The organism is Pseudomonas oryziphila, assembly GCF_003940825.1.
Taxonomy (GTDB): domain Bacteria; phylum Pseudomonadota; class Gammaproteobacteria; order Pseudomonadales; family Pseudomonadaceae; genus Aquipseudomonas; species Aquipseudomonas sichuanensis.
Map to the genome: position 1 here is coordinate 3,402,905 of NZ_CP034338.1, position 55,055 is coordinate 3,457,959.

The following is a 55,055-nucleotide window of genomic DNA, read 5'->3' on the forward strand; positions in this document are numbered from 1 at the left end:
GCCGCCGGGCGGGTGCAGCACATAAACGTGGCATGGGGCGCCCTCGGGGTAGAACGGCCGCTGCACCAAAAGAGGTCCGACATGGCGGCGCGCACCAAGCCGGGTCACGCCCTCGCGCTGGACGAAACGCAGCTGCAGGTGCGCGCTCCAGCCCGCCTGCTCATCGTGTGCCGTGTGCGGCTCCGGCAAGGACATCCAAAACCCCCGTCATCCGTGGCCTGGGCCGCTCTGGCGTGGCGTCTTGAATACCATGCCAGCGGGGCTGCCTGACCAATCGATCAAAATTCATGAACGGGATGTTGCAGGTTGCAGGCCAAGTAATCAGATGAATCCGAATGAATTTTCCTACGATGTATTCAATCGACGCTGCCACGGGCCTCGCACTGCGCAAATGCGGGGCAAAAGCGCGCCCTCAAGCGGTGCCGACGGCGTTACACTCACGCCCCAGGAAAATGCACAGCACAAGGAACTCCGATGCAATTCGCCGCTGCCATCCCCATCCTGCGGATCTTCTCGGTCGACAAGGCCCGGGAGTTCTACCTTGATTTCCTCGGTTTCACCCTCGACTGGGAGCACCGTTTCGCCGCCGACCTGCCGCTGTATATGCAGGTCCATCGCGACGGGCTGATCCTGCACCTGTCCGAACACCACGGCGATGCCACTCCGGGGTCGGCGATTTTCGCCCGGGTCGAAGACCTCAAGGCCCTGGAACGGGAACTGCAGGCCAAGCAGTACGGCTACTCCCGCCCGCACGCAGAGAAGGTCGACTGGGGCCTGGAAATGCAGATCGCCGACCCGTTCGGCAACCGCCTGCGCTTCTGCCAGCAGATCGACGAACCCGATGGCCAGCAATAAACGCGCACTGGCGCGCCTGGAGCGGGAGATGGTCGCCTGCCTCACCGAGGCCTGCGCCACTGCCCAGGCCGAGATCGTCGGCTTTGCCTGGCTCACCCACCAGGTCGACCTCGACGACTTCCCCGCCAGCCTGCGCATCACCTGGGTGTTCACTGATGACACGGCCAAGGCCGATGCCCTGGCCGGTGCGGCCAAGGCGCGGATACTGGCGCTGACCAGCCAGGCACTGGATGAGGCCGGTGTGCAGCTGGACCATGTGGCCTGGCATGTGCGCTATGACAGTGAAGAGGCGTGCTGGCGCGATCATGGCGGGGACTGGAATCGGCGGCTGCGCTGAGTTTGTGACCATTTTGGATCGTGTGAGGGCTGGAAGGTGCTCGCCGGGATACAGAGTGAAAGCCACCAGGTGATCGTCGGTGTTTTTACAGCGCCTATGAGATCGAGCGCCGCCCGCGCGGCGCTCGATCTCACAGGCGCTGCAGAAACACCGGCAGGCACCTAGTGGCCCTCACCCAATATCCCGCCATGCACCCGATGGTCCAACTCAAACCCTGAATCAACCAACAACCCAGCCCCCCCAGCCAATTCGTGACTGGCCGTTTCCGATCCGCGCCGGATGTATTAAGGTGGCGTGGTGCGCATATAACAGCAGCCCGCCGTGTTCGGGCTTTGAGCTATGAGGGTGTCATGAGCAACGCAAGCATTAACTGGGACAAGCTGGGCTTCGACTACATCAAGACCGACAAGCGTTACCTGTCCGTATGGCGTAACGGCGAGTGGGACAAGGGCACCCTGACCGACGACAACGTGCTGCACATCAGTGAAGGCTCCACCGCCCTGCACTATGGTCAGCAGTGCTTCGAGGGCCTGAAGGCCTACCGTTGCAAGGACGGCTCGATCAACCTGTTCCGCCCCGACCAGAACGCCGCGCGCATGCAGCGCAGCTGCGCCCGCCTGCTGATGCCGCACGTGCCCACCGACGTGTTCATCGAGGCCTGCAAGCAAGTGGTCAAGGCCAACGAGCACTTCGTTCCGCCGCACGGCAAGGGTGCCCTGTACCTGCGCCCGTTCGTGATCGGCACCGGTGACAACATCGGCGTGCGCACCGCGCCCGAGTTCATCTTCTCGATCTTCGCCATCCCGGTAGGTTCGTACTTCAAGGGCGGCATGAAGCCGCACAACTTCCAGATTTCCAGCTTCGACCGTGCCGCCCCCCAGGGCACCGGCGCGGCCAAGGTCGGTGGCAACTATGCCGCCAGCCTGCAGCCGGGTGCCGAAGCGAAGAAAGCCAACTTCGCCGACGCCATCTACCTGGACCCGCTGACCCACACCAAGATCGAAGAGGTCGGCTCGGCCAACTTCTTCGGCATCACCGCCAACAACGAGTTCGTCACCCCGAAATCGGCTTCGGTACTGCCGGGTATCACCCGCCTGTCGCTGATGGAACTGGCGCAATCGCGTCTGGGCCTGACCGTGATCGAAGGCGATGTCGAGATCAACAAGCTCGACCGCTTCATCGAAGCCGGCGCCTGCGGCACTGCCGCGGTGATCACGCCGATCGGCGGCATCGAGTACAACGGCAAGCTGCACGTGTTCCACGACCTGGAAAAGGTCGGCCCGGTCACCCAGAAGCTCTACAACGAGCTGACCGGCATTCAGAGCGGTGACGTCGAGGCACCGGCGGGCTGGATCGTCAAGGTCGCCTGATCCGGCGCGTTGACATGAACGGGGCAGGCCAGCGATGGCCTGCCCCGTTTTCGTTTATGTGTACATCCGGCAACACTCTGTAGGCATTTCCTGCACTAAGCAGTGAACCTGCCTACAAAAAAGCGGTCTTTGGCTGACGGTCAATTCACCCGACCGGATCGCCGGCCCAGTCATCGGGCCTTCATTTGCCCCGTTTCAGCGAAGACCACCATGCCAGACAAGCAGCCCGCCAACTCCGCCCTCCCCGCCCTGCGTGGCAGCCTGATCGCCGCCCTGATCGCCCTCGCCGCCCCGGCCCATGCCGAAGAGCCGGCCAGCGATGCGCGCTGGGTCAGCGACAGCCTGAGCACCTACGTGCGCAGTGGCCCCACCGATGGCCACCGGATCGTCGGCTCACTGAAATCGGGGCAGAAAGTCAGCCTGGTGACCAGCCAGGGCAACTACAGCCAGGTGCGCGGCCAGAGCGGCGACCTGGTGTGGATCCTCAGCAGCGACCTGCAGGCGCTGCCGGGCCAGAGCGAACGCCTGCCGCAGCTCGACCAGCAGGTGGCCGACCTGTCCGGCCAGTTGAAAACCATCGACGACAGCTGGAAGAGCCGCGTGCAAGGCATGCAGGAGACCTTGGACTCGCGCAAGGCGCTGATCGACGAATTGGAAACCCGCAACAAGGCGCTCAACGAGCAGCTCGCCGAGGCCCAGTCGAACCTGCGCGATACCCAGGCGCGGTTGGGGGATGAAAACAAGCAGGTGATGATGCGCTACATGGTCTACGGCGGCAGCATTGCCGGTGCCGGGTTGCTGCTGGGGTTGATCCTGCCGGCGCTGACCCGGGGGCGAAAGCGTAACGACCGGTGGTTCTGAGGCGATCTTCTTGACGCCCCATCGCGGGGCAAGCCCGCTCCCACGCATTTGCATGCCCCAAGGAGCTGGAACTCAGCCCACGTGGGAGCGGGCTTGCCCCGCGATGAGGGTCGATCATGTCACGCCGAACGGTTGGTCACCCCGAACGGCACATGCACCGACGGCACCACCGTACTGGTGCTTTTCAAATGCCCGGACTGGTCGTCGAAGAAGATGTGCGGCTTGAGCACCTGCAGCACCCGGCGCTTCTCGATACCGCCGAGGAAGAACGCATCGTTGGCCATCACCCCCCAGCTCTTCAAGGTGTTCAACGCCCGCTCGTGGGATGGCGCGTTGCGCGCGGTGACGATCGACACCCGCAGGCGGTTCTCGTAGCCGGGGTGGTCGAGTTTGAACTGTTCCTCCGCCGCCTGTATCCGCGCAATGCGCACGAAGAACTCCTTCAGCGGGCCGGGGTTGTGCGGCTGGGCCTTGTTCAGCACTTCGTGGGCATGGAAGCTGCCCAGTCCGCCGGACTGCATCACCGCCTCCGACTCATCCCCGGCCAGCACGCCATCGAAGTCGAAGGCGATGCGCAGGTTGTCGTCGCTTTCGTCGTCATCGAACTGCGAGTCGAGCACCTGCCCGGCCGGGTAACCGGCCTGGATCGCCGCGTCCACATGCTGCTTGTCGGCGGACAGGAACAGCGCGATGTTCAATGCCGGAATGTATTCATAAGGCGAGCGGCCCTGGGTGAAGATCGCCCGGGTCATGTTCAGCCCGTAATGGCCGATGGTCTTCATCACCCGCAAACCGGTGTCGGGGTCGTTCTGCGACAGCAGCACCACCTCCACCAGCGGGTCCTCCGGGTCTTCGCGCAGGTCATTGAGCGCCAGCAGGCGCTTGATGAACGGGTAGGCGATGCCCTTGCCCAGCGGCACGTCCAGGTGCTGCTCCTGGTACTTGCGGTACTGTGCCTCGCCGTCGCGGCGGAACACCGCATCGGCTTCGCTGAGGTCGAACACCGCGCTTGACGCGACGCCAATCACCAGGCGGTCGTCCAGTTCGAAGGGCATGCTGGGATCCTTGTCTTGTAGGGCAGATGTTCAGGTGTCGCTGCGCCCCTGCAGGCGCGACGACCAGTCTTCGACCTGGCGTTGCGCCAGGCGCTTTTCCAGGGTTCGCCGCCAGTTCGGTACCAGCGGCAGCGCCAGGCATTCCTGCAGCAGTTCAGGCTCCAGGCATTTGTCGAACAGCACCGCCGACAGCCGCGCCACCGACCACAACCCATGGGGGCGTTCGACCAGTTGCAGGCTGTCGCCCGCCTGCACCTCGCCTTCCTCCACGACCCGGTAGTACCAGCCGGTGCGCCCGCTCTGCTGCACCCGCAGGGCCATCTGCGCCATGTCGAAACGCTCGTTGAGTTTCCAGCACGGCATGCGCCCCTGGGAGATCTCCAGCAAGGCGGTGCCTACCCGGATGCGGTCGCCCAGGCAGACATCGGCCTCGGTCCAGCCGGTGCTGCTGAAGTTTTCGCCAAAAGCGCCGGGCTGCGCCAACAGCGGGTGCTCGCCCAGCTCGGCAGCCCAAGCGGCGTAGTGCTCACGGGGGTAGTGATGGATGGCTTTCTCGACCCCGCCGTGTACGCGTAGGTCCCCTTGTTCGTCACCCGCGATACCGAGCGCGGTCACCTGCAAGGCACCCTGGCGCGGCTGCTTGCCGATAGCGCTGTGCGAGCCTGGGCGGGTGAAGGGCCGGGCGATACCGGTGAGCAGGCTGTCGAGGCGCGGGCTGGACGGGATCATGGGAAGCTCTCGTGAGATGACCCAAGCGAGCTTACACGAGACCCCGCGCCCTCCCAAAGGCTCCTGGCTACTTGCCGCGCGCTTTGTTGTAGATGGTCTTGGCACGGTCGGCCGAGGCCTGACACTTGGCCATGTCACCGCTGGCCTTGGCGTCCTTGGCTTCCTTGAGCAGCTCATGGTAGTCGTGCGCCATGCCGCCATGCAGCGCCTGGCCATCGGTTTTGCTGATGTACTCCAGGTCATTGATCTTGGCATCACAGTTGGTCGCCGCGCTGTCCTCGGCCTGTGCGGCAAAACTCAGTACCGAGGCAATCACTAGCAGTGTCATGGATTTCATGGAGCGTTCTCCTTGGAAATAGCCGGACTGCTGAAAGGTCGGCGGCACAACGCGCCGACGCAGCGACAAGAATAGTGCTCCAGCACACGCCCTGCGCGGGCTTCAGCCAAACGGCAGAGGCCGTTCACTGACCAGGAAGTCAATGAACACACGCACCTTCAACGGCATGTGCCTGGCCTGCGGGTAAACCAGCATGAAGGGCCGCGAGGTGCCGCCAAAATCCGCCAGTACCTCCACCAGTTCACCGCTGTCCAGGGCATCCTGCACAGTGAAGCGGTAGGCCTGCATCAGGCCGCCGCCGTGGCGCACCAGCGTGCTGGTGGCGAGGAAGTCGCCCAGACAGGTGAAGGCGCCCTGGGTTTCCAGCTCGATCAGTTGCCCGTCGCGCTGGAAGCTCCAGGGCGGGCGGCGCCCACTGCTGGGCATCTCGAACTGGATGCAGTCGTGCCCGGCCAGGTCATCCGGTGTCTGCGGCACACCCGCCCGGGCCAGGTAGCCCGGGGTGGCGACGATCACCAGCTCGGCATCCTCCAGGCGCCGCGCCACCAGCCGCGAGTCAGCCGGGGCGCGGCCGCGGATGGCCAGGTCGAACTGCTCCTCGGCGAAATCGACATTGCGGTTGCTGACGTGCACATCCACCAACACCTGCGGATAGCGTTCGCGAAAGCGCGGCAACAACGGCAGCAGGCGGTGGTGGGCATAGGGCGTCGGCGCGCTGATGCGCAGCCGGCCGCTGGGCTCGAGCTGCCCGCCCGTCACCTGCCGCTCGGCCTCCACCAGTTGCCCCAAGGCCTGGCGGCATTGCTGGTAGTAGGCTTGCCCGGCCTCGGACAGGCGCATCTGCCGGGTGGTACGCACGAACAGGCGCACGCCCAGGCGCTCTTCCAGGCGGGCCACCGACCGGCTCACGGCGGCAGGCGTGACACCGGCCAAGGTGGCCGCCTCGGTGAAGCTGCCGGCATCGGCGGCAAGGCAGAACAGCTCCAGGCTGCCCAGTTGCAGGTCATCGAAATGGCGGGTCATGGCGGCTCGATTAATTACACGGTGTATCGATTGAAATGCCATGCACCTCATTTTTCAAGCGAGCGTTGCAACTTACAGTGATTCCACCCCGAGCCAAGGCTCATCCACTGGAGATCATCCCCATGCGCACCCCACGCACCGTCATCATCACCGGCGCATCCAGCGGCCTGGGCTTCGCCCTCGCCCAGGCCTTCCTCGAACGCGGCGACAACGTGGTCGGCAACGCCCGCAGCCAGGCGCGCCTGGACGCCGCCGCCGCGCAGTTGGGCAACCCGGCCGGGTTCGTCGGCGTGGCCGGCGACATCGCCGAAAAAGCCACCGCCGAGCGCCTGTTCGCCACCGCGCTCAAGACCTTTGGCCGGGTGGATATCCTGGTCAACAATGCCGGCATCTTCATCCCGAAACCGGTGGTGGACTACAGCGAGGCCGACGTCGATGCGTTGGTCGGTACCAACCTCAAGGGCTTCTTCTACCCCGCCCAGGCCGCCGCGCAGGTGATGCAGCAACAGGGGCACGGGCACATCATCGCCATCACGGCCTCGATCGCCCTGCAACCCGATACCCGGGTACCGGCGCTGCTGCCGGTGCTGGTCAAGGGCGGCCTGAACCAGGCGGTCAAGGGCCTGGCCCTGGAGCTGGCGGGCAGCGGCGTGCAGGTCAACGCCGTGGCCCCGGGGATCATCGACACCCCGCTGCACGGCGGCCAGGCCGAAGGGCTGGGCGCGCTGTCGCCGAGCGGCCGTACCGGCCAGCCGCAGGATGTGGTGGACGCCGTGCTGTACCTGACCGACGCACGCTTCGTCAGCGGCGTCATCCTGCCCGTCGACGGTGGCAGCACCGCCGGCACCTGGCACTGAACAAGCAGAGGATCGAACCATGCCTTATGTCCATATCCGCGTCACCGATGAAGGCGTCAGCGCCGAGCAAAAGCGCCAGTTGATCGAAGGCACCACGCGACTGTTGCAGGAGGTGCTGGGCAAACCACCGGCCAGCACGTTCGTGGTGATCGAAGAGGTGCCCACCGACAATTGGGGGGTGGGCGGCGAGACGGTGACAGCGTTGCGCCAGCGCGAGCGGGGTTGAGACCTTTCGCCGGCAAGCCGGCGAAGCGTCGACGCAGACGCCCAATCAATGCCTGACGAACACCGCCCCGTCAGCGCCCGGCGCGGGCGCCTCGTCGATCTGCGCCGTGCTCAACCACGCCGTCTCCCTGAGCATCAACGAACACACCGCCACCAGCGCCAGCGCCGCTGCCCCGTACAACGCCACACCCAACGGGTTGTGGTCGGTGAGGATGAGGATCGCCGTGGCAACGCTGGATGCCGTGCCCCCGCCCAACGCCGCGCCGATCTGGTAGCTGGCGGAAATCCCCGAATAACGCATCTCACGCGGGAACTGCTCGCCGAGGAACGCCGGGATCGGCCCCTGGGTCGCGCCCATCAGCAGGCCGACCAGGCTGTAGGCGCACAGCGCAATGGCAAAACTCTTCATGTCGACCAAGGCAAAGAAGGCAAACAACCCCAGCGCCATCACCAAGGCACCGAACACCATCACCGGGCGCCGCCCGAGGCGGTCGGACAGGTGCCCGAACAGCGGCGCCGACAAGACGATGGCCACCGACAGGGTCAGGTCGAACATCAGTGCCTGGGTGCTGCCGAACCCGGCCTGGGTGGCATAGGTGAGAAAGAAGGTGCTGCCGATGTAGGCGATGGTGCAGTAGCCAAAGGCGATGCCGGTACACAGCAGCAGTTGCCGTGGCCGCTGGCGCAGCGCTTCGGCCAATGGAGCCTGCACCGGCTTGGCCGCAGGCGCGGCAAGCGGCGTGGGTGTCTTGAGCCGCGCATACAGGCCGATCAGCACCAGGCTGCCGCCGAGCCAGAACGGAATCCGCCAGGCGAAATCCACCAAGTTGTCGTTGGCCGCGGCGCTGACGATGGCGAATACCCCGGCGCCGAGAATCCCGCCGACGCCGATGCCCATGCTCGTGAAGCTGCCCCACAGCCCGCGCCGTCCGGGCGGCGCCGACTCGATGCCGAACAGCGCCGCGCCGCCCCACTCGCCGCCGGCGGCGAAACCCTGGACCAGGCGCAACAGCACCAGCAGCACCGGCGCGGTCACACCGATGCTGGCGTGGCTGGGCAGGCAGCCGATCAGGAAGGTACTCAGGCCCATCAGCAGCAAGGTGGCGACCAACACCTTCTGCCGGCCGATGCGGTCGCCGTAGTGGCCGAACACCAAGCCGCCCAGAGGCCGGGCGAAGAAGCCGGCACCGAAGGCGCTGAACGCCACCAGGGTCGCCGTCAGGTGGTCGAGCCCGGGGAAGAACACCTGGGGGAAGACCAGCGCGGCGGCGGTGCCGTAGATGATGAAGTCGTAGAACTCCAGCGCGGTGCCCAGGCCGGAGACGCAAAAGGTCCGCAAGGCGGAGCGGGATGAAGCGGTGTGCGCATGCATTGTTTTTATTCTCGGAATGCAGGTGGGCTCAGAAGCGCTGGAAGCCGGCCTTGGCCAGTTGCAGCGGGGTGCCCGCCACGTAGTCCAGCGCGCAATGTTCGGTGTCGATGCCGACGCTGAGCAGGGTCTCCCAGCGCTCGGTGTCGGGCATGGCCATGTCCGGATGGAAGCAGATCGGCGCGCTGTCGCCGGCCGCGCCGCACATCGCCTCGGCACGGGCGCGCAGGTCGGCGTCGGTCATCTGGCCGATCACCTGCTGCAGATGGCCCAGGCGTCCGAGGGTGTCGGCGCGGTCGGCGACCTGCTCGCCCTGGCTCAGCTGGGGGTCGAGGAAATGGTTGGTGTGCAGCAGCCAGCCATCCTCGCGGGGCAACACCAACGCCGTGCGCTCGGGGCTCAGTTCGATGCTCACCGCGCGCGGGCTGCGGTCCTCGCGGGAAAACACGGTGAGCACGGTAGACGCACTGACCCGCGCCGAGCGCGCCAGCTCCACGGCCTCGTCGACGCTGCGGGCGTCTTCCAGCAGGCGCCGGGCGATGGCATGCACCGGCACGCCACCGCTGGCGTTGTCGCTGGCGTGGTGGAGGATGTTGAAATGCAGGCCTAGGCCTGCGCTGTTCACCCCCAGCTTGGCCAGCATGCCGAACTCGCAGAACAGCTTGACCTGCATGCCGCGCGCTGTGTGCAGCCCGAGCATCAGGCCGTGCGGGCACAGGCTGTCATGCCAGTCCCAGGTCTGCAGGGTCTGCGGCGCTCGCGCACCGCGCGGGGCGTGCACGCTGGTCGAGCATTCGTGGTGGCGGGTACGGGCGGCCAGGACTTCGGTACGGGCGTTGAGGGCGGCCAGTTGCCACAGCGGCAGGTCGACGCCCTTGGCCATGCCGATCACCTCGGCGGCCAGCTCCGGGCTCCAGGCCTCCAGCGCGGCCAGACTGTTTTCGCCGATGCGCTGGGCCTCGCCCAAGCTCACGCCGACCCTGGGGAAGAAGCCCAGGTACAGCTCGGTGGTGTGGCGGATCTGCTCGGCGAACAGCGCGCCGAGCTGCGCACCGCGTGCCAGCGGGTCGCGGATGTCGGTGACGAAGGTGTGTATCTTCACTGCGGGGAACTCCTGGTACGGCAGGCTCGATGTTCAGACAAGCCTAACCACGCCGCCGCAGCCGATCATCGCCCTGCCCCGCACAACTTTTGTGCCCAGGCGGAAAAACTCAGGGGTGCAAACCTTGCTCACGCAAGTGCTCATGCAGCAGGGCGATGAAAGCCTGCAGCTTTCGCGTATTGCGCCGGTGCGGCAGGTACAGCACGTGCACCCAGGGGCCGAAGGCGCTCAGGGCGCGCCAGTAGTCTGGCAGCACCTCGACCAGCTCGCCGCGGGCCAGGTACGGCGCCGCGCACCAGGTGGGCACGAATTGCAGGCCCTGGCCGTCGAGCAGACAGGCCAGCAGGAAATCGAAGTTGTCACTGAGCAATCGCGCGGTGGGCTGGCGTACCCGCAGGGCCTGGCCGTCGCGCTCGATCCACCAGAAGCTGCGGTTGAGCAACGGGTGGCGCAGCAGCAGCCAGTCGTGCTGGGCGTAGTTGTCCAGGGTGATGTCCGCGCCGCGCCGCTGCAGGTAGGCCGGGCTGGCACAGAGGATCACCCGGTTCTCGATCAGCGGCTGAGCGATCAGCTCGGGCTGGTCGGTGGGGCCGTCGCGCAGCGACAGGTCGTAACCGCCGTCGATCAGGTCCTCGTTGGCGTCGTTGAGGTTCACCTCCAGGCGCACCTGCGGGTGTTCGCCCATGAAGCGGCAGCACACCTGGCTGAGAAACGCCGGGCCGAACGAGGGTGGCGCGGTGATGCGCAGGGTGCCGCGCAGTTCATGCTGCAACTGCTCGACCTCCTCGGTGACCAACTGCAAATGCATCAACGCCTGGCGCGCGCCGTCCAGGTACAGGCTGCCGGCCTCGGTCAGGGCCATGCGCCGGGTGGTGCGTTCGAACAGGCGCACACCCAACTCCGCCTCCAGGTGGGCAACGGCCTTGGTGATCGCCGACGGCGTCTTGCCCAACTGCTCGGCGGCGCGGCTGAAACTGCCGTGCTCGGCGGCGGCGACGAAGATGGTCAGGGCCGTCATTTTGTCCATGGTTGGTTCCTGTGAGGCACAAGTGGGGGTGCGAAGCAGTATCCATCCAGAGCCGAGGTGTGGGCAAACAGCGGGCCGCTTCGCGCCCCTATCGCCGGCAAGCCGGCTCCCACACCGACCGCGCCGGCCTCATGCCTAGTGGTGTACCTGTGGGAGCCGGCTTGCCGGCGAAAGGGCCACGTCGCGCTCTTTCCCCAACGCAAAAAGAGTTGTGCCCAAGACTGCGTTTAACCGATCCCCCAGCTTGGCTAGCCTGCGGCCTGATCAAAACAACAACGAGGCACCCGATGAAGTCGCTGCTCACACTTGCCCTCGGCGCAGGCCTGGCCTGTACCGCCCTGCCCGGCCTCGCCGCCGTGGACCTGATCCTGCACAACGCCAAGGTCTACACCGCCGCCCCCGGCCAGCCGTTGCAGCAGGCCGTGGCGGTGGACGGCGAGAAGATCGTCGCGGTGGGCTCGGACCAGGCCGTGCTGCGCCTGAAAACCGCCGGCACGCAAGTCATCGACCTGGGCGGCAAGGTGCTGATGCCGGGCATGCTCGACTCCCATTCCCACGCCATCAAGGGCGGCCTGCAACTGGAGCTGGCCAACCTGGCCGGCGAGCAACTGCCCCTCGATGAGCTGGAGCGGCGCCTGCGCCAGTGGCGCGACGACGGCAAGGCCCGGCGTGGCGAGTTCCTCAGCGTCGGCGGCCTGCCACCGACCTACTGGGACGATCTACCGGCCCTGGAACAGCGCTTCAATCATGGCGAGTGGGCCACGCAACCGATCCTGTTAGCCGCCAACGACATGCACACCGGCTGGGCCAACCAAGCCATGCTCCAGCGCGCCGGGGTAAATGCCGCCAGCATCGCCGCCCTGCCCGAGGACGCCCGCAATACCATCGGCCGTCACCCGGACGGCACGCCCAATGGTTTCCTGGTCGACGCCAGCCTCTACCCGGTCACTGATCTGCTGCCACCGCTGAGCCAGGACACTTTGCTGACCGCCGGGCGCATGGCCCTGGACTACTACAAGCAGCTGGGTATAACCGGCTGGATGGACCCACTGGCCAACGAGCTGCCGGGCGCCGACGTGAACAACGATTCCCTGGGCGTGCTGCCGGTGTACAAGGCCCTGGCCGAAAACGGCGAGCTCACCGCCCACGTCGCCGCGCTGCTGATGGCCGACAGCAAGGCCGGCCCCGCCGACCTGGACGAACTGGACAAGGTGCGCCAGCAGTTCATCGACGTACCCAACCTCACCCTGCCGGGCATCAAGGTGTTCGCCGACGGCGTGGCCGAGATGCCGGCGCAGAGCGCGGCGATGCTCGAGCCCTACCGCAACTCCGGGCAACGCGGCGAGCTGCTGCTGGACCCGGCGCATTTCGGCGAGCTGGTCAGCGCCGCCGATGCCCGTGGCTGGCTGGTGCACGTGCACGCCATCGGTGACCGCGCGGTGCGCGTGGCGCTCGATGGCATCGAACAGGCGCGGCGCGCGCGTCACAGCGGCATTGCCCATTCGATCACCCACCTGCAGATGGTCAGCCCCAAGGAGTACGCGCGTTTCCGCCAGCTCGACGTGATCGCCTCGATGCAGCTGTACTGGGCCAGTGCCGACGAGGCCAACCTCGACCTGGTCAAGCCCTACGTCAGCGCAATGGCCTTCATGCACACCTTCCCGGCCCATTCGCTGCTGAACAACGGCGCAACCATCGCCGGCGCCAGCGACTGGCCGATCAGCACCCCGGAGCCATGGAAGGCCATCTACCAGGCCATCACCCGCAAGGGTCCCAAGGGCGTGCTCAACCCCGGCGAAGCCATCGACCTGCAGACCATGCTGCAGGCCTATACCCTCAACGCCGCCCGGGCCATGCGCCTGGAGCGGCAGGTCGGCTCGCTGGAAGTGGGCAAGCAGGCGGACATGATCGTGCTCGACCGCGATGTGCTGAGCCTAGCCCCGGAGGCGCTGCGCGATACCCAGGTGCTGCAGACCTGGTTTGCCGGCAAGCGTATCTACGCACGCTGAGGCGGCGGCATCATTGGCGCAGGCGCTCCAGCGCCTCCAGCACGTGTCCGATGGCGCGCTCCGGCTCGCCCTCGCGACAGGCGATACCGAGCTGGCGCCACAGCCCCGGGCGCAAAGGCCGCCGGAGCACACGCGGATCGTGCTGCGGGCCTTCACCCTCCTGGGGCAACAGGGTCGCGCCGTACCCCGCGCCCACCAGGCTCTTGATCGCGTCGTTGAAGTTCAGTTCGATGCGTGGCTCGGGGTAGAGCCCGGCGGCGGCGAACCATTCCGAAGTCACCCGCGACAACTGCGTGGTGCTGTCGTTGAGGATCAACGCTCGCCCGGCCAGCCAGGCCGGCGTGACCCGCGCCGGCGGGCGCCAGTCGGCGGGCACGTAGGCCAGGATCGGGTCGCGGCGCCAGGGCGTCAGTTTCAGCCCCTTGCCTGCCACCTGTGGCAACGCCACCAGGCCGATGTCCAGGGTGCCTTCGCGCAGACGGGCCAGTGAGGCCTGCGAGGTCAGCACCTGCACCTGGACATCGATACCTGGGTGGTCCACGCGCAGGGCGTCGAGCGCCTGGGGCAACAGATGGGCGATAGCGCCCGTGGAAGCGCCCAAGCGCACGCGGCCGGTCAGGCCCTCGACCTGCCGGCGCACCTCGTCCAGCGCCTGGTCGGCATCGGCCAGCAAGCGCCGTGCACGTAGCAGCAGGGTCTCGCCGATAGGGGTCGGGCGCACCTGGCCCCGGGTGCGGGTGAGCAAGGGCGCGCCGATGCGCGCCTCAAGCTCGGCCACGTGCAGGCTGATGGTCGGCGGCGCAAGGTTGAGCTGGCGGGCGGCGTCGGCGAAGGAGCCGTGTTCGGCAATCACCACCAGGGTGCGCAGGCGGTCGAGGCTGATTTCTCGCATGGGGACTCTGACAGGTGGATGAGCATTTACAGACGACATCGCCCTTCTGTGGGAGCTGGCTTGCCAGCGAAAGCGTCAGTCTGGACTGACATCACTGTTGCGACTGACCTCATCGCTGGCAAGCCAGCTCCCACAGGAGAAGTGTCGCCTGCTGGGTAACTGATTCAGAATTAATGAACGTACCGATCATGATATTCAAATTTTCTTTCGTCCAGCCGCAGGCGAGCATAGGCCCACTCCCCTTTCATTCGGATACTCCTCATGCACCAGCCACTCGTTTTCATCGACGGCGACCAAGGCACCACTGGCCTGCAGATCCACGCGCGCCTGCACGGCCGCCAGGACCTGCGCCTGCTCACCCTGCCCGAGGCCGAACGCAAGGACCCAGCGCGGCGCAGCGAGGCGATCAACAGCGCCAACATCGCCCTGCTGTGCCTGCCCGATGACGCTGCCCGTGACGCCGTGGCAACCATCCGCAACCCGGCGGTGCGGGTGATCGATGCCAGCTCCGCGCACCGTACCGCGCCAGGCTGGGTATACGGCCTGCCGGAGCTCGACCAGCACCAGGCCGAGCGCATCGCCGCCAGCAGCCGCATCAGCAACCCGGGCTGCTACCCCACCGGCGCCATCGCCCTGCTGCATCCGCTGGTCAAGGCCGGGCTGCTGCCAGCGGACTATCCGCTGAGCATCCATGCCATTTCCGGCTACAGCGGCGGTGGCCGGGCGGCGGTCGAGCGCCATGAGCAGCCCGCCGAAGGCTATCTGCCGACCTTGCAGCTGTATGGCCTGGAGCTGGCGCACAAGCATGTGCCGGAAATCCAGCAGCACGCCGGGCTCAGCGCCCGCCCGCTGTTCGTGCCCGGCTACGGCGCCTATCGCCAGGGCATCGTCCTGAGCATTCCCCTGCAACTGCGGCTGTTGCCCGGCGTCACCGCGCAACAACTGCAGGCCTGCCTGGAGCAGCACTACCAGGGCGCCCGCCATGTGCAGGTGCTGCCCTTGCATCAGCAAGGCCCGGCCCCGGCGCTTGACCCGCAGGCGCTGAACGACAGCAATGACCTGCGCCTGGCGCTGTACGCCAACCCCGAGCACGGCCAGGTATTGCTGACCGCGGTGTTCGACAACCTCGGCAAGGGGGCCTCGGGCGCTGCAGTGCAGAACCTCGACCTGCTGCTGGCTGGGCTGCGCTAGCCACACCGGGTAAACTGGGCGCCCGCCTCGTTCGAAGCGGGCGTTTCAGCCCACCCGGAGCCCTACCCGCGATGTTCATCCTCCGCCGCCTCGACGGCGTGCCGCCCGAATCCTTCCAGAACCAGATCCGCCAGCTGGTGATCGACCATGTCGGCCAGCTCAGCAGCGTCGCCATCAGCCCGGCCAACCCTCTGTACCCGTTGTACCAGTACGGCGTGGGTATGGAGGTGCACCAGTACCTGATGGCCCTGGACGGCACCCGCGGCCTGGCCGTGCAGCTGACCCTGGCGCTGGATGCCGACGCCCCGGACCAGTTGCTCGGCTTTGCCCTGGCGCTGCCGGCCCAGGACGATGCGCAGGCCTGCAGCCTGGCGTTCCTTGCCGTGCATCAGGACCATCGCCGCCAGGGCATCGCCCGCGCGTTGCTGGATGACCTGCGCAGCCGCTACGCCTGCGTCGAGCTGAGCGCCTTCGCCGAGCAGGTGCCGTGGTTCGAAGCCATGGGTTTGCAGGTGATTGCCAGCGCCGGGCCACAGGTGCTGATGAGCAGTACCGGGCGTGCCAGCGGGGCGCTGATCGGGCGGCTGGATATTGCGCCGATCTACCAGACGGTCGAGGTGATGCAGATCCATACCTATCTGCTCAACCAGCAGGGTGAGGAGGCGATGATGGAGGCGGAGCAATCGCGCGATGAGCGGTTGGATGAGTTGGCGGAGCAGGCCAAAGCGTGTGTCAGGCAGCGGCTGACGCGGCATTGATGTAGACCGCTGGGGCTGCCTTGCAGCCCATCGCCGGCAAGCCGGCTCCCACACCGACCACGCCGTTTTCAAGACTTGCGCTGTACCTGTGGGAGCCGGCTTGCCGGCGAAGGGGCGCGCAAAGCGCCCCCGGCAATCTTCAGCCATGCACCCAGCGCCGGTGCAACCCGCGGGCCAGCGCATCGAGCATGAACCCCAGCACCCCGATCAACAGCACCATCGCCATCAGCTCGGAATACGCCAGCCGGTCACGGGTATCGAGGATGAAATACCCCAACCCCGCACTGACCCCCAGCATCTCGCACGGCACCAGCACGATCCACAGGATGCCGATGGCCAGGCGCACGCCGGTCAGTACATGGCCAATCACCCCCGGCACGATCACCTTGCACAAGGTCTCCCTGCGCGTGGCGCTGAGGCTGCGCGAGAGCTGCAACCAGCGCGGATCGAGCTGGCGCACCCCGGCGGCGGTGTTGAGCAGGATCGGCCACAGCGCGGCGAAGGCCAGCAGGAAGTAGATCGGCTGGTCGCCCACGCCCATCAGCATCACCACCACCGGCATCCACGACAGCGGCGAGATCATCCGCAAAAACTGGAACGCCGGCGTGGTTGCCGCCTCCAGGTGCCGGTAGCTGCCCACCAGCAAGCCCAACGGCACGCCGATCAACAGCGCCAGCAACAGGCCGATCAGGATGCGCTTGAGGCTCACCCAGATATGCCCGTACACCTCGCCCTGCCCCAGCAACTCCACCAGGCTCGCCAAGGTGGCCTGGGGCGAGAAGCGCGCCGACAGGCCGTCGGCCGCACCGAACACCTGCACCCCCGCCCACCACAGCAACAGCAGCAGCGCCAGGCCGGCAAGGCCCAGAGCGCCATGTACGACATGCCTTTGCATCAGACCGCGAACTCCTCGCTGCGCTGGAAGTTCTCGGCAATGCCGAAGGTTGCCGGGCCGCCCACCGCAGCGATGGCGTTGCGCACGAAGCGGTCATCGACCAGGTCGCGGGCGACGTGCGCGGGGTCGAGGCCGGCGAGGAAGCCGTTCTCGCCTTCGATCAGGGTGCCTTTGAGGCGCTTGACCAGTTCCTCGGTGTAGCTGGGGTACGGGTACGGCTGGAAGTCGATGCGTTTTTCATCCCAAAGCTGGTGCTGGATCGCGCCACTGGCGATGTAGCCGGCACGGTCCTCGGCGGCAGGCGCCAGCACCTTGGTCAGCACCGCAGGCTCGTGTGGGGTGTACTTGTTGGGGCCGGCCTTGGACAGCAGCGCGGCCGCTTCGGCGCGGTGCTCGCGGGTCCATTGCTGGGCCTTGACGATGGCGTTGACCACCTTCTGCGACCATTCCGGGCGGTTGTTGAGGTCGTGTTCGTGCATGAACACCACGCAGCAGGCGTGGTTGCGCCATACGTCACCGGTGAAACGCTGCACGCGGCCGACCTTGAGGTTCTCGGCCAGGGCGTTGAACGGCTCGGCGACGATGTAGCCGGCGATGCGTTTGCTGGCCAGGGCTGGCGGCATGTCCGACGGCGGCAGCACCAGCAGGTTGACTTCGTTTGCAGCCAGCTGTGCGTTGGCCGGTTTCGACACCGGCGTGAGGCCGTTGTCGTTGAGCATCTGCTGCAGCACCACGTTGTGGATGGAGTACCAGAACGGGATGGCCACGGTCTTGCCGCCGAGCTGCTTCATCTCGGTGATGTCCGGGGCCACGGTCAGGCCTGAGCCACCGACATGGTTCCAGGCCACCACCTTGGCCGGCACCTTGCTGCCATAGCGGGCCCACACGGTCATTGGCGACAGCAGGTGGATCACGTTGACCTGGCCGGAAATGAACGCCTCGATCACCTGGGCCCAGCTGCGCAGCAGCACCGGGCGCTCGGCCTTGATGCCTTCGGCCTCGAACAGGCCGTTGTTGTGCGCCACCAGTAAAGGCGTGGCGTCGGTGATCGGCAGGTAGCCGATGCGCACCGGCGCGTCGGGCTCGGCGGCGGCGCGCGCCTGCAGGCTGGCCAGCAGCGGCACGGCACCGGCGGCGGTGAGCATGGCGCTGAGTTTGAGAAAATCGCGACGGGACGTGGTGGAGCAGCAGTCATCCATGCACATGGACAGCCTCCGAGGGCAAGGGGGATGGGGTGGGTTCGGCTGTGCGGCTTGCCCGCCGTAGGGTTTTGAGGATTTCGATGCGCAGCGCGCCCAGTTCCTCGACCCGCTGCGCCCGGGGCTGCGGCAGGTCGATGTGCCATTGGCCGAGGGTGCGCGCCGGGTGGTTGCCCAGTAGCAGCACGCGATCGGACAGCAGCAAGGCTTCGTCGATGTCGTGGGTGATCAGTACCGCAGCGGTGTTGTGGGTAGCGATCAGTTGCAGCAGCAGTTGCTGCATATCGGCGCGGGTCACTTCGTCCAGCGCGCCGAACGGCTCGTCCAGCAGCAGCACTTCGGGTTGGCGCGCCAGGCAGCGGGCCAGCGCGGTGCGCTGGGCCATGCCGCCAGACAACTGCGCCGGGTACTGGCTGCGGGCATGGCTCAAGCCCACCGCGGCGATGGCGTGGTCGATGCGTGCGCGGCGCTCGCTGGCGGCCAGCTTGGGCTGGCGGGCGAAGTCGAGGCCGAAGGCGACGTTCTTCTCCAGGCTCAGCCAGGGCAGCAGGCTGGGGTCCTGGAACGCCACCGCCAGGCGCGGGTGCGGGCCCTGCAGCGCCTCGCCATGCAAGCTCACGCTGCCGCCACGGGGCTGCTGCAGGCCGGCCAGCACCCGCAGCAGGCTCGATTTACCGACCCCGCTGGGGCCGAGGATGGTCACCACTTCGCCCGGCGCCAGCGCCAGGTCGAACTGCTCCAGCACCGGCTGCCAGCCGCCCTCGCGGGGGTAGCCCAGGCTGATGTCGCGGGCGTCGAGTAGCACGTCGGTCATGCCGCACTCGCCTGGCGTTGCAGTTCGGCGCGCAGCTGCACCAGGCTCGGCGTGACGATCGGCACGAACGCCGACTCGCGCCAGCGGCGCGCGAAGCCTTCGCCATAGGCGGTGAGGTAAGCCTTGCCACCACTGGCCTGCAACTCCAGTTGCACGGCATCGGCAGCGCTTTCAGCGAGGGTGATGCGCAGTTTGAACAACGCGGCCGGTTGCTTGAGGAAGCGGCCGTCGAGCAGTCCCTGCTTGAGTTCGCCCACGGTGTTCTCCAGGCGTTCCTTGAGCACCTGGCGCGCCTCTTCGAGGAACGAAGCACGGCCTTGCAGGTGTTCCTGCACTTCGTCCAGGGCACGCCGCGCCAGGCCGATGGCCATGCCGCACTGCAGGGCGAGGAAGGCCGGGCGCACCTTGGGCAGGAACTCGCGGGCGTTGTCGTGCAGCAGCCAGTCGCGGGCCAGCGGTACCTGGTGGAAAGCCAGCGCAGCGGTGTTACTCGACTGCAAGCCCATCAGCTGAAGGTCGTCGGAGCGCTCCAGCCCTGGTGCGTCGGAGGGGATGGCCAGCACGAACGGCGCGCCGCCGGCATCGTCTTCGATGGCCGCAGCCACCACGAAACCACTCTTGCGCAGGTTGGTCACCCAGTGCAGCCGGCCTTCCAGGTTCCAGCCATCGGCTGCGGGGCGCCCGCGCACCTGCAGTGCCTCAATGCCGGAGAGGAACTTCATGGCATTGGAAAGCCCCGTGGCGCCGGCCAGCTCACCTTTGAGCAGCGCTGGCAGCAGGCGTTCGCGCAACCCCTGGTTAGGGCTTTGCAGCAGGTATTCAATGAAGGCGCGCTGACCCCAGCAGACGAAAGCCGCCGCCAGTGAGCGGCTGGCGATGGCGGCAATGGCTTCGACCGCCTCGGTGACATCACCGCCCGCGCCGCCGAGGGCCGGGTCGACGCCTATGCGCAGCAGTTGCGATTCGGCGATGTGCGCCAGTACCAGGTGCGGGTCGCACTGGCCCTGGTCGATGGTCTCGGCGTTGGCATCCAGCCATTGGCGAAAAGCGCTATCAAGCATGTCCCTACTCCTTTGGTGCGCCGGACACGCCGGCATCGGGCGGTTTAGGCCGAAGGCTGCCAGCGGTATTTGCTCAGCTCGTCATTGAGCGGCGTCTGGGCGAACACATTAGCAAAGTTGCACAGGGTTGCGAGGCTCACGCCCAGAATCACTTCCAGGGCGTTGCCCTCGGTGAAACCGGCCTCGCGGAAGGCTTGGTAGGTGGTGTCGCTGACGTTGCCGCGGGTGGCGATGACTTCACGGGCGAACTCGGCCAGGGTCTCGTAACGTGCATCGGGCAGCTCGCCACGGGCGCGCAGGGCATCGACCACCGCCTGCGGTAGCTTGGCCTTGTTCAGCGCCACGGCGGTGTGGCCGGCAACGCAGAAGTCGCAACCGTGCTGGGTAGCGGCAATCAACTGCACCACTTCGCGCTCGGCCAGGGTCAGCTCGGCCTTGCCGTTGAGCGCCGAGACGGTGACGTAGGTTTCCAGCGCGGCTGGGGCATTGGCCAGCACACCCAGCAGGTTGGGGATGAAACCGGAGTTCTTCTGTGCGTTTTCGAGGAACGGACGTGCGGCTTCCGGGGCGGTCTGCAGGCTGTGTAGAGTGATGCGCGCGGACATGGAGTGGTCTCCTTTGATGTAGGTCGCTACAGTCTGTTGGTTATAAGAAGTAGCATCCATATTCATCAGTCGCCTTTCCTTGCTCCTGAGTCCTTGCATTAGATGATTTCATCCAGCCACCTTGTCGATTGGTTATTAGAAGGCCTCGAGCTTGACGCAAGCCTGTTCCATGTCGGGCGCTATTGCGGTGGCTGGCACGCCAGCACCCAGGGCATGGGCCGGGCCAGCTTTCACCTGGTGGTGCAGGGGCATTGCTGGCTGCACGTCGATGGCCATGCCGAGCCTGTGCGGCTTGAGAGTGGTGATGCGGTGTTTCTGCTGCGTGACCTTGGGTATCGCTTATCGGGTGACGAGGACGTCGCTGACGCCTGCGCCCAGCCGCGCCGGGCCATGCAGGCGCTGGACCTGCAGGCCGACGATGGCGTGGGGCTGGTCTGTGGCTTCTTTCATTTCCAGACGGGCTTGTCGTCGCTGATCGTCGAGGGGCTGGCGGACTGGATCCTGCTGCGCGCCAATGATCCGGCCGGCAGTGCGGCACGTGCGCTGTTTGGCTTGATTCTCGAGGAATGCCGGCGGGCGCCGCAGCCGTCGCAGACGGTGCTCGAGCGGCTCACGCACTTGCTGTTCCTGTATGTGCTGCGCCAGCAGGTGCACACGGCTCAGCCACTGGGTGGATTGGTCGCCCTCGCCCGCCAGCCGGCTTTTGCCGGGCTGCTGGAGCGGCTGATAGAGGAGCCGGGGCAGGCTTGGACGCTAGAGAGCATGGCGGGGTGTGCGGGGCTGTCGCGCTCGGCGTTCTTCAAGCGTTTCAATGAACTGGCTGGGCAGTCGCCTGGGCAGGTGCTGCTGGCGCTGCGCATGCGTCAGGCTTGTCAGTTGCTCAAGGCGGGGAATACGGTCGAGCAGGTTGGCGGGCGGGTGGGGTATCAGTCGGTGGCGGCGTTTACTCGGGCGTTTGCCAAGGCGGTGGGGGTGCAGCCGGGGGCTTATCGCAAGCAGCATGAGGGGCGGGAGGGGTAGGTTTTTTGGTTTTTTGGCTTTTTGGTGTTTGGCTTCGGCTTCGGCTTCGGCTTCGGCTTCGGCTTCGGCTTCGGCTTTCAAAGTGTTGGCTTTGATAGATGTATGCGCATTCAGCGGCGATAGCGACTTTTAGTCACCTTTCCGCCCTTACGGCGGCCTACTTTTTTCTTGGAAAAAGTAGGCAAAACCGCCTGCTCCCATCATACGGCCCCTGCGCTGCGCTCCGGGGTCCCCTCGCTCCGGAGCCTTCCGGGCCCGCGCGGCCTCCGACTTGCTGCGCAAGTCTACATCTCGCGCCTTCGGCTTACGCCGAAGGGTGCTGCGCACCAGGGCCCTCCAGTCACCTCCACTCGGCCTCCTGAAGTCGCAATTTGTGTTGCCTGAACTATCGCGCGCTTAGAAGCAAAAGCAAAAACAGATCAAGAGCAGATCAAGAGCAGATCAAGAGCAGATCAAGAGCAGATCAAGAGCAGATCAAGAGCAGATCAAGAGCAGATCAAGAGCAGATCAAGAGCAGTAATGCGGTTATCTAGGTTTGGCTGTTGTGTATGTATTTTTTTTCGGGCCCTATCGCCGGCAAGCCGGCTCCCACAGGTACAGCGCAAGTCTGAAAATTCGCACTAACCTGTGGGAGCTGGCTTGCCAGCGATTGCAATCCTGAGTTCCCACCCAATCCAACTAGCGACAGCTAACGCCAGCCCAGGCGCCGCCCCTAACTTCGCGACTTCAGGAGGCTGAGCGTAGGCGTCTGGAGGGCCCTGGTGCGCAGCACCCTTCGGCGTTAGCCGAAGGCGCGAGATGTAGACTTGCGCAGCAAGTCGGAGGCCGCGCGGGCCCGGAAGACGCCGGAGCGAAGGGACCCGCAGCGCAGCGGAGGGCCGTATGAATGGAGCGAGCGGTTTTTGGTTACTTTTTTCCAAGAAAAAAAGTAACCCGCCGTAAGGGCGGAAAGGTGACTATGCGTCGACATCGCAAATGAATGCGTATAAACCTATCAAAACAAAAACGCGCTCACTGAATAAAATCAAGAAAAGAAACAGCAGCCCTAGAACAACTTAAACAGCCACCACCGGTATATCCCCGCTACCACTCCCCTTCCCGTCCCGCCGCTCCCCCATCCACTCATTGACCTGCTGCCCAAACGCCGCCGGCGCCTTGCGCCCGAACCGCCGCGCCAAGTCCAGGATCGTCTGCTGCGCCAAAGCCTCCTCCATGCGCTTCTGCGCCCCCAGCATCACCGCATTGATCGCACACGTCCCCTCGACCGCCCAGGCCGGTGCCGAGCCCTCGAACACCGCACAACGCTCCCGAATCTCGCGGCAGTCGAAAATCTTCTTGTGCCCATCGATGGCCGTGACGATATCCAGCACCGTTATTTCATCCGACGGCCGCGCCAGACGGAAACCACCCCGCACCCCCTCGGTGGCCGCAACCAGCCCGGCCCGAGCGAGCTTGGTGAACACCTTCGCCAGGTACTCCTGCGGTACACCCTGCAACTCGGCCAGGTCGCGCACGCTGGACTCGCGGCTGTCGCCACGCTCGTCCACCAGGAACAACAGGCAATGGATACCGTACTCGACGCCGGCACTGTAGAGCGACATGTCAATCTCCGACTGAATTTGTCGCAAATACTACGCCCATCAACGGCAACTGGCAAAGCCTCAGCTTGCCGCCCGTCGCCAGCCCATCAGCACAAAAAGCCCCTGCAAACCAGCAAAACCGCAGGTTTAGACCGAACTTGCGAAGGCCCGGACGGGGGCTGGCTGAAAAAAATACTTGTCGAGACAAACTCCGATCAATACAGTCGCAGTTATTCGGCAGGCAGCCAACGCACCACCGAAGCCCTTTCCCCATCTAGCGGAGCACTCACATGACCCCACATATCCTGATCATCGGTGCCGGCTTTGCCGGTGTATGGAGCGCCCTCAGCGCCGCTCGCCTGCTCGACCAGGCCCAGGCCGGCGACGTGCGCATCAGCGTGCTGGCTCCGCAGCCAGAGCTGCGCATCCGCCCACGCTTCTACGAAGCCGACGCCCACACCTTGCAGGCCCCGCTGAGCGACTTGTTCGATGTGGTTGGCGTGCAGTTCATCCACGGCAACGCCGAAAGCATCGACAGCACCGCGCGCCAGGTCGGCTACATCGACGCCAACGGCCAGCGCCAGCAGTTGGGCTACGACCGCCTGATCCTCGCCGCCGGCAGCCAGGTCGCTCGCCCCGCCGTGCCAGGCCTGGCCGAGCACAGCTTCGATGTCGACCAGATGGAATCGGCTGTGCGCCTGGAGCAGCACCTGGTTGGCCTGGCCAAGCTGCCCACCTCGCCGGCACGCAACACCGTGGTGGTGTGCGGCGGTGGCTTCACCGGCATCGAGACCGCCACCGAAATGACGCCCCGTCTGCGTGCCATCCTCGGTGAAGGCAATGTCCGCGTGGTGCTGGTGGACCGGGCCGACAGCATCGGTGCCGCCCTTGGCGCCGGTATCACCCCGGCCATCGTCGCCGCCTCGGAACACGCCGGTGTCGAGTGGCTGACCGGTGCTTCGGTAGTGGCCGTAGAGGCAGGCGGCGTGACCCTCGACAATGGCGAACACATCGCCAGCAATACCGTGATCTGGACTGCTGGCGTCAAGGCCAGCCCGCTGACCGCGCAGGTCGCAGGCGAGCGTGACGCCCTGGGCCGGCTGCGGGTCGACCCGCACCTTAAAGTTGTCGGCCAGGAGCATATCTACGCCACCGGCGACGTCGCCTGGGCCGCGGTGGACGACATCGGCAACCACGCGCTGATGACCTGCCAGCACGCCATCCCCATGGGCCGCCATTCGGGCAACAACGCCATGGCCGACCTGCTGGGCCTGGCGCCCGTGGTGTACCGCCAGCCGAAGTACGTCACCTGCCTGGACCTGGGCGAATGGGGCGCGGCCTACAGCGAGGGCTGGGAACGCGAACTGGTCCTGCAAGGCCAGGAAGGCAAGAACCTCAAGCGCCAGATCAACACCCTGTGGATCTACCCACCAGCAGCCGACCGTGAACAGGCGCTGGCAGCCGCAGACCCGGCGATTGCCATCGTATAAGCGAACCAAAACTGACTTATCCGTCAGATTATGACGGATCAGCCTGTACGTGCTGTTACATTGAATGACTGGTCAATAATAATGGCCATATGGCATCATTGGCGCCAAAAAAACATCACGAAGGTGAGGAACACACCTAACCCGCAGCGCATCGAGAGCCTGGCACCCGTCATCACGGCCCTCAAACCATGCTCTTGACGCCTGCACGCCAACGTCAAGGAGCATGCCATGCAGTTACGGAATATGAAGATCGGCAAACGCGCCGCCAGCGTGTTCGCGCTTTTAGGTGCACTGGTCCTGGCAATGGGCCTGCTTTCTCTCTACGAAACCCGGCAAATGGACAGCGCCACCGACGAAATTCGCATCACCTGGATCCCCGCCGTCGTTGCCCTCAACGACATCGGCAGCAACCTCGGCCGCGTCCGCGCGCTCACCCTGCGCACCGCCCTGGACGACGACAGCAACGAGCGAGCCCGAAATACTGCCCTGCTCCAGACCGTCAACGATCAGTTGCAAGCCGCCCTCAAAGACTACGAAGACACCATCATCGCCGCCGATGACCGTGCCCTGTTCAATGCCTTCAACGCTGCCCACCAGCAGTACTACAGCCTGCAGCAGGAAGTACTGAAGGACATCAACGCCGGCCGCGCGGCCGATGCCAAACGCAAGATCAGCGGCCCGCTCACCCAACATGCCGACAGCATGATGAAAACCATGGCGGCCCTGATCGCCTACAACGGCAAGGGCGCCGAAGATGCTTCGCAGCGCAGCAGCGACGTCGCCGACGAAGCCTTCAGCGTGATCGTCAGCTCACTGCTGGTCATCATCATCGCCCTCATCGCCATCGCCATCCTGCTTACCCGCAGCATCGTCGTCCCGCTGGCCGACGCCGTGGCCGTGGCCGAGCGTGTGGCCACCGGCGACCTCACCCGCGACATTCAGGTCAGCGGTCGTGACGAACCGGCACTGCTGCTGCGTGCCCTGAGCCAGATGCAACAGAGCCTGCGCGACACCCTGCGCAAGATCGCCGCCTCCTCCGACCAACTGGCCTCGGCCTCCGAAGAACTGCACACGGTCACCGAAGACACCAGCCGCGGCCTGCATCAGCAGAGCGCCGAGATCGACCAGGCCGCCACGGCAGTCAACCAGATGACCGCGGCGGTCGAGGAAGTGGCCAACAACGCGGTGAGTACTGCCGATGCGTCGAAGGGCGCCGACCAGACCACCCGCGACGGCCGCGACCAGGTCAACCAGGCCTTGAGCTCGATCCAGCATCTGGTCGACGACGTCACCGGCACTTCCCAGGAAATCGAACAACTGGCCAGCAGCGCCAACGAAATCAGCCGGGTCCTGGACGTGATCGGTTCGATTGCCGGGCAGACCAACCTTCTGGCGCTCAACGCGGCCATCGAGGCAGCCCGCGCCGGCGAGGCCGGGCGCGGCTTTGCAGTGGTCGCTGACGAAGTACGGGCACTGGCCCACCGCACCCAGCAGTCCACCGCCGAGATCGAGCAGATGATTGGCGGCATTCAGGACGGCACCGGGCGCGCGGTCAGCGCCATGCACAGCAGCCAGGGCCGCGCCAACGGTACGCTGGAAGTGGCGCAGTCGGCCGGCCAGGCGCTGGAGCTGATCGCCGAGGCCATCGCCTCGATCAACCAGCGCAACCTGGTGATCGCCAGTGCCTCGGAGCAACAGGCGCAGGTGGCACGGGAAGTGGATCGTAACCTGGTGAACATTCGCGACCTGGCCATGCAGACTTCCGCCGGCGCCAACCAGACCAGCGCGGCGGCGCAAGACCTGTCGCGCCTGGCGGTGGAATTGAACGCCATGGTGGCGCAGTTCAAGGTTTGATCCGAGGGCTGCACTTGGCTTGAAAACATCGCGGGGCAAGTCGCAGCGGTGCACCGCCGCTCCCACGCTACCTGCTCAGGGGCAGCGTGGGAGCGGGCTTGCCCCGCGATGCATCTGCGCGATGAATCAGTCGTTCGCGCAAATCACCCTGCCCGCCTTCACCGGCGTGTTGCGCGTCGCCAGGCAGTAATACAGCGGCACGGTCACGATCAAGCCGAACAGCCACGACAGGTCGGCCCCTTCGACGATGTTCGAGTACGGCCCCACATACAGCGCGGTGTTGGCGAACGGCAGCTGTACCAGGATGCCGCAGGCGTAGGCAATGATCGCGTGGTGGTTGAAGCGGCCGTAAATCCCACCGTCGGCGCTGAAGATCGAGGCGATGTCGTACTCGCCCTTCTTGATCAGGTAGAAGTCCACCAGGTTGATCGACGCCCACGGCACCAGCACCAGCAGCAGGGCCAGGATCAGGCCGATGAACTCACCGATGAAGTCGGCCGAAGCGTTAAGCGCGACCATGCCGCAAGCCATCAGGATCACCGTCGCCAGCACCACGCGCACCTTGATGCTCGGCGTCCACTGGGCGGCGAACGTCTGGATCGCGGTGACGATCGACAGCACCGCGCCGTACAGGTTGAGGGCGTTGTGGCTGATGATGTTGAGCAGGAACAGCACCATCAGGATCGGCCCCAGCCAGCCGGTGGCCTGCTTGACCGCAGCCATGGCGTCCGTGCCTTGCGGTACGCACAGCACCGCCACCGCACCGAAGCTGAAGCACAGGATGGTGCCCAGGGTGGCGCCGAAGTAGGTGGCCCAGAACGGCTTGGCAATGCCGATCTCACGCGGCAGGTAACGCGAGTAGTCGGAGGTATATGGCGAGAAGCTGATCTGCCAGATGGTACCCAGCGACACCGTGGCGATGAAGCCCGACAGGTTGAACGCGCCCCGGCTGAAGAAGTCAGCCGGCAGGTCCTGGGCGAACATCATGATGAAACCGGCCAGCAGCGCCGAACCCATCACCCAGGTACCGATGCGGTTGAGGATGTGGATGAAGCGGTAGCCGATCACGCCGATGGCGGTGGCGCTCAGGGCGCCGATGACGATGGCGCTGGGCATCGGCACGCTGGGGGCGATGCCGTGGATCGACTTGCCCGCCAGGACGATGTTGGAAATGAAGAACCCGACGTAGATCAGCGCGGTGAAGAACACGATCAGCAGCGCGCCGTAGCGGCCGAACTGGCCACGGCTCTGCACCATCTGCGGAATGCCCAGCTGCGGTCCCTGCGCAGAGGCCAGGGCGAGTACCACACCGCCCAGCAGATGGCCCAGCGCGATGGCGATCAGGCCCCACAACAGGTTCAGGTGGAACACCTGCACCACCATGGCCCCGGTGACGATGGGCAGTGGCGCGATGTTGGTGCTGAACCACAGGGTGAACAGGTCGCGCGCCTTCCCATGGCGCTCGGCAGGTGGAACGTAATCGACCGTGTGATTTTCGACAAACTGGTGTTGCGACGACGGTTGGGACATAGGTTTTCAGCTCGAAAGGTCGTTTTTTATCTTTGTATGGAAACCGCTCAAGGCGGCCTCTCAGCTGCGGACCATATTATGGTATTCCAAACTTTTGACAACACTGCGCCGCGCTTTTTCAGCGCATCTGATCTGCCTGGCGCCCCGCCTTGGCGCAGCCTTTTCACTGCCAAACCCAATGAATACGGGGCCTTAACCGTTCATCGCGTTATCCGCGCACCAGAAAATTCCGCTTGCAAAATAGGTATTACGGTATACCATCAGACACATCAACGATAAAAACCGCGGACCACCGCAGCCCTTCCGAGGTACACAAGATGATCGACGCAACTGTCTACAAGAACGTCCTGGGCTCCTTCCCGTCCGGCGTTACCGTCATCACCACCCTGGACGACGACGGCTCGATCGTCGGCCTCACCGCCAGCGCCTTCTCCTCGCTGTCGATGGACCCGCCACTGGTGCTGTTCTGCCCCAACTACAGCTCCGACTCCTACCCTGTCTTGATGAAGAACAAGCGCTTCGCCATTCACCTGTTGTCCGGTGAGCAGCAAGCCGAGGCCTATGCATTCGCGAAAAAGGGCAAGGACAAGGCCAGCGGTATCGAATGGACCCTGAGCGACCTCGGCAACCCGATCCTGGCCGGCGCCACCGCCGTCATCGAATGCGAACTGTGGCGCGAATACGAAGGTGGCGACCACGCCATCATGGTCGGCAAGGTGCACAACCTGATCGTGCCGCAAGAGGCTCCACGGCCGATGATCTACTGCCGCGGCAAGATGGCCAGCCTGCCAGCCTTCGCCTGATGCAACCCATCTGAAAACCTGCCCCGGCAGGCGACAACAACAAGCTCCGAGGAAAGCCCCATGAAATTTTCGTTGTTCGTGCACATGGAACGTTGGGATGAACAGGTCAGCCACCGCCAGCTGTTCGAAGACCTGACCGAACTGACCTTGATGGCCGAAGACGGCGGTTTCAGCACCGTGTGGATCGGCGAACACCACGCCATGGAATACACCATCTCGCCAAGCCCGATGCCGCTGCTGGCCTACCTCGCCGCGCGCACCGAGAAGATTCGCCTGGGCGCCGGCACCATCATCGCGCCGTTCTGGAACCCGATCCGCGTGGCCGGCGAATGCGCCCTGCTCGATGTGATCAGCAACGGTCGCATGGAAGTGGGCCTGGCCCGCGGCGCCTACCAGTTCGAATTCGACCGCATGGCCAACGGCATGCCGGCCACCGACGGTGGCAAGGCCCTGCGCGAAATGGTGCCGGTGGTGCGCAAACTGTGGGAAGGCGACTACGCCCATGACGGCGAAGTCTACAAGTTCCCCACCTCCACCAGCGTACCCAAGCCGTTCAACGCCACGCCGCCGATGTGGATCGCCGCCCGCGACCCGGACTCGCACAACTTCGCCGTGGCCAATGGCTGCAATGTCATGGTCACCCCGCTGATGAAGGGCGACGAAGAAGTACTGGACCTGAAGAACAAGTTCCAGGCCGCCCTGGACAACAACCCGGATGTGCCGCGCCCGCAACTGATGGTGCTGCGCCACACCCACGTGCACAGCCCGTCGGAGCCTGAAGGCTGGAAAATCGGCGCCCAGGCCATCTCGCGCTTCTACCGCACCTTCGACGCCTGGTTCGGCAACAAGACCACCCCGGTCAATGGTTTCCTGGAGCCCAGCCCGGAATCGAAGTTCGCCGAAGTGCCAGCGTTCGAGCTGAACAACATCCGCAAGAACACCATGATCGGCACCCCCGAAGAGATCATTGCGCGCATCAAGTACTACCAGGAACTCGGCGTCGACGAGTTCAGCTTCTGGTGCGACAACAGCCTGCCCCATGCCGAAAAGAAAAAGTCGCTGGAGCTGTTCATCAAGGAAGTGGTGCCGGCCTTCGCCTGAATTCCCTTTGCCTGAAACATTGCGGGACATGCCCGCTCCCGTGTGCCCTTGCGGCCTGCGTGAGCGGGCTTTTTTTCGCAACGGCATCTGGCCTCTTCGCGGGTAAACCCGCTCCCACACGACTTGCGCTGCCTTGAAGATTGCGCGGTACCTGTGGGAGCGGGTTTACCCGCGAAGAGCCCAGTACAGACAGCAGAGATATCAAGGCATCAGCCGACCTTTCGTCCCCTTCCCAACGAAATTTTCAGCCCCCTCTTGCACATCAAATATTATGGTATACCATCAGACAACAAGAGCTGATAACCCTCACCAGGAGCCCCCCATGAGTTTCGAAATCCGCAAGATCGTCACCTACTCCGAAGAAACCCGCATCGAAGGCGGCAAGGCCACCGACAAGCCAGTGACCATGGTCGGCCTGGCCGTGGTGATCAAGAACCCATGGGCCGGCCGCGGTTTCGTTGAAGACCTCAAGCCGGAGATCCGCGCCAACTGCTCCGAGCTGGGCGCACTGATGGTCGAGCGCCTGACCGCCGCCATCGGCGGTGCCGACAAGATCGAGGCTTACGGCAAAGCCGCCGTGGTCGGCGCCGACGGCGAAATCGAGCACGCTTCGGCGGTGATCCACACCCTGCGCTTCGGCAACCACTACCGCGAAGCCGTACAGGCCAAAAGCTACCTGAGCTTCACCAACAAGCGCGGCGGCCCGGGCACCTCGATCCAGATCCCGATGATGCAGAAGGACGACGAAGGCCTGCGCTCGCACTACATCACCCTGGAAATGCAGATCGAAGACGCCCCGCGCGCCGACGAAATCGTCGTGGTGCTGGGCGCCGCCGACGGTGGCCGCCTGCACCCACGCATCGGTAACCGCTACATCGACCTGGAAGAACTGGCTGCCGAAAAAGCCAACGCTCAATAACAACAACCAAGACGGGCCTGGGCGTGGCGAGCATACCCGCCGCGCCCGACCTTCAAGGAGCGCCCTCCATGATTCAGCCTGTCGCTGAACGTACACCGGCCGGGACCAGTTACCTGGATCTAGGCCAGGGCCAGCCCGTGGTACTGATCCACGGCGTGGGCCTGAACAAGGAAATGTGGGGCGGGCAGATCGTCGGCCTGGCCAACGACTACCGCGTCATCACCTACGACATGCTCGGCCATGGCCAGAGCCGCGTGCCCGCCAGCGACACGCCGCTCGAAGGCTACGCCGAACAGCTCGCCGAATTGCTCGACCACCTGCAGATCGCCCAGGCCACCGTGATCGGCTTCTCCATGGGTGGCCTGGTGGCCCGCGCCTTCGCGCTCAATTACCCGCAGCGCCTGGCCGCACTGGTAGTGCTCAACAGCGTGTTCAACCGCACCCCCGAGCAGAGCGCCGGGGTGATCGCCCGTGCCGCGCAAGCCTTTGAACAGGGCCCCGACGCCAACGTCGACGCAGCGCTCGACCGCTGGTTCAGCCGCGAATACAAGGCCGCCAACCCGGCCCAGGTCGCCGCCATCCGCCAGGTGCTGGCCAGCAACGACCCGCAGGGCTACCACACCACCTATTCGCTGTTCGCCACCCAGGACATGTACCGCGAAGGCGACCTGGGCAGCATCCAGGTACCGACGCTGATCGCCACCGGCGAACTCGACAGCGGCTCCACCCCGGCCATGACCCGCCAGCTCGCCGCGCGTATCCCCGGTGCGCAGAGCGTGGTCCTCGCCGAGCAACGGCATATGATGCCGGTGGAAGCGCCGCGCGAAGTCAACAAGATGCTGCTGGACTTCCTCAAGCAAGCCCGCACCCTCACCGAATCCGCCAAGGGGATTGTTGCATGACCCTCGTTCGTTTCCAGATGTGCATCGACGGCCAGTGGCTCGATGCCCAGAGCGGCAAGACCTTCGACAGCCTCGACCCGGCCACCGCCCAGGCCTGGGCGCAACTGCCAGACGCCGCCGAAGCCGACGTCGAGCTGGCCGTGCAGGCCGCCCAGCGCGCCTTCGAAGGCTCTGCCTGGCGCGGCCTCACCGCCACCGCCCGGGGCAAACTGCTGCGCCGCCTGGGTGATCTGATCGCCGAGAACAAGGAACACCTGGCCCAGCTCGAGAGCCGTGACAACGGCAAGCTGATCCGCGAAACCCGCGGCCAGGTCGGCTACCTGCCGGAGTTCTTCCACTACACCGCGGGGCTGGCCGACAAGCTCGAAGGCGGCACCCTGCCGCTGGATAAGCCGGACCTGTTCGCCTACACCGTGCACGAGCCGATTGGCGTGGTGGCCGGGATCATCCCCTGGAACAGCCCGCTGTACCTGACCGCGATCAAGCTGGCCCCGGCCCTGGCCGCCGGCAACACCATCGTGCTCAAGCCCTCCGAGCACGCCTCGGCGACCATCCTCGAGCTGGCCCGCCTGGCCCTCGAAGCCGGCTTCCCGGCCGGCGTGGTCAACGTGGTGACCGGCTACGGCCCAAGCACCGGCGCCGCCCTCACCCGCCACCCGCTGGTGCGCAAGATCGCCTTCACCGGCGGCGCCGCCACCGCCCGCCATGTGGTGCGCAGCAGCGCCGAGAACTTCGCCAAGCTGTCGCTGGAGCTGGGCGGCAAGTCGCCGAACATCATCTTCGCCGACGCGGACCTGGACAGCGCCATCAACGGCGCCGTGGCCGGCATCTATGCCGCCTCCGGGCAAAGCTGCGTGGCCGGTTCGCGGCTGCTGGTGCAGGACGAGATCTTCGACGAGTTCGTCGAACGCCTGATCGCCCGCGCCAAAAGCATCCGCATCGGCAACCCGCAGGACGAACGCAGCGAGATGGGCCCCATCGCCACCGCCCAGCAACTGGCCGTGATCGAAGGCCTGGTGGCCGCGGCCAAGGCCGAAGGCGCCACGCTGCGCATGGGTGGCAAGCGTGCCGAGGTCGAAGGTGACGGCTGGTTCTACGAGCCGACTCTGTTCGAGTGCGACAGCAACTCGATGACCATCATGCAGGAAGAAGTGTTCGGCCCGGTCGCAGCGGTGATCCGCTTCAAGACCGAGGAACAGGCCCTGGCGATGGCCAACGACTCGCAGTTCGGCCTGGCCGCCGGCATCTGGACCCGCGACCTGGGCCGCGCCCACCGCCTGGCCCGCGACGTGCGTTCCGGGATCATCTGGGTCAACACCTACCGCGCGGTATCGGCCATGGCCCCCATCGGCGGTTTCAAGAACAGCGGCTATGGCCGTGAGAGCGGCATCGATTCGGTGCTTGCCTATACCGAGCTGAAGACGGTGTGGATCAACCTCTCCACCGCGCCCATGCCCGACCCGTTCGTGATGCGCTAGGAGGAACACGAGATGATCGAACCCGGCATCTACAAAGACGTGATGGGCTCGTTCCCGTCCGGTGTCACCGTGGTCACTACCCTGGATGCCGACGGCGCCATCGTCGGCATCACCGCCAGCGCCTTCAGCGCGCTGTCGATCGAGCCGGCGCTGGTGCTGTTCTGCCCCAACTACGCCTCGGACACCTACCCGATCCTGCGCGACAGCAAGCAGTTCGCCATCCACCTGTTGTCCGCCGACCAGACCGCCGAGGCCTATGCCTTCGCCGGCAAGGGCAAGGACAAGGCCAAGGGCATCGACTGGCAGTTGAGCGAACTGGGCAACCCGTTGCTCACCAAGGCCACGGCGATCATCGAGTGCGAACTGTGGCGCGAGTATGACGGCGGTGACCACGCGATCATCGTCGGCGCCGTGAAGAACCTGGTGCTGCCCGAGCAGCCGGTGACGCCGATGGTGTACCACAAGGGCAAGCTCGGCGCCTTGCCGCCGCTGGGCTGATACCCCATCGCGGGGCAAGCCCGCTCCCACGAACTCGCCTGCGTGGGAGCGGGCTTGCCCCGCGATGCTGCCCCACAGTTTCCGGGGGCCGCGCATACCCCCTCACCTTCGGTTGCGGCCCCCCTTTTCATTCAACGTTCAAGGACCTCGGCAGATGAGCAACGAAAAGTACGAGAAAGGCCTGCAGATCCGCACCCAGGTACTGGGCGAGGACTACGTCAACCGCTCGATCCAGAACGCCGACGAGTTCACCAAGCCGCTCCAGGAGCTGGTTACCGAGTACTGCTGGGGCCATGTCTGGGGCCGCGATGGCTTGTCGCTCAAAGAGCGCAGCATGATAAACTTGGCCATGATTTCCGCGCTCAACCGGCCCCACGAGCTCAAGCTGCACATCCGTGGCGCCTTGCGCAATGGCCTGAGCCGTGAACAGATTCGCGAGATCCTGCTCCAAGTCGGCATTTATTGCGGCGTACCTGCGGCGGTGGACAGTTTCCGCCTGGCCCGCGAGGCCTTCGCCGAAGCCGACGCAGAGTCAACCCGTTAACAACGGGCTGTTTCGAACCACTGCAAGGAGCGCCACGGTTCGTGGCCCTTCGCGATGTTGGCGCAACAGCCTCATAAAAGAGCGCCCCTGATGAAACGCCAGCCACTCGACGACAGCTTCAAGGTCAACCGCAACCCCGTTACCCTGCGTGAAATCGTGCTGGACAAACTGCGCAGCGCGATCATGAACTTCCACCTGCTGCCGGGCGATCGCCTGGTCGAGCGCGACCTCTGCGATCGCCTCGGCGTCAGCCGCACCTCGGTCCGCGAAGCCCTGCGCCACCTCGAATCCGAAGGCCTGGTCGAGTTCGCCGACGCCAAGGGCCCGCGCGTGGCCATCATCACCCTGGAAGACGCCCGCGACATCTACGAGCTGCGTTGCGTACTCGAAGGCCTGATCGTCCAGTTGTTCACCCTCAACGCCAAGACCAAGGACATCCGCGCCTTGGAGCGCGCCCTGGAAGTCAACCGCGAGGCGCTGGAAGACGGCGAGCTGCAGCAGGTGCTCGACTCGGTGCAAGGTTTCTACGACGTGCTGCTCGAAGGTTCGGGCAACCAGGTGGCCGCCCAGCAGTTGCGCCAGTTGCAGGCGCGCATCAGCTACCTGCGCGCCACGTCGGTGTCGCAAGAGAACCGCCGCAGCGCCAGCAACCGTGAAATGGAAAAGATCGTCGAGGCGATCAAGAGCGGCGACCCGCAAGTCGCGCACCAGGCCTCGGTCGACCATGTACGCGCCGCCGCAAAAGTGGCACTGGACTATCTGCGCCAGAAACAGGACGACAACGCCAAGGTCCGCGAAATCGTCGCTCCCCTGCCCCTCAAGGACCCTCGCATAGGCCGCTGACCATGCCCACCGCCCCGCGCTACTGCCCGCACTGCACCACGGAACTGGCCCGGGGCGTCCCCAACGGCGACACCCACGAACGTCTGCACTGCAGCAACTGCGGCTACATCCACTACATCAACCCGAAGATCATTGCCGGCTGCATCATCGAGCGTGATGGCAAGTACCTGCTGTGCCAGCGGGCCATTGCGCCGCGGCCAGGGACCTGGACACTGCCGGCCGGGTTCATGGAGGCTGGCGAGACCACCGAGCAGGCGGCGTTGCGCGAGGTATGGGAAGAGAGTGGCGTGCGGGGCGAGATCGTCTCGCCTTACTCGATTTTCAGCGTGCCGCAGATCAGCGAGGTGTACATCATCTTCCGCGCCATTGCGACTGAAGAGACCGGGGAGTATGGGGCTGAGACTCTGGCCTACAAGTTCTTCGAGCCTGACGAGATTCCTTGGGACCAGATCTATTACCCGGCGATTCGGCAGATCTTGGAGCGGTACATTCTTGAGCGGCAGGCGGGGGTGTATGGGATTTATATGGGGAATGATGATAGCGGGAAGGTGCATTTCATTCGTTGAGTGGGGTTCGGGTTCGGGTTCGGGTTCGGGTTCGGGTTCGGGTTCGGGTTCGGGTTCGGGTTTCAGGGTGTTGGTTTTTGTAGATGTATGCGCATTCAGCGGCGATGTCGACTTTTAGTCACCTTTCCGCCCTTACGGCGGCCTACTTTGGTCTTGGCCAAAGTAGGCAAAGCCGCTCGCTCCCATCATACGGCCCCTGCGCTGCGCTCCGGGGTCCCCTCGCTCCGGTGCCTTCCGGGCCCGCGCGGCCTACGACTTGCTGCGCAAGTCTACATCTCGCGCCTTCGGCTTACGCCGAAGGGTGCTGCGCACCAGGGCCCTACAGTCACCTCCACTCGGCCTCCTGAAGTCGCAATTTGTGTTGCCTGGACTATCGCGCGCTTAGAAGCAAAAGCAAAAACAGATCAAGAGCAGATCAAGAGCAGATCAAGAGCAGATCAAGAGCAGATCAAGAGCAGATCAAGAGCAGATCAAGAGCAGATCAAGAGCAGATCAAGAGCAGATCAAGAGCAGATCAAGAGCAGATCAAGAGCAGATCAAGAGCAGATCAAGAGCAGATCAAGAGCAGATCAAGAGCAGATCAAGAGCAGATCAAGAGCAGATCAAGAGCAGATCAAGAGCAGATCAAGAGCAGATCAAGAGCAGATCAAGAGCAGTAATGCGGCTATCTAGTTTTGGCTGTTTCTTATTTGTTGTTTGTTCGGGCCCTATCGCCGGCAAGCCGGCTCCCACAGGTACAGTGCAAGTCTGAAAGCTTCGCTCTAACCTGTGGGAGCTGGCTTGCCAGCGATTGCAATCCTGAGTTCCCAGCCAATCCAACTAGCGGCAGCTAACGCCAGCCCAGGCGCCGCCCCTAACTTCGCGACTTCAGGAGGCTGAGCGTAGGCGTCTGGAGGGCCCTGGTGCGCAGCACCCTTCGGCGTAGCCGAAGGCGCGAGATGTAGACTTGCGCAGCAAGTCGGAGGCCGCGCGGGCCCGGAGGACGCCGGAGCGAAGGGACCCCGAAGCGCAGCGTAGGGGCCGTATGATGGGAGCGAGCGGCTTTGCCTACTTTGGCCAAGACCAAAGTAGGCCGCCGTAAGGGCGGAAAGGTGACTTCGCGTCGACATCACAAATGAATGCGGGACTGTCAGATTTTTTGTGTGCGGGCCGGTAATGGCCTGCCGCTAGGCAGGCCCTGATTCTCACCAGGTTGGCCTGATGAACCGATCTCCATACAGAATCGCAAATTGATTCATCGCGCTTTTCCAGTCATGGGCCGGTTTTCCCCAATTGGCTGTGATGTTGCGCAATCCCAGCCAAATCAGTTTGGTCGCTGCATCATCATTCGGGAAATGTCCGCGAGTCTTGATGACCTTGCGTAGCTGGGCATTGATGCTCTCGATGGCGTTGGTGGTATAGATCACCTTTCGGATGGCGGGCGGGAAAACAAAGAATGGAATCACGCGATCCCAAGCCCGTCGCCAAGCAGCCACCACCGTCGGATATTTCTCGCCCCACGGCCCGTTCTCAAACTCATCGAGTGCTTGCTCAGCCGCTTCGGCATTGATGGCTTGGTAAATCGGCTTCAGCTCCTTGGCCAGAGCCCGCCGCTTGTCCCAGGCCGCGTAGTCGAGGCTGTTGCGGATCAGGTGCACGATGCACGTTTGCAACGTCGTCTCTGGAAACACGGCACTGAGAGCCTCTGGCATACCTTTGAGGCCATCGGTCACGGCAATCAGCACATCTTCAACACCGCGCGTCTTGAGATCGTTAAAGACCTTCATCCAAAACTTCGCACCCTCGGTGTTCTCGATCCAGATGCCCAGGATATCGCGCGTACCGTCGGGGAGAACGCCCAGGGCCAAGTAAATGGCCTTGTTGCGAACCAGGCCTTCTTCGCGGATCTTCACCCGCAGTGCATCGAAGAAAATGACCGGGTACATCGGCTCCAGTGGCCGCTGTTGCCACGCGCCAATCTCTTCCATGACCTCGTCTGTCACAGAGCTGATGAAATCGGGTGAAACGTCGGTTCCATACTGCTCGGACAGGAAGGCCCGGATCTCTCTGACCGTCATTCCACGGGCGTACATGGCGATGATTTTGTCATCGAATCCGGTGTAACGGCGCTCATGCTTGGGGATCAGAATGGGCGAGAAGCTGCCGTCACGGTCCCGAGGGATATCCAGCCGTAGCGGGCCATCGCCTGTCAGCACTGTCTTGCCACTCGTGCCATTGCGCTGGTTGGTCTCATCCTCTGGGCGCTGCGCGCCCGGAGGATAGCCCAGGTGATGGCCAAGTTCGGCGTTCAGGGCCCGCTCGATCAGCGCTTTCTTGAAGGCGGCAGAGGCCTCTTCGATAGCCTCTGCGGTCATCAGTGGGATTGCGGAAAACTGTTCAAGCAGCTCTTTCGGGACCTTCGGTAACTCTCGAAGCGGTTTCTTTTTGGTTGGCATGCATGCACCTCTTACTCATGGTATGCCCGAACACAAAATTTCTGACACCCTCATGAATGCGCATACAACCTTCAAAACAAACAACAAACAACAAACAATTACACATAAACCACCAGAATCAAGAAACGCCAGAAACTCACATTAACTTCTGGCGCTCCTCCATAAGCAGCAACCTATTCCAACAACACCTACTCATACAGGCGACGACAACAGAGACATACCGCAGGCAAAAACCAAACTCCCCTCAAGGCTGCTGATACTGACTCAGATACTTATCCACCACCGCCGAATCCCCCGCCTCCGCTACCTGCCACAACCGCCGCTCGATCCCCTGCGCCAGCAAGTGCCCCACCGCCGCCTCGATCGCCGACAGCACGCACAACTGCGCCGGCTCATTGGTGGTGTACCCCACCTCCGCCTCCAGCAACTTCTTGAACTCGATGAACTTGAACACCCCGGCACTACGCCCGACCGAGTAAATGGTCTTGCTGGTCATCACGTTCGCCAGCACCTGCCCCGAACGCACATCCACCGCCCGCAGGTTCACGGTCACCTGGTCCACCCGGTACTCACGCGAGATATCGATACCGAGGTACCGCGCCCCCTCGCCCCCACTGCGCACGTTGGTGTCATAGGCGATGATGCCGCCCTCGAGCATCAGATTGGCCGCCTGCAACGGCGGCAGCTCGGCCTGGATGTTCTCCGGCACGTCGGCCTTCTTCTGCGAGGCACGGATGATCTTGCGCTCGGTCAGCAGGTTCTGCAGCCCCTCACGCTCCAGCACCACGAACCAGCCACTGGCATTGAGCGCGTCCATCAGCATGCTCGCGGCACCCTGGGTCACGCTGGTGGAGAACGAGCTGGCCGGGGTCGGCTTGTACTGCCCGGTCTGGTCACGGAAGCCATACACCACGGCCATCAACCGCCCCCGTGGGCGCGGCATGTTGACCAGGTCGTAGTAGGTCGAGGCCCGAGGGGTCAGGGTCGGGGTTTCGGAATCCTGTTCGGCCGGCATCGGTTCGCGCAGGCCGCAGCCTTGCAGGCCAGACAGAGCGGTGATCAACAGCAGCGTGCTCAGCAGACGTTTCATGATTGTGCTCTCCCCACAATAAAGACCCGTCCCTCTCAGGGGTTCAGGCCGCTCACCTGGATGATCGAAACTTCGCCAGTGGCACGGTCGGTGACCCTGATGCTCAGGGCCCCGGCGTTGTCGATGACGTCGATCAGGAAGGCATTGGTGGACATGCTGCCGGTGTTGCCGTTGCTGATGTTGTCCAGCAACTGGCCAAGCAGTCGCGACTCCAGCTGGTTGGTGAAACGCTCCAGTGACGAGGTGCCGTTGAAGGCGTTGGTGCGCTCCTTCAGGTCCGGGTCGTCATAGTCGTTCTGGGCCTGGGCGTTGTTGAGCAGCCAGGTGCCGTTCAACGGGTTGCCACCGAAGGCCGGGTTGACCGGGGTGTACACCAGTTCCGTGGCCAGCGCCTGGCAACCGATGCCGGCGGCCAGCAGGCAGGCCGCGACGCGTTGCGATGTGTACTTGCTCATAGCTCGTCCCTCTCCAGATCGGTGGTGTCCTGCAGCAGCCGTTGCAATTTGCGCTGGACAATCTGCTGCCTGACCAGGTCGGCGGCCTCTTTGGCCTCTTCGGTGAGTTGCGTGGTGTTGGGTGGCAGGAAGCGCCGGTACACCACTTCGCGTTCGAACTCCACGGTCACCAGGCTGCCCCAGCGGGCATCCGGGCGTTCGCGCACCACCAGGTTGAAGTCCAGGCGGCTGGTGGCGCGCAGGCGGTCGGCAAAGTAGTAGTAAAAGTCGTGGCCGATGTGCGAGATGGTGTTGTCGACGATGAAGCCCTTCATCTCGTCCTCTTCGTTGGCCCAGGCCGGTGCCTGCAGCAGCGCCAGGCACAGGCCGACCATCAGCAGCGCACGGTTCATGGCGCGTCTCCCTGGCCGGCATGCTGACGGGCACCAGCGGCGCTTTCGGCAAAGGCCTGCTCGGCGACGAACTGCCAGTCGCTGTAGTGCTCCAGGCCCTCGAAGGCACTCCACAGCGCATCGAAACCGCTGCGTTTGAGGGGCATGGCCTGGGAGCGGCTGTACACCCCGGTGATGCGCCCGTCGACAGAGCGCATCACACCCCAGTCCTCGCCCCCACCGACCGGGTCGGGGTAGAGCCTGCGGATATGCCGCTGCGGTGCCGGGAAGCGATTGTCTTCGAGCAGGTCGGCCAGTTCCTGCGGGTACTGGGCCAGCCCCGGCGAGGCACGGTAGTAGCTGCGCAGCGCCTGGGCGTACTGCCCGCCCACCCACAGCAACTGGCGCTCGCGTTCGCGTTGGGCACTGGTGGCCCACAGGGTGCCGGTGGCGGCCAGGGCGATGCTGCTGACGGCAATCAGCAACAGCACGCCCAGGTAGGTGAAGCCGGCTTCACCATTCGGCATAGAGGCTGCCATCGCGCGCCCTCCCTGTGGCCCCGCTCTTGATATCCGCCACCCCGCCAGCCACCCCTTCGGGCGGCGGCACCAGCTGCCAGCTGTCGCGGCGTTCGCTGATCGGGTCCAGCGGGGTGTTGCGCAGGTAACGCTGCTCCACCAGTTGGTCGAGCGAGTCGGGGTAGTGCCCGGTGTCGCCGTAATAGTGGTCCAGGGCCTCGCGCAGTACCGCCAGGCTCTGGCGCAGGGTGGCCTCGCGCGAGGCGTCGAGGCTGTTGAAATAGCGCGGCATGGCGATGGTCATCAGGGTGGCGATGATCGCCATCACCACCAGCAGTTCGATCAGGGTGAAGCCTTTGCTGGGTTTCATCGGCGTCACCATTGCCCGTACGGGATGTTGTTGAGGCCTTTGCCACGGGCCTTGGAGTACACATCGAAGACGTCCTGGCCTTCCCGGGGGTTGTCCGCGCTGCTGTCGTAGGCGCGCAGGCCCCAGGCGCCGCCGTCGTCGGCCTTGGCCGCCAGCAGCGGGTCGTGCGGGATGCGCCGCAGGAAGTAGAACTTGGCGCCCTTGGCACTGCGCACATCGCGCACGCCTTCCACCAGCACCTGCAGGTTCGGCGGGTAGCCGCTGCCATCCAGGCGCTTCTCGATGTAGCCAGCGTCGAAGGCGCGCTTGTAGGCGTCGATCGCGTCGCGGATCTGGTACAGCGCCTCGCGCAGTTGCTGCTCCTTGCCACGGCGCACCATGGTCTCGGCCAATGGCGCGGCCATGCTGGCGAGCAGCCCGAGCAGCGCCAGGGTCAGCACCACCTCGATCAGGCTGAAGCCCTGCTGGCGGCGTTTCATGGCCGTGGCACCACGCGGGCCGGGACCACGGCCACCTGGCCCTGGGCGGCGGGTTCGGCGTCCGTATCGGTCGGCAGCGCCTCGCTCGGTACCGGCAGCGCCATCTGGCGCACCTGCAGGCTGGACTCGGTGCCGGTGCCGAACTCCATGTCCGACGGGCTCTGGTACGGCAGGTTGCGCACGATGCGCGGGGTGATCGCCAGCACCAGCTCGGACTTGCTCATGTCGTCCTTGTTGCTGCCGAACAGCCTGCCCAGGCCGGGGATGTCGCCAAGGCCGGGGATCTTGTTGCCGCTGGCGTTGTGGTCGTTGCGCACCAGGCCGGCCAGCACCTGGGTTTCGCCGTCGTGCAGGCGCAGGCTGGTCTGGGCGTTGCGGGTGTCGACCTGGACCGGGATGGTGCCCTGGCGGGTAGCCTCCAGTGGGGTCGCGTTGCTCACCTCCAGGGCCACCTTGATCGCCACCTCGTTGTTCAGGTGCACGGTGGGCTGCACTTCAAGCTTAAGGCCGACATCGAGGTAGGTGACGCTCTCGGTGATCACCGGCCCCTGGGTGGACGGCACCGAGGTGGCGCTGATGATCGGCACCCGCTGACCGATGTGGATACGTGCCTGCTCACGGTTGCTGACCCGGATCACCGGGCTGGCCAGGGTGTTGATGTCCTTGTCCTGGGCGTTGATCTTGGCCTGCGGCGCCGGCGAGATGCTGATGCGGCTGGAGTCGATGCCCTTGAGCTGGTCGAGCACGCTGACCGGCTTGCCGTCGTTGCTCAGCACGCCGAAGGTATTGGGCCATTGCAGGCCGAGGTCGAGGATGCGCGAGGTGGCCACTTCCATCACCTCCACTTCCAGCACCACCTCGGGGTTGGACTGATCCTGCGACTGCAGCAGTTTTTCGGCCATGCGTATGGCATCCGAGGTATCGCGCATGGTCAGGGTGTTGAGGCGCTCATCGACGAACACGTCGCGGGTCTTGAGCATGGTCTTGACCATGTTCAGCGCGGTGTTGGCGTCGATGCTGGTGAGGTAGAAGGTGCGCATCACCAGTTCCTGGTAATCCTTGGTCTTCTGCGGCGAGTCGGGGTACAGCAGCAAGGTGTTGTCGTTGACGATCTTCTGGCGCAGCTGGTTCTGCTCCAGCAGCAGGGCCACGGCATCCTCGATGCGCACGTCGCGCACAAAGATGGTGGCCTTCATGCCAGGAGGCAGGTCCTTGTCGAAGATGAAGTTGATCCCGGCCACCTGGGCCAGCACCTCGAAGATGGTCTTCAGGTTGGCATCGCGAAATTCCAGGGTGACCGGGCGCTCCAGCTTGCTGCGCAGTTGCGGGTAAGGCGTGGCGGTGCGTGCCTGGACATTCTCGATGTCGCTGCGCAGGGTCATGCCCTTCTGGTTCTGCGGGTCCAGGCGCAGCACTTCGCGCATGTAGCGCTCGGCGCCGAACAGGTCGCCCTGGCGCAGCGCGGCCTGGCCCAGGGCCACGCGCTCGTCGAGGGTGCGGATCAGCTCCAGCTGGCGGATGCCTTCCTGGGCGCGGCGGTTGTTCGGCTCGATGGTCAGCACCCGGCCATAGCCCATGCGGGCGCTGGCGAAGTCATGACGGATGCGGTCGCTGTCGGCCTGGGTCAGCAGCGCCTCGACCGCCGCCTGGCGGCCATGGGCCAGGGCGATGTTCAGCTCGGTGTCGCGCGGGTCATCGCGCAGGGCCTCCTCCAGGCGGGCGATGCCGGCCTCGTACTGCCCCTCTTTCATCAGCTCGGCGCTGTCCTTGCGCACCGCACTGGAGCCACATCCAGCGATGGCCACGCACAGGGCCAGCAGCATGAACGGAGCAGGCTTGCACAACTTCGAAGGCTTCATGGTGCGCTCCCGACAGACAGGGTCTGTGGCTGGTGCAGTGGCAGGTAGACCAGGCTCAGCTCGGTGGCCGAGACCCGGTCGAGGCGGTAGGTGTCTTCGATCACGTCGCCCTGGCGCACGACGTAGAGCTTCTCGCCGTTCTGCAGGAACACCTGCAGGTCGTCGCGGTCACCCAGCCGGCCGACGAACTGGAACGGCAGCTCCGGGGCGCTGGGGGCGACCACCACGGGGGTGGCGACCACGGGTTGTTCGGTGACGGTGGCCAGGGTTTGCGGGGCGGTCCATTGCTGGGCCGGGAACAGATCTCTGGAAGCCTGTGCCGACGCCATCGCTGGCAAGCCAGCTCCCACGGGTTGTGTAGCCGCCGCGCCCTCTGTGGGAGCCGGCTTGCCGGCGATCGGGGCCACCTCGGCCTCCTGGCCGAACCAATGCCCCGGCGCCCACGCCAGCGCGGCGCTAAGCCCCAGAAACCCAGCCCACATCACCGCACGCTGAATGTTCATCACGACCTCGACAGGTAAAGGGTCATGCGGACCCGGCCGTTGAGCTCACGGTCGCCGATACGCTTGCGTTGCAGCTCCAGGTCTTCCAGCACCACGGTCGGCAACTGGGCCAGCAGCGCTTTGAGGAAGCCACGGATCTGCGGGTAGCTGCCGCGCACCGGCAGGACGATCTGGTAGCGCGCCAGCTGGGTTTTCGGGTCCACCCCCAGGGCGTACTCACCGCGTGCCAGGCTGATGCGTTCGGCGCTGGCCAGGTGATACAGGCGCTCGATCAGCTCACTGGCCTGGGGTTGGCCGGGCAGTTGCTGACGCAGGTCGTCGAGCACCTGTTGTTCGGGCTTGGCCTGCACTTTCAGCTCGCCGCGCTCCAGGCGTTTGACCTGGACGCTGGCGTCGGCCTCGCTGGCGCGCAGTTCGCGCACCATTTGCCACTGCGGCAGCACAATCGCCAGGGCCACAGCCAACGCCAGCACCGCCACCAGGACCGCCGCCATGCCGACCCGGCCCAGGCGCAGCACCGCTTCATGAAGGATCAGGCTAGGGACGCGCATGGCCGGTCTCCCAAGTGGCAGTGAGGTTGAAACGCACCGGGTGCTCGGCCTGCCCCGCCACCACTTCGTGGTTGAGCAACGACACGTCGCTCAGCTCGTCGCTGCGCTCCAGGCGCTGGTGGTACTGCAGCATGGCTTCGAGGTTGCGAGCCTCGGCGCTGATGCGCACCTGGCCCTTGCGGGCGTCGGGGGTGAGGCTGAGCAGCGCCACGTCTTCCTGGGGCATGGCCTCGAGCATGGCGAACAGCTGCTGCCAGGGCCGTTGCAGTTGCTGCGAAACGCTGCGCATCTGCGCCAGGCGCTCGGCCTGCTCGCGGATCACCGCGCTGCTCTGCACTGCGGCAGTGGCCGGGCGACGGCCGAGCTTGAGCTCCAGCTGGTGCACGCGAGCCTCCAGTTCGGCCTGTTCGCCCACCAGTTGCTGCTGGGCCAGTACCAGTAGCGCCAGCACGGCGCCGGCCAGGGCCAGCAGCGACCAGGCCAGCGGGCCACTGTGGCGGGGTTGGAATTCCAGTTCGAGGCGGCGCATGTCAGGCCACCGCCCGCCACATGGCGCACAGCGGGTCGGCCTCGCCGGCCACCGTGCACAGCTGCACCGCGGCGAGGGTCGAGGCCACCTGGCGCCCCGGCGCATGCAGGTACACCTGGGGGGGTTGCGCGCCATACAGCTCGCAGGTGCGCTCGATCAGCGCCTGCAAGGCCTGGTCGGTGTCGGCGCAGCCTTGCGCCAGCACCTGCTGCCAGGCACCGTCGGCGGCCAGCAGCAGCACGCTGCGGCGCGGTTCGGCGAGGACGAACAGGAAGTCGCCCTGGGCCAGTTGCGCCGAGCAGCGGTTGTAGGCGGCCATCAGGTACGGCTGCACCGAGCGCAGGCTCAGGCGGTAGTCCCGGCCGAGGTCCTGCAGGCCTTGCAGCAGCGCCTCGGGCAGTGCCGTGGCAATGCGCGCGGCACCGGCAGGCTCGGGCGACAGCACGATGCGCCAGTCATCCAGCACCTGGCCGTAGAGGTTCTCGAAGCACGCCCGGGCGTAGGCGTCCAGCTCGCGCGGGCTGCCGATGGCTGCGCTCCAGGGCACCAGGCAGAAGCGGCTGAAGCGGGCCGACAGCAGCACCCGCAGCGGCGCACTGCGCACCTGGTGTTCGCCCAGCAGCTCGCCGAGCGCATGCAGCGCGGCGGCCCAGGCCGGCTGCGCGGCGTCGCAGCTGAAGGCGCGACTGCCCAGCCAAGGCTGTTGATTACCGTGCCAGCAACCCAGGCCGACACCTTCTGCGCCGAGCACGGCGCAATACCGATCAGCTGACGAATGTGACACGGTTGATCTCCTCGAGGGTGGTACGGCCAGTGCGGACCAGGTCCAGGGCCGAAGCGCGCAGCAAGCGCAGGCCGCGCTGGCAGGCCAGCTGCTTGATCTGCGAGAGCGGGCGGCGTTCGACGATCAGCTGGCGCAGGTCGTCGTCCAGGTGCAGCAGTTCAGCGATGGCGCTGCGCCCGCGGTAGCCACTGCCGCGGCACTGGCCGCAGCCCTGGGCGCGAACGAACTGCCAGCCGGCCACGCCTTCACGGCTCAGCCCGGAGGCGGCGAGCAATTCGTCGTCGGCCTCGCAAGGCACCGCGCAGTGGGTGCAGGCCAGGCGCACCAGGCGCTGGGCCAGCACTGCGTTGAGCGCCGAGACGAAGCTGTAGGGGTCGACCTGCATCTGGCTGAAGCGGCCGATCACGTCGAACACGTTGTTGGCGTGGATGGTGGTGAACACCAGGTGGCCGGTGAGCGCCGACTGCACGGCGATCTGCGCGGTGTCCGGGTCGCGGATCTCGCCCACCAGGATCTTGTCCGGGTCGTGGCGCAGGATCGAGCGCAGGCCGCGGGCGAAGGTCAGGCCTTTCTTCTCGTTGACCGGGATCTGCAGCACCCCTGGCAGCTGGTACTCGACCGGGTCCTCGATGGTGATGATCTTGTCCACGCCATGGTTGATCTCGCTGAGCATGGCGTACAGCGTGGTGGTCTTGCCGCTGCCGGTGGGGCCGGTGACCAGGATCATCCCGTAGGGCTCGGCGGCCAGCCGGCGCAGGGCGCGCAGGGTGTGCTCCTCGAAGCCCAGGGCCTGCAGTTGCACGCCACTGACCTTGTCGGACAGGTCCTGCTTGTCGAGCACCCGCAGCACCGCGTCCTCACCGAAGATGCTCGGCATGATCGACACCCGGAAGTCGATCTGGCGCTCGCCGATGGCCACCTTGAAGCGGCCGTCCTGGGGCACGCGCTTCTCGCCGATGTCCAGCTCGGCCATCACCTTGATGCGCGAAATCACCTGCTCGGCGAAGGCATTGCCACTGGCCTTGCCGGCGCCGTTGAGCACGCCGTCGATGCGGTACTTGATGGTCAGGCCCTGGCCGGTCATGCCCAGGTGAATGTCGCTGGCATGCTGCTTGAGGGCATCGTAGAGGGTCGAGTTGACCAGCTTGACCACCCGGCTCTGGTCCTCGCTGATGCTGGTCAGCGACAGCCGTTGCAGGGTGTCGGCCTCGCCGCCGACCTCGACCTCGTGCTCGAGCGAGTCGACGGCGTGGAAGCTCTCTTCGTGGCGGGCGAGGAATGCGGCCAAGTCGGCGGCGTGCACCAGGTACAGCGGCGCGCCCTGCAGGCAGTCATCGATCCAGGCCAGGCGGGCACTGTCGAAGGGGTCGGCGAAGACACCGATCAGCTCACCCTGGTGTTCGACCAGGGCGAATTCGCGTTTCAGGCACTGGGCCAGGCTGACCCGCTGGAAGGCCGGGGTGCAGGCGAACAGCGCCTGGGTGCCCAGCAGCGGGTAATGCAGGGTGGTGGCCAGGCGTTGAGTGAAGGTGGCGGGGGTATCGCCGGCCAGGCGTTCCAGGCAGGCCAGCAGGCGCTCTTCGCCGGACTGGGTGCGGGCCTGGGCCAGCAGGTCGCGGGGGTATGGGGTGGTGTGCGTTGCCTGTTCCGGCCTCATCGCTGGCGAGCCAGCTCCCACAGAGGCCATGTCCGCCACGCTCCCTGTGGGAGCCGGCTTGCCGGCGATGGGGCCGGTACTGCATACATCGAATGCCTGGGACATGGCCTGCAACTCCGCTCAGGGGCGGCGCCGCAGGCGGGTGGGCCTTGGGCGCCGCTATTCCCCGGTCAGCAGTTGCTCGTCGTCAGATTCAGGGGGCCTTGCGCCATTACGTCGGCGGTCGGCCAGCACCCAGCTGCCATCGTACAACTGCAGGGGGAACGCATCGTTCCTGTTCTGGCGTCGTTCGACGAACCCCTCGGCGGGAGAATCCGTGGCCCTGCGCTGGCGCTCGATGCCCATCAGGTCGAAGATCACGCGGGCCAGTTCCATCAGCGGGAACGGCTTGAACAGCACATGGCTCACACCCAGTTCGGCGGCCCGCTCACGTACCTCGACGGTAGGGTGGGCGGTAATCAGCACAAAGTGGCATTGCCTGTGGCTGCGCACGGTCTCCAGAACCTGAAACCCCTCCATGTCGGGCAAGCGGTAATCCAGCACAATCACATCCGGCGCCAGCTTCTCGGCCTGTTCGATACCACTGGTACCGTCATGGGCGAGATGGACCTCCAGGCCTTGCGCCTGCAAATACGCCTGCAGGTTCTGCGCAAGGGTCTGTTCGTCATCGACTACCAATACTCTGTTCACCAAGGTCCACTCCCATGAACTGCCCGGTTTCCCGGTCTGCGAAGTGCGGCCTTGTAGAGGCTTGAGCAGGCTTCGTGCCAGGCATGAAGGGCTGTTGCGCGAATCTAATAAAGCATTGATTTTGCTGAATATCTTTTACGTAGTTGGGGCGTGCGTGCAGGCGCTTCCCCACAACCGGGGACGCTGATGGCACTTTGCCTTGCGGGGTTCCCCCACTAGTGGGGAATTGCCCGTCACGGCCTCAGTCGGGGCGCTCCACTGTAGCGGATTCGCGCAAACGTTGGCGCACCGATTGCCGTGCCTGGGCCTGCAATTGCGCGACGAGCGCGTCCCTGGCCAGGCGTTGGTCTTGTTCGGGTAAGACAGACGTATTATCACTTTGGTTCTGCATTCCTTGCAGCAAGTGCCGATTGGCCTGGTGGAAGGCCGCGACTTCGGCAGCTGTGGGTTCCTCGACCGCGGTCAGCTGGGCGAACGCCAGCTGGGCGGCCAGTTCATGTCGAGTGTAGTCAGCGAAGCCTGGGCGATCGAAGCCGGCCTCCTGCAGGCGCCGCTCGAACAGCGCCGGGCTGCCGAATGCCGCCTGCAGCCCGGCAATGTGCGCGTCTACCTGCTGGTCGTCGATGACGATACCCAGGCGCCCCGCTTCCTGCCACAGCAGTTCTTTGTCGATCAGCTCGTCCAGCGCCTGCTCGCGCAGGCGCTGGTACAGGTTGGGGTTGCGGATGCTGGCCACCGCCCGGCCGTGGGCGACCAGGTACTCGCTGAAGTAACGCTCCAGGCGCAACACACCGATCTCCACGCCATTGACCCGCGCCGCCGGCGCATCGGCCTGGCTGGTCGAGGCCAGCAGCAACAGCAGCCACATCATCAGCACGCGCATGGCAACCTCCGTTCAAGGGGTGTCGGGTACGGCGCGGTACGCCGCCACTTCTTTGAAGCCTGGGCCCGGCAGGCTTACCGCCACCACATGGGCACCGGCCAGGCCCTGGCGCCGCCCCGGGCCGAAACCCAATGCCGGGGTCAGGCCGGTATTCACGCCATGCAGTTGTTCCAGGGCGTTGACCAGTTGCTCGCGGCTGGCATCGCGGCCCACCTGCCTGAGCGCTTCGACCAGCAGCCGCCAGGCGCACAACGTGTTGACCTGCAACGCGGCCTGACGCGCATCCAGGCCCTGGCGTTGCTGCACACCTGTCAAGGCCGCGCGGCCCTCGGCGGTCCAGTCGCCGGGGACGAAGGGATAGGCCAACAACAGCCGTTGCGACCATTGCGCCGGCAGGCCCGGCAGGCTGCCGGCCACCTGGGCCGAGGCGGCCAGCAGATAGGGCTGGCGGCCTTGGGCCAGCAGCGCGGCGGCCAATTCACTGAAGCCCTGGGCGCGGCCGAGGTAGAGGATGCCCTCGCCCGTCACCGCCTGGCCATCGAAGGCCTGTACTGGCGGTGGCTGCATGCCCAGCTGGCTCAGGCGTTGCTGCAGGGCCGTGGCGGCAGCGGCTTGATCGTCGCCGGCATACACCACCTGCAGCGCATCGGGCGCCAGGCCCAGGGCCTCGCGGGCATGCAACGCCACACTGAGCAACTGCTCGGGCAGGCCCGGCAATGGGTCGAATACCTGGGCGCTGCCGCCATCGCGTGGCGTGGCGCCGATCAGCGGCACGCCGGCCTGCGCCAGCGCGCGGCTGTCGAGCCAGGGCGCCAGCGGCGCGATCAGGGCGAACACCCGCTCTTGTACCAGCAGTGTATCCAGCGCCCGGGCAGTGCCGGGTGCGTCAAAGCCGGGGTCGGCCGTTATCAATTGCAGGCGCCGACCATGCAGGCCGCCCTGCTGGTTGAGCTGCGCGATGCCATCTTCGAGCACCGCCCGCACCACCCGCCCGGCCTCGGCCAGGGGCCCGCTTTCCGGCAGCAGGGTGCCCAGGCGCAGCACGCCCTCCTCCACGCCCGGGTCGCGTTCATCGGCCAGGCGCTTGAGGTACGCGGTGAGGTTGCGCTGGTCGGCCAGGCTCAGCTCGAAGCGCGGCATGGCCGGGTCCAGGCGATTGCCGGCCGGGTCGATGCCGGTGCGGATCACCCGCGCCAGGCTGGCGTCGCTGTAGGCCGGGTAACGCCGGCTGTTGGTTTCGCGCTCGCCCTGCGCCAGGGCCAGGCGCTGCCAGTCCAGGCTGGGCGGGCGCACGCCGCCCTCGGCGCGGCCGCGGCCATCGTTGCCGTGGCAACTGGCGCAGGGCAGCACGCTGGCCGGCACGCTGATGTCGCTGGCGCCGACCCTGGCCTGCAGCTGGGCGTCGCTGCTGGAGATGCCTTCGCGGTACAGACGCTTGCCGGCTTGTTCGTGTTCGCTGAGGTCCAGGGCCAGGGCTGGGGTGCACAGGGCCATCCACAGTGCCAGCCCCATGATTCGCGCAGAGATTTGCTTCACCTGTTCCGGCCCCATCGCTGGCAAGCCAGCTCCCACAGGAGGTGCCTTATATCTGTGGGAGCTGGCTTGCCAGCGATAGGGCCAGCAAAGCCAGTGCAAGTAGAGCGCCCCTGCGCCGAACATGGCGTTCACCGCCCCGCCAACGGTTGGGCCAGCAGCTGCATGCGCTGGGCGATGGCGGCGGGCGGTGCGTCGGGGCGGATCTTGCTCCAGCGCTTGCCGGCCACGTCACCGGCGATCAGCTGCGTGGAGTGCTGCTCGGGGCTGGGCAAAAACTGCCCCAGGCGCCCCAGCACCAGGTCGACGCTGGCCTTGTCACCGGTGAGAAACAGCCAGTTCGGCCCGTCCACTCCCTGCTTCTCGGCAAAGGCCTTGAGCACTTGCGGGGTGTCGTTGAGCGGGTCGCTGCTGACCGAAACGAAGGTCACCTGCCCCGCCAACTCGGGCCCCATGGCCTCGCGCACTTCGCGCAGCTTGCGGGTGATCAGCGGGCAGGCGTCGTTGCAGTGGGTGAAGATCACGTTGAGCATCACCACCTTGTCCTTCAGCACATCGCTGTAGAAGCGCAGCTCGCGGCCGTTCTGGTCCTTGAGCACGGTGTCGGTGAACCAGGTCTGCGCATCACGGGTGCCGCCACCGCTCGCCATGGCCTGCGGTGCCGGCTGCGGCGCCGGCGCTGGCGCATGGCCCTCGTGGGCGAACGCCACCGAAGCGAGGATCCACAGGCAGGCCCCCAGCACCACCCAGTCGAAGCCGCGCATGCTGGCGCGGCGTGTGCTCAAGCTGCTCATGGCTGCACCTCTTTGCCGGCGATTGCCGTGCTCTTGGCATGTACCCGCCGCGCGCTCAGGCGGTTGACCTCGGTGATCAGCACGTTGGGGTCGGTGAAACCGTAGAAGCGCGTCCAGTGCCCGCTGCGCCCGTCACCCACCAGGATCAGTGGCGGGTGCTCGCTGAGGTTGGCGCTGAAACTGCCCAGCCCTTTGAGCGTCTCGGTGATGGCGTAGGGTGACCCGGTCAGCCAGCTCCAGCCCGGGCCGCGCTGGAACGCCTTGGCGTAGTCGGCCAGGCGTTTGGCGTCGTCGCGCTGGGGGTCGACGCTGATCGACACCAGGCGGATTTCCTCGCCCACCCGCCCGCCCAGCTGCTGCTGGACCTTGCCCATGATCGACGAGACCACCGGGCACACCGTGGTGCAGCTGGTGTAGATGAAGCCCATCACCACCAGGTGGTCGCCCACCAGGTCTTTTTCCAGGCGCACCGGCATGCCGTTCTGGTCCAGCAGCGCGACATCGGCAAAGCGCACGCTGGCTTTTTCCTGGTGGACGGCGGGCGGTGCCTGGGGCGCGCCGCCGTGATCATGGCCGGCGTGGGCCAGGGCCAGGTCGCTGGCCAGCAGCAGGCTCAGGGCAAACAGTTTTCCGACATCGACAGGGTTCATCGCAGACTCCTGGGTTCCCCTTGGGAAGCGGTAGGCGCCGTGGCGGCCGGCAGCACGCGCAGGCTGGTGTAGTTGTCTTCGGCAAACTTGCGCCCCAGGCTGGGCGACTGCACATGCAGGTACCAGGCGCCGGCTTCGGCCAGCTCCAGCGAGGCCTGGTAGACGCCCTCGCCCACTTCGGTCAGCGGCAGGCTGCGCGGCAGCGACGACGGTGCGAGGAAGTAGCGCAGGCTCAGGTCGCGCAGGCCCGGGCGTGGCTTGCCGTCCTCGCCGAGGATGCGCACCTGGGCCACGAACGGGCTGTGCTGCAGCAAGGGCTGTTCGGTGCCGAGGAACTCGGCGTGCACCACCTTGCGCAAGCCGGCGTCCGGCAAGGCCGCCACGTCGGTGCTGAAGCAGTGGATGATCTGCGGCTGGTTGAGCAGGAAGGCCACATCGAAGGTGCCGGCCGCCGGCAGCTTGACCGTGGAGCCGTACACCCCCGGCGCCACCTCGCGCAGGCTGCGGTCGATGACGATGGCCGCGCGGGCCTGGTGGCCGCGGTTGTTGTAGCCCGACATCGGCGCGTTCATGCCTTCGGCATAGAAGTAGGTGGTGTTGTCCACCGGGTTGACCACGAACACCGAATTGTCGTCGCGCGACACGCTCACCCCCTGGGCCAGCGGCAGGTCGCCAGCCTGTCGCGGCGCCGCGGGGCCGGCCTCGAAACCCTGGACGATCGGCGTGCGGCCCTGGCCGAGGCTGGCCAGGTTGATCATGCTGACTTTCGGCGAGGCCAGGCCGCGCACGTAGGCATAGCCCTTGGTGAAGGTCAGTTGGTAGGGCTCGGCGGCCACCGGGATGCGGTGGATCAGTTGGTCGTTGCTGACGTCGATCACCAGCGCCTGGTTCTCCAGGGTGTTGAGCACCACGCCAAAACGCCCGTCAGTGCTGAAACGCATCGGCCCCAGCCCCGGTTCGGCCTGGACCGTGTGGCGCACATGGTGGCTGCGGGCGTCGATCACCCGCACCGTGCCCTCCTGTCCATCGACCACGTACACCGCCTGGGACAGCGCCGAGTAGGCCACCGACAGCGGGTGCGGGCCCACCTTGAGGGTTTGCACCAGGCGCATGGCGGCGGTATCGATCACGCTCAGGGTGCCGCCGTCACGGTTGCTGACGAAGGCGTAGCGCGAGTCGGCGCTGAAGGCGATCTCGTGGTGGCCGGAGCCGGTGATGAAGGTCTTGAGCATGGTGCGGCTGGGCACGTCGATCACCGTCACCCCGCCCTTGCCCGGATCGCTGCTGTTGTTGCCCACCCACAGCAGGCGCTGGTCCGGCTGCAGGGCCACGCGAAGGGGCTGTTCCCCGGCATCGAGGGTGGCCACGTGGCGGAAGGTTTCGGTGTCGATCAAGGCCACCTGGTTGCGTTCGGGCATGGACACGAACACATGGCGGTCGTCGCGGGTGGCGACCCAGTCCATGGGCCGGCCCGGCAGGTCGATGCGCGCCAGGGTGCTGGTCACGCCACCCACCGACACAGTCGGGTCGATCACCGTGAGGCTGGCGTCCTTGTTCAGCACCAGCAGGAAGTAGCTGTTCAGGTCCAGCAATGGCCGGGCGCCGATGCTGCTTTTGAGGAACAGCGCCACCCGCGCCTTGCAGCTGCTGTCACGGTCACCCACCGGCGCCGACTGCGCCGGATCCAGCCAGGCCCCCGGGGCCATCCCCGACAGCGGTTGGCCGCTGGCCTGGTCGCTGACCTTGAAGCGGATACTGGCGAAGTCGCCTTCGCGCAACTGGGCACCGGCCAATGGCCGCGCCTCGAACTCCACCGTCACCCCGTCGCGGCTGAGGCGGTGCAGGGCTTGCGGGTCGGCGGGCTCCTGCAGCAGCTCGCGCGGGTCGCACCAGAGTTTTTCGTAGGCGACGCCCAGGCCGATCAATGCCCAGCCCAGCACAAGCCCCATGTAGGCGGGGCGCAGTTTGCGGTTCATGGGCAGGTACCCTTGTCGACCAAGAGGCAGGCGTGCACGCACGGGGCTATGACAGAAAGCGGGATAACCATGCTGCACCTCCAGGAAAGACAAGGGTCTGCGGAGGCTGTAGCAAGCGCTATGCCAGGAATAATATTGTTATTTATCAGTTAGTTGGGATGACAACCCGAGAGGATTGGGGAGGTTCCCCCAAGGCGATTCCCCGAAGCCGGGGCCGGCGGTGTGACGCCCAAGGGCCTGTCTTGAAATCGCATGAGGGCTACCAAGTGCATGGCGACAGATCTGCAGCGCTCTCAAGATCGAGCGCCGCGCGGGCGGCGCTCGATCTCATAGGCGCTGCAAAAACACCGGCAGCCACCTGGTGGCCCTCACCCAATCTCCCGCCATGCCCCCAGCCCCCCCAAAAAACAAAAGGCCACCGCGATCCCCCGCGGCGGCCCTCCAACACCTCTCCCCCTTTACTGCGCCGGTGCCGTCGCCGGCGGTGGCTCATTGGTCACCCGCAAGATCCCCCACAACCCCGACATGTTCCCGTACGCCGCATAGTCGCGGAACAGGTAATCCCCCGGCACCGCATTCCCGCCCCCGGCGCTGGACAGCATGAAGCTGAAATGCGCCGCCGGCAGCACGCTCTCCTGCGCGCCGATGTACATCGCCATGGGGTTGTAGCCGAAGCGCACCGAACCAATACCCGGCAAGCCCATGGGGTAACCGTCGATATCGCTCTTCTCGGCCTGGTAGTTGTGCAGCGGCCACAGGTGCCCGTCGAGCTGGTAGGTAATACCGCGGCTGCCACCGCTGGGCATCAGCACGTGCTTGCGCAGCGGCTGCCCAGGCTTGGCGTACAGCACCGGGGTCTGTGGGTCGCCGCCAACCAGGGCATTGCTGTAGGCCATGTGCGCGTTGGGCACGTCGGCGAAACCCAGGCCGTCGGCATGACCGAACGGCGCGTCCGGCGCCAGGCCGAAGCGCAACCACAGCGGCTCGGTCTTGTAGTTCATGGCCATGTTGCCGTTGTCCTTCGGATCCCCCGGCACGCCGTTGCCTTCGGTGGCGATGCCCTCCACCGGGCGGCCATCGGCCCAGCGCATGTTCAGCGAGCGCTGCCACACCGTGACGAAGTCGCGGTAGTCCGGCTGGCCGCTGACCTTGACCGTGGCCTGGGCGCGACTGGCCGCGTCTTCGGTCCAGGTGGCGGTCTGCGGCAGGACGCTCATTGCACCGACCAG

The 55,055-nt window shown here is 65.4% G+C and carries 57 protein-coding genes (2 of these 57 running past the window's edge); 21 read left to right on the forward strand and 36 right to left on the reverse strand.

The annotated features are described in order from the left end of the window. Positions 1 to 195, reverse strand: the 5' portion of a protein-coding gene (locus EJA05_RS15845) for an urease accessory protein UreD (protein ID WP_125858962.1). It extends 639 nt beyond the left edge of the window; only the first 195 of its 834 coding nucleotides appear in the window; the start codon lies at positions 193 to 195; the stop codon falls past the left edge of the window. 279 nt (positions 196 to 474) lie between these two features. Here EJA05_RS15845 and EJA05_RS15850 point away from each other — a divergent pair, with 279 nt between their 5' ends. From EJA05_RS15850 to EJA05_RS15865, 4 genes are all read left to right on the forward strand, one after another. Beyond that, on the forward strand, positions 475 to 855 hold the full coding sequence (locus tag EJA05_RS15850) for a glyoxalase superfamily protein (RefSeq protein WP_125858963.1): 381 nt from the start codon (positions 475 to 477) through the stop codon (positions 853 to 855). Beyond that, positions 842 to 1,192: a hypothetical protein gene (locus EJA05_RS15855; RefSeq protein ID WP_125858964.1), complete on the forward strand. Its 351-nt coding sequence runs from the start codon at positions 842 to 844 to the stop codon at positions 1,190 to 1,192. Before EJA05_RS15850 ends, EJA05_RS15855 begins: the two co-directional genes overlap by 14 nt. 350 nt (positions 1,193 to 1,542) lie before the next feature. Then, positions 1,543 to 2,562, forward strand: a complete 1,020-nt coding sequence (locus tag EJA05_RS15860) for a branched-chain amino acid aminotransferase (RefSeq protein ID WP_110992793.1) — start codon at positions 1,543 to 1,545, stop codon at positions 2,560 to 2,562. A 210-nt stretch (positions 2,563 to 2,772) separates the two neighbouring features. Further along, positions 2,773 to 3,423, forward strand: coding sequence for a TIGR04211 family SH3 domain-containing protein (locus EJA05_RS15865; RefSeq protein WP_125464417.1), 651 nt, complete (start codon positions 2,773 to 2,775; stop codon positions 3,421 to 3,423). Positions 3,424 to 3,542: 119 nt separating this feature from the next. Here EJA05_RS15865 and EJA05_RS15870 read toward each other — a convergent pair whose 3' ends face one another. From EJA05_RS15870 to EJA05_RS15885, 4 genes are all read right to left on the reverse strand, one after another. Continuing rightward, positions 3,543 to 4,478: a 5'-nucleotidase gene (locus EJA05_RS15870; RefSeq protein WP_125464418.1), complete on the reverse strand. Its 936-nt coding sequence runs from the start codon at positions 4,476 to 4,478 to the stop codon at positions 3,543 to 3,545. A gap of 30 nt (positions 4,479 to 4,508) precedes the next feature. Further along, positions 4,509 to 5,207, reverse strand: coding sequence for an MOSC domain-containing protein (locus EJA05_RS15875; protein ID WP_125858965.1), 699 nt, complete (start codon positions 5,205 to 5,207; stop codon positions 4,509 to 4,511). 67 nt (positions 5,208 to 5,274) lie between these two features. Next, positions 5,275 to 5,544: a hypothetical protein gene (locus EJA05_RS15880; protein ID WP_125858966.1), complete on the reverse strand. Its 270-nt coding sequence runs from the start codon at positions 5,542 to 5,544 to the stop codon at positions 5,275 to 5,277. Between the two features lie 102 nt (positions 5,545 to 5,646). Next, a complete protein-coding gene (locus tag EJA05_RS15885; RefSeq protein WP_125858967.1) occupies positions 5,647 to 6,567 on the reverse strand; it encodes a LysR family transcriptional regulator in 921 nt (306 codons plus the stop codon). 122 nt (positions 6,568 to 6,689) lie between these two features. On the opposite strand from EJA05_RS15885, the gene EJA05_RS15890 reads away from it, so the two are divergent. Both EJA05_RS15890 and EJA05_RS15895 read left to right on the forward strand, forming a co-directional pair. Continuing rightward, entirely contained in the window at positions 6,690 to 7,424 is a 735-nt protein-coding gene (locus EJA05_RS15890) for an SDR family NAD(P)-dependent oxidoreductase (RefSeq protein WP_125858968.1), read from the forward strand. Positions 7,425 to 7,443: 19 nt separating this feature from the next. Further along, the gene (locus tag EJA05_RS15895; protein WP_125858969.1) at positions 7,444 to 7,650 is read left to right on the forward strand and encodes a tautomerase family protein; all 207 of its coding nucleotides are present in this window, start codon (positions 7,444 to 7,446) and stop codon (positions 7,648 to 7,650) included. Between the two features lie 45 nt (positions 7,651 to 7,695). On the opposite strand, the gene EJA05_RS15900 is transcribed toward EJA05_RS15895, so the two are convergent. The 3 genes from EJA05_RS15900 to EJA05_RS15910 all read right to left on the reverse strand — a co-directional run bounded on the left by EJA05_RS15900 (position 7,696) and on the right by EJA05_RS15910 (position 11,147). Beyond that, the gene (locus EJA05_RS15900) at positions 7,696 to 9,021 is read right to left on the reverse strand and encodes an MFS transporter (RefSeq protein ID WP_125858970.1); all 1,326 of its coding nucleotides are present in this window, start codon (positions 9,019 to 9,021) and stop codon (positions 7,696 to 7,698) included. Between the two features lie 28 nt (positions 9,022 to 9,049). Next, entirely contained in the window at positions 9,050 to 10,120 is a 1,071-nt protein-coding gene (locus EJA05_RS15905) for a C45 family autoproteolytic acyltransferase/hydolase (protein ID WP_125858971.1), read from the reverse strand. 109 nt (positions 10,121 to 10,229) lie between these two features. Then, a complete protein-coding gene (locus EJA05_RS15910) occupies positions 10,230 to 11,147 on the reverse strand; it encodes a LysR family transcriptional regulator (RefSeq protein ID WP_125858972.1) in 918 nt (305 codons plus the stop codon). Between the two features lie 287 nt (positions 11,148 to 11,434). On the opposite strand from EJA05_RS15910, the gene EJA05_RS15915 reads away from it, so the two are divergent. Next, positions 11,435 to 13,156 (forward strand): amidohydrolase, encoded by a 1,722-nt coding sequence (locus EJA05_RS15915; protein ID WP_125858973.1) that lies wholly within the window; start codon positions 11,435 to 11,437, stop codon positions 13,154 to 13,156. Positions 13,157 to 13,166: 10 nt separating this feature from the next. On the opposite strand, the gene EJA05_RS15920 is transcribed toward EJA05_RS15915, so the two are convergent. After that, positions 13,167 to 14,048, reverse strand: coding sequence for a LysR family transcriptional regulator (locus EJA05_RS15920; RefSeq protein WP_125858974.1), 882 nt, complete (start codon positions 14,046 to 14,048; stop codon positions 13,167 to 13,169). A 261-nt stretch (positions 14,049 to 14,309) separates the two neighbouring features. Between EJA05_RS15920 and argC the strand changes: the two genes are divergently transcribed. Next, positions 14,310 to 15,239, forward strand: coding sequence for an N-acetyl-gamma-glutamyl-phosphate reductase (gene argC, locus EJA05_RS15925; protein WP_125858975.1), 930 nt, complete (start codon positions 14,310 to 14,312; stop codon positions 15,237 to 15,239). A 71-nt stretch (positions 15,240 to 15,310) separates the two neighbouring features. Beyond that, positions 15,311 to 15,997, forward strand: coding sequence for a GNAT family N-acetyltransferase (locus EJA05_RS15930; protein WP_125858976.1), 687 nt, complete (start codon positions 15,311 to 15,313; stop codon positions 15,995 to 15,997). Between the two features lie 139 nt (positions 15,998 to 16,136). Here the strand turns inward: EJA05_RS15930 and EJA05_RS15935 are convergent, their stop codons facing one another. The 5 genes from EJA05_RS15935 to EJA05_RS15955 are packed head-to-tail and all read right to left on the reverse strand — an operon-like array spanning position 16,137 to position 20,571. Next, a complete protein-coding gene (locus tag EJA05_RS15935; RefSeq protein ID WP_125858977.1) occupies positions 16,137 to 16,892 on the reverse strand; it encodes an ABC transporter permease in 756 nt (251 codons plus the stop codon). Beyond that, positions 16,892 to 18,097 carry an ABC transporter substrate-binding protein gene (locus tag EJA05_RS15940; protein ID WP_125858978.1) on the reverse strand — a complete coding sequence of 402 codons (1,206 nt, stop codon included), beginning with the start codon at positions 18,095 to 18,097 and terminating at the stop codon, positions 16,892 to 16,894. Before EJA05_RS15940 ends, EJA05_RS15935 begins: the two co-directional genes overlap by 1 nt. After that, positions 18,084 to 18,905, reverse strand: coding sequence for an ABC transporter ATP-binding protein (locus EJA05_RS15945; RefSeq protein ID WP_125464430.1), 822 nt, complete (start codon positions 18,903 to 18,905; stop codon positions 18,084 to 18,086). Before EJA05_RS15945 ends, EJA05_RS15940 begins: the two co-directional genes overlap by 14 nt. Next, complete coding sequence (locus tag EJA05_RS15950; protein ID WP_125858979.1) at positions 18,902 to 20,002, reverse strand: acyl-CoA dehydrogenase family protein; 1,101 nt, start codon at positions 20,000 to 20,002, stop codon at positions 18,902 to 18,904. Before EJA05_RS15950 ends, EJA05_RS15945 begins: the two co-directional genes overlap by 4 nt. An 8-nt stretch (positions 20,003 to 20,010) precedes the next feature. Next, positions 20,011 to 20,571 (reverse strand): carboxymuconolactone decarboxylase family protein, encoded by a 561-nt coding sequence (locus EJA05_RS15955; RefSeq protein WP_125858980.1) that lies wholly within the window; start codon positions 20,569 to 20,571, stop codon positions 20,011 to 20,013. Between the two features lie 102 nt (positions 20,572 to 20,673). Between EJA05_RS15955 and EJA05_RS15960 the strand changes: the two genes are divergently transcribed. Then, positions 20,674 to 21,591, forward strand: a complete 918-nt coding sequence (locus tag EJA05_RS15960) for an AraC family transcriptional regulator (RefSeq protein WP_125858981.1) — start codon at positions 20,674 to 20,676, stop codon at positions 21,589 to 21,591. 1,055 nt (positions 21,592 to 22,646) lie between these two features. Here the strand turns inward: EJA05_RS15960 and EJA05_RS15965 are convergent. Further along, positions 22,647 to 23,192, reverse strand: coding sequence for an RrF2 family transcriptional regulator (locus EJA05_RS15965; protein ID WP_125464434.1), 546 nt, complete (start codon positions 23,190 to 23,192; stop codon positions 22,647 to 22,649). A gap of 269 nt (positions 23,193 to 23,461) precedes the next feature. On the opposite strand from EJA05_RS15965, the gene EJA05_RS15970 reads away from it, so the two are divergent. Both EJA05_RS15970 and EJA05_RS15975 read left to right on the forward strand, forming a co-directional pair. Further along, the gene (locus tag EJA05_RS15970; RefSeq protein ID WP_125858982.1) at positions 23,462 to 24,661 is read left to right on the forward strand and encodes an NAD(P)/FAD-dependent oxidoreductase; all 1,200 of its coding nucleotides are present in this window, start codon (positions 23,462 to 23,464) and stop codon (positions 24,659 to 24,661) included. A 243-nt stretch (positions 24,662 to 24,904) separates the two neighbouring features. Next, positions 24,905 to 26,515 carry a methyl-accepting chemotaxis protein gene (locus EJA05_RS15975; RefSeq protein ID WP_407692101.1) on the forward strand — a complete coding sequence of 537 codons (1,611 nt, stop codon included), beginning with the start codon at positions 24,905 to 24,907 and terminating at the stop codon, positions 26,513 to 26,515. 126 nt (positions 26,516 to 26,641) lie between these two features. Here the strand turns inward: EJA05_RS15975 and EJA05_RS15980 are convergent, their stop codons facing one another. Beyond that, entirely contained in the window at positions 26,642 to 28,045 is a 1,404-nt protein-coding gene (locus EJA05_RS15980; protein WP_125858984.1) for a purine-cytosine permease family protein, read from the reverse strand. A 317-nt stretch (positions 28,046 to 28,362) separates the two neighbouring features. Between EJA05_RS15980 and EJA05_RS15985 the strand changes: the two genes are divergently transcribed. The 9 genes from EJA05_RS15985 (at position 28,363) to EJA05_RS16025 (ending at position 35,699) form a co-directional block, all read left to right on the forward strand. Continuing rightward, positions 28,363 to 28,848: a flavin reductase family protein gene (locus EJA05_RS15985; RefSeq protein WP_110996540.1), complete on the forward strand. Its 486-nt coding sequence runs from the start codon at positions 28,363 to 28,365 to the stop codon at positions 28,846 to 28,848. 60 nt (positions 28,849 to 28,908) lie between these two features. Further along, positions 28,909 to 29,949: an LLM class flavin-dependent oxidoreductase gene (locus EJA05_RS15990; RefSeq protein WP_125858985.1), complete on the forward strand. Its 1,041-nt coding sequence runs from the start codon at positions 28,909 to 28,911 to the stop codon at positions 29,947 to 29,949. A 322-nt stretch (positions 29,950 to 30,271) separates the two neighbouring features. Continuing rightward, positions 30,272 to 30,868 carry an amino acid synthesis family protein gene (locus EJA05_RS15995; protein ID WP_003256068.1) on the forward strand — a complete coding sequence of 199 codons (597 nt, stop codon included), beginning with the start codon at positions 30,272 to 30,274 and terminating at the stop codon, positions 30,866 to 30,868. A gap of 68 nt (positions 30,869 to 30,936) precedes the next feature. Next, a complete protein-coding gene (locus tag EJA05_RS16000; RefSeq protein ID WP_125858986.1) occupies positions 30,937 to 31,770 on the forward strand; it encodes an alpha/beta fold hydrolase in 834 nt (277 codons plus the stop codon). Continuing rightward, positions 31,767 to 33,248: an aldehyde dehydrogenase gene (locus EJA05_RS16005; protein WP_125464439.1), complete on the forward strand. Its 1,482-nt coding sequence runs from the start codon at positions 31,767 to 31,769 to the stop codon at positions 33,246 to 33,248. The genes EJA05_RS16000 and EJA05_RS16005 overlap by 4 nt, the downstream gene beginning before the upstream one ends. A gap of 12 nt (positions 33,249 to 33,260) precedes the next feature. Next, the gene (locus tag EJA05_RS16010) at positions 33,261 to 33,746 is read left to right on the forward strand and encodes a flavin reductase family protein (protein ID WP_125858987.1); all 486 of its coding nucleotides are present in this window, start codon (positions 33,261 to 33,263) and stop codon (positions 33,744 to 33,746) included. Between the two features lie 154 nt (positions 33,747 to 33,900). Next, positions 33,901 to 34,290 carry a carboxymuconolactone decarboxylase family protein gene (locus EJA05_RS16015; protein WP_125464441.1) on the forward strand — a complete coding sequence of 130 codons (390 nt, stop codon included), beginning with the start codon at positions 33,901 to 33,903 and terminating at the stop codon, positions 34,288 to 34,290. Between the two features lie 90 nt (positions 34,291 to 34,380). Further along, positions 34,381 to 35,133, forward strand: a complete 753-nt coding sequence (locus EJA05_RS16020) for a GntR family transcriptional regulator (protein ID WP_110996546.1) — start codon at positions 34,381 to 34,383, stop codon at positions 35,131 to 35,133. A 2-nt stretch (positions 35,134 to 35,135) separates the two neighbouring features. After that, on the forward strand, positions 35,136 to 35,699 hold the full coding sequence (locus EJA05_RS16025; protein ID WP_125858988.1) for an NUDIX hydrolase: 564 nt from the start codon (positions 35,136 to 35,138) through the stop codon (positions 35,697 to 35,699). Positions 35,700 to 36,883: 1,184 nt separating this feature from the next. Here EJA05_RS16025 and EJA05_RS16035 read toward each other — a convergent pair. From EJA05_RS16035 to mnxG, 20 genes are all read right to left on the reverse strand, one after another. Then, complete coding sequence (locus EJA05_RS16035; protein WP_125857465.1) at positions 36,884 to 38,134, reverse strand: IS256 family transposase; 1,251 nt, start codon at positions 38,132 to 38,134, stop codon at positions 36,884 to 36,886. Between the two features lie 244 nt (positions 38,135 to 38,378). After that, complete coding sequence (locus EJA05_RS16040; RefSeq protein WP_125464443.1) at positions 38,379 to 39,224, reverse strand: CsgG/HfaB family protein; 846 nt, start codon at positions 39,222 to 39,224, stop codon at positions 38,379 to 38,381. Positions 39,225 to 39,259: 35 nt separating this feature from the next. Then, complete coding sequence (locus EJA05_RS16045; protein WP_125464444.1) at positions 39,260 to 39,679, reverse strand: curli assembly protein CsgF; 420 nt, start codon at positions 39,677 to 39,679, stop codon at positions 39,260 to 39,262. Then, on the reverse strand, positions 39,676 to 40,071 hold the full coding sequence (csgE, locus tag EJA05_RS16050) for a curli production assembly/transport protein CsgE (protein WP_125464445.1): 396 nt from the start codon (positions 40,069 to 40,071) through the stop codon (positions 39,676 to 39,678). Before csgE ends, EJA05_RS16045 begins: the two co-directional genes overlap by 4 nt. Then, positions 40,068 to 40,589, reverse strand: a complete 522-nt coding sequence (locus tag EJA05_RS16055) for a type II secretion system protein (RefSeq protein ID WP_125464446.1) — start codon at positions 40,587 to 40,589, stop codon at positions 40,068 to 40,070. Before EJA05_RS16055 ends, csgE begins: the two co-directional genes overlap by 4 nt. Beyond that, positions 40,564 to 40,938, reverse strand: coding sequence for a type II secretion system protein (locus EJA05_RS16060; RefSeq protein ID WP_110996319.1), 375 nt, complete (start codon positions 40,936 to 40,938; stop codon positions 40,564 to 40,566). The genes EJA05_RS16055 and EJA05_RS16060 overlap by 26 nt, the downstream gene beginning before the upstream one ends. 5 nt (positions 40,939 to 40,943) lie before the next feature. Then, complete coding sequence (locus tag EJA05_RS16065) at positions 40,944 to 41,417, reverse strand: type II secretion system protein (protein ID WP_125464447.1); 474 nt, start codon at positions 41,415 to 41,417, stop codon at positions 40,944 to 40,946. Next, complete coding sequence (locus tag EJA05_RS16070) at positions 41,414 to 43,276, reverse strand: secretin N-terminal domain-containing protein (RefSeq protein ID WP_125464448.1); 1,863 nt, start codon at positions 43,274 to 43,276, stop codon at positions 41,414 to 41,416. The genes EJA05_RS16065 and EJA05_RS16070 overlap by 4 nt, the downstream gene beginning before the upstream one ends. Continuing rightward, a complete protein-coding gene (locus tag EJA05_RS16075) occupies positions 43,273 to 43,779 on the reverse strand; it encodes a hypothetical protein (RefSeq protein ID WP_125858990.1) in 507 nt (168 codons plus the stop codon). Before EJA05_RS16075 ends, EJA05_RS16070 begins: the two co-directional genes overlap by 4 nt. Next, entirely contained in the window at positions 43,779 to 44,330 is a 552-nt protein-coding gene (gene pilO / locus EJA05_RS16080; protein ID WP_125858991.1) for a type 4a pilus biogenesis protein PilO, read from the reverse strand. Before pilO ends, EJA05_RS16075 begins: the two co-directional genes overlap by 1 nt. Then, entirely contained in the window at positions 44,317 to 44,859 is a 543-nt protein-coding gene (locus EJA05_RS16085) for a PilN domain-containing protein (RefSeq protein ID WP_125858992.1), read from the reverse strand. Before EJA05_RS16085 ends, pilO begins: the two co-directional genes overlap by 14 nt. A gap of 1 nt (position 44,860) precedes the next feature. Continuing rightward, entirely contained in the window at positions 44,861 to 45,643 is a 783-nt protein-coding gene (locus EJA05_RS16090) for a hypothetical protein (RefSeq protein WP_125858993.1), read from the reverse strand. Continuing rightward, entirely contained in the window at positions 45,624 to 47,300 is a 1,677-nt protein-coding gene (locus EJA05_RS16095) for a GspE/PulE family protein (RefSeq protein ID WP_190305990.1), read from the reverse strand. Before EJA05_RS16095 ends, EJA05_RS16090 begins: the two co-directional genes overlap by 20 nt. Before the next feature lie 159 nt (positions 47,301 to 47,459). Next, entirely contained in the window at positions 47,460 to 47,993 is a 534-nt protein-coding gene (locus tag EJA05_RS16100; RefSeq protein WP_190305991.1) for a response regulator, read from the reverse strand. A gap of 238 nt (positions 47,994 to 48,231) precedes the next feature. Then, positions 48,232 to 48,873 carry a SurA N-terminal domain-containing protein gene (locus EJA05_RS16105; protein ID WP_125858996.1) on the reverse strand — a complete coding sequence of 214 codons (642 nt, stop codon included), beginning with the start codon at positions 48,871 to 48,873 and terminating at the stop codon, positions 48,232 to 48,234. 12 nt (positions 48,874 to 48,885) lie between these two features. After that, positions 48,886 to 50,367: an ABC transporter substrate-binding protein gene (locus EJA05_RS16110; RefSeq protein ID WP_125861333.1), complete on the reverse strand. Its 1,482-nt coding sequence runs from the start codon at positions 50,365 to 50,367 to the stop codon at positions 48,886 to 48,888. 170 nt (positions 50,368 to 50,537) lie between these two features. Beyond that, on the reverse strand, positions 50,538 to 51,200 hold the full coding sequence (locus EJA05_RS16115) for an SCO family protein (protein WP_125858997.1): 663 nt from the start codon (positions 51,198 to 51,200) through the stop codon (positions 50,538 to 50,540). Further along, on the reverse strand, positions 51,197 to 51,850 hold the full coding sequence (locus tag EJA05_RS16120) for an SCO family protein (protein WP_125858998.1): 654 nt from the start codon (positions 51,848 to 51,850) through the stop codon (positions 51,197 to 51,199). The genes EJA05_RS16115 and EJA05_RS16120 overlap by 4 nt, the downstream gene beginning before the upstream one ends. Then, positions 51,847 to 53,826, reverse strand: a complete 1,980-nt coding sequence (locus EJA05_RS16125) for a cytochrome D1 domain-containing protein (RefSeq protein ID WP_125858999.1) — start codon at positions 53,824 to 53,826, stop codon at positions 51,847 to 51,849. Before EJA05_RS16125 ends, EJA05_RS16120 begins: the two co-directional genes overlap by 4 nt. A 458-nt stretch (positions 53,827 to 54,284) precedes the next feature. After that, positions 54,285 to 55,055, reverse strand: the 3' portion of a protein-coding gene (gene mnxG / locus EJA05_RS16130) for a manganese-oxidizing multicopper oxidase MnxG (RefSeq protein WP_125859000.1). It continues 5,079 nt past the right edge of the window; the window shows 771 of its 5,850 coding nt (coding positions 5,080-5,850); its start codon lies off the right edge, out of view; it ends in the stop codon at positions 54,285 to 54,287.

Bases quoted from the DNA above. Each gene is read 5' to 3' on its own strand.
- EJA05_RS16025 (WP_125858988.1), top strand. From the start codon at position 35,136: ATGCCCACCGCCCCGCGCTACTGCCCGCACTGCACCACGGAACTGGCC.
- EJA05_RS16125 (WP_125858999.1), bottom strand. From the start codon at position 53,826: ATGAACCGCAAACTGCGCCCCGCCTACATGGGGCTTGTGCTGGGCTGG.
- EJA05_RS16105 (WP_125858996.1), bottom strand. From the start codon at position 48,873: ATGCGCGTGCTGATGATGTGGCTGCTGTTGCTGCTGGCCTCGACCAGC.
- EJA05_RS16075 (WP_125858990.1), bottom strand. From the start codon at position 43,779: ATGAACATTCAGCGTGCGGTGATGTGGGCTGGGTTTCTGGGGCTTAGC.
- EJA05_RS15870 (WP_125464418.1), bottom strand. From the start codon at position 4,478: ATGCCCTTCGAACTGGACGACCGCCTGGTGATTGGCGTCGCGTCAAGC.
- EJA05_RS15985 (WP_110996540.1), top strand. From the start codon at position 28,363: ATGATCGACGCAACTGTCTACAAGAACGTCCTGGGCTCCTTCCCGTCC.
- EJA05_RS16095 (WP_190305990.1), bottom strand. From the start codon at position 47,300: ATGAGGCCGGAACAGGCAACGCACACCACCCCATACCCCCGCGACCTG.
- EJA05_RS15935 (WP_125858977.1), bottom strand. From the start codon at position 16,892: ATGCAAAGGCATGTCGTACATGGCGCTCTGGGCCTTGCCGGCCTGGCG.
- EJA05_RS15900 (WP_125858970.1), bottom strand. From the start codon at position 9,021: ATGCATGCGCACACCGCTTCATCCCGCTCCGCCTTGCGGACCTTTTGC.
- EJA05_RS16000 (WP_125858986.1), top strand. From the start codon at position 30,937: ATGATTCAGCCTGTCGCTGAACGTACACCGGCCGGGACCAGTTACCTG.
- EJA05_RS15980 (WP_125858984.1), bottom strand. From the start codon at position 28,045: ATGTCCCAACCGTCGTCGCAACACCAGTTTGTCGAAAATCACACGGTC.
- EJA05_RS15920 (WP_125858974.1), bottom strand. From the start codon at position 14,048: ATGCGAGAAATCAGCCTCGACCGCCTGCGCACCCTGGTGGTGATTGCC.
- EJA05_RS15850 (WP_125858963.1), top strand. From the start codon at position 475: ATGCAATTCGCCGCTGCCATCCCCATCCTGCGGATCTTCTCGGTCGAC.
- EJA05_RS16070 (WP_125464448.1), bottom strand. From the start codon at position 43,276: ATGAAGCCTTCGAAGTTGTGCAAGCCTGCTCCGTTCATGCTGCTGGCC.
- EJA05_RS15960 (WP_125858981.1), top strand. From the start codon at position 20,674: ATGATTTCATCCAGCCACCTTGTCGATTGGTTATTAGAAGGCCTCGAG.
- EJA05_RS16045 (WP_125464444.1), bottom strand. From the start codon at position 39,679: ATGAGCAAGTACACATCGCAACGCGTCGCGGCCTGCCTGCTGGCCGCC.
- EJA05_RS16010 (WP_125858987.1), top strand. From the start codon at position 33,261: ATGATCGAACCCGGCATCTACAAAGACGTGATGGGCTCGTTCCCGTCC.
- EJA05_RS16120 (WP_125858998.1), bottom strand. From the start codon at position 51,850: ATGAACCCTGTCGATGTCGGAAAACTGTTTGCCCTGAGCCTGCTGCTG.
- EJA05_RS15890 (WP_125858968.1), top strand. From the start codon at position 6,690: ATGCGCACCCCACGCACCGTCATCATCACCGGCGCATCCAGCGGCCTG.
- EJA05_RS16040 (WP_125464443.1), bottom strand. From the start codon at position 39,224: ATGAAACGTCTGCTGAGCACGCTGCTGTTGATCACCGCTCTGTCTGGC.
- EJA05_RS15880 (WP_125858966.1), bottom strand. From the start codon at position 5,544: ATGAAATCCATGACACTGCTAGTGATTGCCTCGGTACTGAGTTTTGCC.
- EJA05_RS15940 (WP_125858978.1), bottom strand. From the start codon at position 18,097: ATGTGCATGGATGACTGCTGCTCCACCACGTCCCGTCGCGATTTTCTC.
- EJA05_RS15860 (WP_110992793.1), top strand. From the start codon at position 1,543: ATGAGCAACGCAAGCATTAACTGGGACAAGCTGGGCTTCGACTACATC.
- EJA05_RS15875 (WP_125858965.1), bottom strand. From the start codon at position 5,207: ATGATCCCGTCCAGCCCGCGCCTCGACAGCCTGCTCACCGGTATCGCC.
- EJA05_RS16110 (WP_125861333.1), bottom strand. From the start codon at position 50,367: ATGGCCCTGTGCACCCCAGCCCTGGCCCTGGACCTCAGCGAACACGAA.
- EJA05_RS15865 (WP_125464417.1), top strand. From the start codon at position 2,773: ATGCCAGACAAGCAGCCCGCCAACTCCGCCCTCCCCGCCCTGCGTGGC.
- EJA05_RS16020 (WP_110996546.1), top strand. From the start codon at position 34,381: ATGAAACGCCAGCCACTCGACGACAGCTTCAAGGTCAACCGCAACCCC.
- EJA05_RS15995 (WP_003256068.1), top strand. From the start codon at position 30,272: ATGAGTTTCGAAATCCGCAAGATCGTCACCTACTCCGAAGAAACCCGC.
- EJA05_RS15970 (WP_125858982.1), top strand. From the start codon at position 23,462: ATGACCCCACATATCCTGATCATCGGTGCCGGCTTTGCCGGTGTATGG.
- EJA05_RS15885 (WP_125858967.1), bottom strand. From the start codon at position 6,567: ATGACCCGCCATTTCGATGACCTGCAACTGGGCAGCCTGGAGCTGTTC.
- EJA05_RS15990 (WP_125858985.1), top strand. From the start codon at position 28,909: ATGAAATTTTCGTTGTTCGTGCACATGGAACGTTGGGATGAACAGGTC.
- csgE (WP_125464445.1), bottom strand. From the start codon at position 40,071: ATGAACCGTGCGCTGCTGATGGTCGGCCTGTGCCTGGCGCTGCTGCAG.
- EJA05_RS16055 (WP_125464446.1), bottom strand. From the start codon at position 40,589: ATGGCAGCCTCTATGCCGAATGGTGAAGCCGGCTTCACCTACCTGGGC.
- EJA05_RS15955 (WP_125858980.1), bottom strand. From the start codon at position 20,571: ATGTCCGCGCGCATCACTCTACACAGCCTGCAGACCGCCCCGGAAGCC.
- EJA05_RS16065 (WP_125464447.1), bottom strand. From the start codon at position 41,417: ATGAAACGCCGCCAGCAGGGCTTCAGCCTGATCGAGGTGGTGCTGACC.
- EJA05_RS15910 (WP_125858972.1), bottom strand. From the start codon at position 11,147: ATGGACAAAATGACGGCCCTGACCATCTTCGTCGCCGCCGCCGAGCAC.
- EJA05_RS15975 (WP_407692101.1), top strand. From the start codon at position 24,905: ATGAAGATCGGCAAACGCGCCGCCAGCGTGTTCGCGCTTTTAGGTGCA.
- EJA05_RS15965 (WP_125464434.1), bottom strand. From the start codon at position 23,192: ATGTCGCTCTACAGTGCCGGCGTCGAGTACGGTATCCATTGCCTGTTG.
- argC (WP_125858975.1), top strand. From the start codon at position 14,310: ATGCACCAGCCACTCGTTTTCATCGACGGCGACCAAGGCACCACTGGC.
- EJA05_RS16115 (WP_125858997.1), bottom strand. From the start codon at position 51,200: ATGAGCAGCTTGAGCACACGCCGCGCCAGCATGCGCGGCTTCGACTGG.
- EJA05_RS16005 (WP_125464439.1), top strand. From the start codon at position 31,767: ATGACCCTCGTTCGTTTCCAGATGTGCATCGACGGCCAGTGGCTCGAT.
- EJA05_RS15855 (WP_125858964.1), top strand. From the start codon at position 842: ATGGCCAGCAATAAACGCGCACTGGCGCGCCTGGAGCGGGAGATGGTC.
- EJA05_RS16085 (WP_125858992.1), bottom strand. From the start codon at position 44,859: ATGCGCCGCCTCGAACTGGAATTCCAACCCCGCCACAGTGGCCCGCTG.
- pilO (WP_125858991.1), bottom strand. From the start codon at position 44,330: ATGCGCGTCCCTAGCCTGATCCTTCATGAAGCGGTGCTGCGCCTGGGC.
- EJA05_RS16015 (WP_125464441.1), top strand. From the start codon at position 33,901: ATGAGCAACGAAAAGTACGAGAAAGGCCTGCAGATCCGCACCCAGGTA.
- EJA05_RS15895 (WP_125858969.1), top strand. From the start codon at position 7,444: ATGCCTTATGTCCATATCCGCGTCACCGATGAAGGCGTCAGCGCCGAG.
- EJA05_RS15950 (WP_125858979.1), bottom strand. From the start codon at position 20,002: ATGCCGGCGTGTCCGGCGCACCAAAGGAGTAGGGACATGCTTGATAGC.
- EJA05_RS16035 (WP_125857465.1), bottom strand. From the start codon at position 38,134: ATGCCAACCAAAAAGAAACCGCTTCGAGAGTTACCGAAGGTCCCGAAA.
- EJA05_RS16060 (WP_110996319.1), bottom strand. From the start codon at position 40,938: ATGAAACCCAGCAAAGGCTTCACCCTGATCGAACTGCTGGTGGTGATG.
- EJA05_RS15930 (WP_125858976.1), top strand. From the start codon at position 15,311: ATGTTCATCCTCCGCCGCCTCGACGGCGTGCCGCCCGAATCCTTCCAG.
- EJA05_RS15915 (WP_125858973.1), top strand. From the start codon at position 11,435: ATGAAGTCGCTGCTCACACTTGCCCTCGGCGCAGGCCTGGCCTGTACC.
- EJA05_RS15945 (WP_125464430.1), bottom strand. From the start codon at position 18,905: ATGACCGACGTGCTACTCGACGCCCGCGACATCAGCCTGGGCTACCCC.